The following is a 55,863-nucleotide window of genomic DNA, read 5'->3' on the forward strand; positions in this document are numbered from 1 at the left end:
CCGAAAAAGTTGCAGGCCCTTCGGAGAAGACCATGCGCGAGATAACGATCAGGCGCCGCAGCAGCGTGGCGTCTCGAAGGCAGTCCGCCGCGCGGTGAGCCTGAACGGCATGTCGCCCAGCTCGCGCTCCGACATGGTGTCGAGGACCGGATGCGAAAGCGGATCACGCACCCAGCGGGCAATGTCTCCATCGGTCGAACGGGTCGGCAGCAGTTCCCGGAACGGGTTCAGCAAGGAGAAAAGCGTCATGGCGGCAACTCCTTTTTCTGAAACGATTTTGCCACCAAACCGCAGGGATTCAATTGAGATTTGCACGGCACGAGTTTAGAAAAACTTCATGGCTCCTTTGAACCGAATCCATCTCAACGGTCTTCGCGCGGTGGAGGCCGTTGCGCGGCTGGGCTCGCTTTCGTCGGCGGCTGGAGAACTCGGTGTTTCGTCGAGCGCAGTCAGCCAGCAGATCAACCGTACCGAGAGACAGCTTGGGCTCGCGCTTTTCGAGCGAACGCCATCCGGCCTCGTACTGACCGATTTCGGCAGCCAATTCGCGACAAGGCTTGGCAAGGGTTTTCGCGAACTGACACAGGCCGTGGCTCTCGCCGACGATGCCTCCCGCTGCACGCTGGTGGTGTCGGTGGCGCCGGCCTTCGCCTCGAAATGGCTGATGCCGAGGCTGTCGCGGCATTTCACGCGCTATCCGAATGTGCTGCTGCGTATCGACGCTTCGGTTCGGCTGGTCGATCCCGGCAATTCCGAGATCGATATCGGCATCCGGCTCGGCAACGGCAAATGGCCGGGCCTGCATGCGGAATTGCTGCTGGCGCAGGAGATCTTTCCGGTTTGCGCGCCTTCGATCGCGGCAAAGCTGAAGACACCCGCCGACCTGGCCAACGCCTATGCGATTACGGATGAGCGTACGATGATCGCCTGGGAAAACTGGTTCCGGGCAGCCGGCGCCGAACCGGTGACATTGCTCAAGGGCGCCTCCTTTACCGACCCGATGCTGTGCCTGGAATCGACCATTGCGGGCCATGGCGTCATGCTGGGCTGGCAGTTGCTGTGCGCCGACGCACTGGCCGACGGCCGTCTGGTTGCCCCTTTCGGCATACGCGCGCCGAGCGGGCTCGGCTATTGGATGGTGACCGCACCGGGGGAACCGGAGAGCCGCAAGGTGCGCGACTTCAAGGCATGGCTGCGGGAAGAGATAGAAGCGACCATGGCGACATTCACCACGCCAAGCGAGCGTGCCATCGCCTGAACCGAGGACCAATCGCTATTTGTGGAAAGCGACGCCCGGGCGGTCTATGTAGAATGACATCACCAACAGCCGAGGCCTGACCATGACATCCCACGCCCGCGATTTTTCCGCTGCCATCGATCCGGTGAAGCTCGAACGCCTGGCCGAAGTGGTGGTCAAGGTGGGTCTGCAGCTGCAGCCCGGCCAGGATCTCGTGCTGACCTCGTCGATCGCCGCACTGCCGCTGACCCGCAGAATCGTCGAGCATGCCTACAAGGCCGGCGCCGGATTGGTGACGCCGATCTTCAACGATGACGAGATCACGCTCTCCCGCTTCCGCTATGGCGCCGATGCCGGTTTCGACCGCGCCGCCGGCTGGCTCTACGAAGGCATGGCCAAGGCGTTCGCCAACAATGCCGCGCGGCTTGCCGTGCGCGGCGACGACCCATCGCTGCTGTCGGCCCAGGACCCGGCCAAGGTCTCGCGCGCCAACAAGGCGAACTCGATCGCCTACCAGCCGGCGCTGGAGAAGATCACCGGCTTCGACATCAACTGGAACATCGTTGCCTATCCGGAACTCGCCTGGGCAAAACAGGTGTTCCCGGGCGAAACCGACGACGTGGCGGTCGCCAAGCTGGCGGACGCGATCTTCGCGGCCAGCCGCGTCGACAATGACGATCCGATCGGTGCCTGGAAGGCACACAATGCAGCACTTGCCGAACGCACGAAATGGCTGAACGGGCACAATTTCCATGCCTTGCATTTCAGGGGTCCGGGTACCGACCTGACCGTCGGTCTCGCCGACGGGCATGAATGGATGGGCGGCGCCTCGACCGCCAAGAACGGCATCACCTGCAATCCGAACATCCCGACCGAGGAAGTGTTCACGACGCCGCATGCGCAGCGCGTGACCGGCCACGTCTCCTCGACCAAGCCGCTGTCCTATCAGGGCACGCTGATCGATGAGATCTCGGTGCGTTTCGAAGAAGGCCGCATCGTGGAAGCGAAGGCCGCGAAGGGCGAGGATGTGCTGCAGAAAGTGCTGGACACCGACGAAGGCGCGCGCCGGCTGGGCGAAGTGGCGCTGGTGCCGCATTCCTCGCCGATCTCGGCAAGTGGCATCCTGTTCTACAACACGCTGTTCGACGAAAACGCCTCCTGCCACATCGCGCTCGGCCAGTGCTATTCGAAGTGTTTCGTCGGCGGCGACAAGCTTTCGCAGGACGAGATCGCGGCACGCGGCGGCAACAAGAGCTTCATCCACATCGACTGGATGATCGGCTCCAACAAGGTCGATATCGATGGTGTCAACAAGGACGGCAGCACTGTGCCGGTGATGCGCCAGGGCGAGTGGGCCTGACGGAGACCAGTTACCGGCAGTCGGGCGGTGTCATACCGCCCGATCTTGGGAGGCAGCCGATGGCTTTCGACATCGTGGTCAAGCGGGTCTACGAGCCGGCTGCGGCTTCAGATGGTCAGCGCGTGTTGGTCGACCGCATCTGGCCACGCGGCCTGACCAAAGAAAAAGCGGCGCTGACCCTGTGGCTGAAGGACATCGCACCGAGCGATGGCTTGCGCAAATGGTTCGATCATCAGCCCGAGCGCTGGGAAGAATTTCAAAAGCGATACCGGAGCGAACTGGCCGACAGGCAGGAGCCGTTGCGCGAACTGGCCAGCCTGCTGGAGCACGGCCGCGTCACCCTGCTCTACGGCGCCCATGAGCAGCGTTACAACAATGCGGTGGCGCTGGCGGATTATCTGCAAGAAAAGGCATAGCGCTGACGTGGTTGTCCGGGGTGCGTCCTTCGAGGCTCGCCCGCATGGAGCCGCACCTTTTACTTCGGACACATTGCGGGCTCACACCTCAGGATGAGGACCATTGAGCGGGTGCCCGCAACTCGGGGCATCGCAGCAGTGCGCCAGCGCGACGGTCCTCATCCTGAGGTGTGAGCCCGCATAACCCTCGATAGATTGCGCAGTCCAAGGTGGGCGAACCTCGAAGGACGCACCTCGATCAGCCGAGCTCGCGCTCGTAGATATCGGGCTTGAAGCCGACCAGCAGATGGTCGCCCAGATCAAGCACCGGACGCTTGATCATCGTCGGGCTGGCCAACATCAGCACCTTGGCTTTCTCGGCATAGAGGCCCTGCTTCTTGTCGTCCGGCAATTCCCTGAACGTGGTGCTCGCCTTGTTGAGCAGCACTTCCCAGCCGAGCTTGTCGATCCAGCCCTGCAGGCGATCGGCTTCCAGGCCCGAGGCGCGATAATCATGAAAGACATATTCGACCTTGCGGCCTTCCAGCCAGACGCGCGCCTTCTTGATCGTGTCGCAGTTCGGGATGCCGTACATGGTGATGGTCAAGGCCGGGTTCCTCGGTTTGTCCGATACCGGGTAGCCGATTCGGAGCGATGACGCTCTCTTCCTTATTCGCCGTAGGGCACCCAGATGTTCTTCACCTGCACGGCGCGGGACAGGAACTCCCTGCCCTCGCCCTGGCGCGCGTCATACCAGTCACGCTGGACTGTTTCGGCCCAAACCTGCTTGAGGTTACCGGTCGAGGCCTTTTCGATCTTCGCTGCCGCATCGCGGCCACCGAAATACCAGATGCCGTCGACTTCCTCGTGTTTTGCCAGCTCGAGCGCGAGCGCATCACGGTCGCCGGTGACGATGTTGACGACGCCGTCCGGTACATCCGACGTCTCCAGCACCTGGTAGAAGTCGGTGGCGGCGAGCGCCTGGCGCGAGGATGGCAGCACGACAACCCGGTTGCCCATGGCGATCGCCGGGGCGAAGGTAGAGACAAAGCCGAGCAGACCATGGTCTTCCGGACAGGCGACACCCAAGACACCAAGCGGCTCGTTCATGGCGAGCGCCACGCCGCGCAGCGGCGGTTTGTGCACCGCGCCCTCGAACTTGTCGGCCCAGGCGCCGTATGAGAACAACCGCGACACCGAGGCTGCAACCTCTCTGGCCGCATCCTGCTTGCGCTTGCCGGTCATTGCGGCAAGACGGTCGGCGAACTCGCTCGAGCGCGCATCGAGGTTCTCGGCGATGTAGTACAGGATCTGTGCGCGGCTGTGTTCAGCGGTCGACGCCCAGCCGATCGCCTTGCGCGCGGCCTCCACGGCATTGCGGATATCCTTGCGGTTGCCGTCCCCAACCTCGCCGACCAGCGCACCCGACGGTGAAACGATCGGCCGGGAATAGCCGCCATCCGGTCTCGCCTGCTTGCCGCCGACATAAAGTTTCGCGGTTCGGTCGATGAAGCCGGTAGAGACGACATCGCCATTGGGCTCGACGGCAGGCGCGGCGGCAATCGGCTTGGCCCTGGACAGCCATTTCGGCTTGCAATAGGCGGCCAGACCTTCGCGGCCACCTTCGCGGCCATAACCGGATTCCTTGTAGCCGCCGAAGCCGACGCCGGCGTCGAACATGTTGGTGCCGTTGACCCAGACGACGCCGCATTTCAGCTTGGGCGCGATGTCCAGCGCCAGCGACAGCGTCTCCGACCAGATCGAGGCGGCAAGGCCGTATTCGGTGTTGTTGGCAAGCTCGACCGCTTCAGCCGGGGTGCGGAACGTGGTGGCGACAAGCACCGGCCCGAAGATCTCGACGCGCGAGACGGTGGCGGCCGGGTGCACGCCGGTCAGCAGCGTCGGCGGATAGAAACACCCTTTCGCCGGCACGCCTGATTTGGGCTGGTGAAGAACCGCTCCTTCCTTGACTCCGACATCGACCAGTTCGCGGATGCGCGCCAGCTGCACCGGATGCACGATGGCGCCGATGTCGATCGCCTTGTCGAGCGGATCGCCGACACGCAACGTCTCCATGCGGGCTACCAGCTTGGCGATGAAACGCTCCTGCACGCTTTCCTGCACCAGCAGGCGCGAGCCGGCACAGCAGACCTGGCCCTGGTTGAACCAGATGGCGTCGACGACGCCTTCGACCGCGGCATCGAGGTCCGCGTCATCGAAAACGATGAAGGGCGACTTGCCGCCGAGTTCGAGGGTCAGGCTCTTTCCCGAGCCGGCGGTCGCCTCGCGGATGCGGCGGCCGACCTCGGTCGAACCGGTGAAAGCGATCTTGGCCACGCCCGGATGATTGACGATGGCTTCGCCGGTCGCGCCGTCGCCGGTGACGATGTTGACCACACCTTCCGGCAGGCCTGCTTTCTGGCAGATCTCGGCGAACAGCAGCGCGGTGAGCGAGGTGTATTCGGCCGGTTTCAGCACCACCGTGTTGCCGAGCGCGATCGCCGGCGCGATCTTCCAGGCCAGCATCAACAGCGGAAAATTCCAGGGGATGATCTGGCCGCAGACTCCAAGCGGTTCCCTGTCGGCCAGTTCACCGTCCATCAGCTGCGCCCAGCCGGCATGGTGATAGAAATGACGGGCGACCAGCGGGATATCGATGTCGCGGGTCTCGCGGATCGGCTTGCCATTGTCGAGCGTCTCCACCACCGCGAACAGGCGGCTGTGGCGTTGGACCAGCCGGGCGATCGCGTAGAGGTAGCGGGCGCGGACATGGCCGGGAAGTGCGGCCCAGCCGGGCTGTGCCTTGGCGGCGGCCTTGACCGCCGCGTCGACATCGGCGGCATTTGCCTGCGCCAGCCGGGTCAGGATCTCACCGCTTGACGGCGATGTGGTTTCGAAGCTTTCGCCCGACTTGGCCTTCTTCCAGGCACCGCCGATGAACAGCCTGGTTTCAGCGCCCAGCCCCTTGATCCAAGCGCGGGCTTCCTTGTCGCTCTCCGGCGCCGGGCCGTATTCCATCGTGTCCAGGATTTCTGCGATCGACATGGAGACCCCCGTTACGCCATAGCGTGGTGGCTGAAGGCCGCGTAACGACCGGTGACGTAATGCTCGAGCTGGCGCTCGATGTCGGCAAGCAGCGACGAAGCCCCGAAGCGGAACAAATTGGGCTGCAGCCAGTCGTTGCCGAGCTCTTCCTTCATCAATGCGAGATAGGCCATCGCATCCTTGGCGGTGGAAATGCCGCCGGCCGGCTTGTAGCCGACGACATGGCCGGTCATCTCGCGATATTCGCGGATGGCACGGATCATCACCAGCGTGACCGGCAGCGTCGCATTGATCGCCTCCTTGCCGGTCGAGGTCTTGATGAAATCGGAGCCTGCCATCATCGACACCCAGGACGCGCGGGCGACATTGCGCAAGGTCTGCAGGTCGCCCGTGGCGAGGATGGTCTTCATGTGCGCCGGCCCGCAGGCTTCCTTGCAGGCCTTCACCTCCTCGTAGAGCGCCTGCCAGTTGCCGGTCAGCACATGTTCGCGGGTGATGACGATGTCGATCTCCTCGGCACCATCGGCAACCGACGCCTCGATCTCCCTAAGCCGCGTGTCCAGTGGCGAAAGGCCAGCCGGAAAGCCGGTGGAGACGGCGGCGACCGGAATGCCCGAGCCCTGCAGCGCATCGACCGCGGTGGCGACGAAACGATGATAGACGCAGACCGCACCGGTGGTGATGATGCGATCGCCAAGCCCAAGCGCGTCCTGCAGATCGGCGCGCAGCGGCTGGCGCGCCTTGGCGCAGAGGCGGCGCACGCGGCCGGCGGTGTCGTCGCCGTTCAGCGTGGTGAGATCGATGCATTGCAGCGCACGCACCAGCCAGGCTGCCTGCCATTCCTTCTTCACCGTGCGGCGGCCACCGAGCGACGACGTGCGCCGTTCGGCGGCGCTCAGATTGACGCGGACAGCTTCGATCGGGTCGAGCGAAAACGGTATCGGCGGGTTGTAGGGGTGCGGCTGGTTGGCGAAGGCGGCAGCGCCGGCGGCTTGGCCACTCCTGTGCTTGTCGACGACATTCATCTCACACCTCCCATACGCCCGGACGGTGACAGCAAAAGGACGACCGCGCCGAAACGTCCATATTGCGCGAATCGCGAAGCCCGCCAAGGCTCAATCGGCCTCGGCGGGCTCTCGCAGCTCGGAGTTGAATGGAAGTCCGACCGCTTCGGGTCTATTTCCGCTCAGGAAACAATGCCGTCAGTCCGTCGCGGGAAGCCTCGGCGACCCCGCGTTCGGTAATCAGGCCGGTGACGAGACGCGCCGGCGTCACATCGAAGGCAGGATTGCCGGCGGGCGACGCTTCCGGCGACACGCGCACGCGGGCGATCTCACCGGTTTCGGTCTTGCCCTGCACGAAGGAAACCTCATCACCGGAACGTTCCTCGATCGGGATTTCCTTCAGTCCGTCCGACACGGTCCAGTCGATGGTCGGCGACGGCAGCGCGACATAGAAGGGAATGTCGTTGTCCCTGGCTGCGAGCGCCTTCAGATAGGTGCCGATCTTGTTGCAGACATCGCCATTGGCGGTGGTGCGATCCGTGCCGACGATGACCATGTCGACCTCGCCATGCTGCATCAGATGACCGCCGGCATTGTCGACGATCAGCGTGTGCGGCACGCCGTGCCCGGCCATTTCCCAGGCGGTGAGCTGCGCGCCCTGGTTGCGCGGGCGCGTCTCGTCGACATAGACGTGGACCGGGATGCCGGCCTCGACCGCCAGATAGATTGGTGCGGTGGCGGTGCCATAGTCGACCGTGGCCAGCCAGCCGGCGTTGCAATGGGTGAGGATGTTGACGCGCTCGCCCGGTTTCTTCCTGGCGGCGATCTGCTTGATGATGGCAAGGCCGTTGCCGCCGATCGAACGGTTGAGCTCGACATCCTCGTCGGCGATCTCGGCGGCGCGCTTGTATGCGGCGGCAACACGCTCGGAAACCGGCAACGGCTTCAGAAGCTTGCGCATCTCGTCAAGCGCCCAGCGCAGGTTGATCGCCGTCGGACGCGTCTCATGGAGCCGGTCCCAGGCGGCATCGAGGGCAGCGTCGGATGCATCAGCCAGCATCTGAATCGCCATGCCGTAGGCAGCGGTAACGCCGATCAGCGGCGCGCCGCGCACCCACATGTCGCGGATCGCGACGGCGACATCTTCCACCGTCGACAGTGTGACGACGCGGAACTCGTGCGGCAGCCAGCGCTGGTCGATGATATCGACGGAACGGCCGTCTTCGTTCAGCCAGATGGTGCGAAAATGCTTGCCGCCGACGTTCACGCGTATGCTCCTTTTTCGATCAGCGCGGCGAACGCGTTGACCTCTTCAATGCTGTGGATGACGCGGCGGTTTACCGCGATGTGGCGACCGAAACGCAGCGCCCTCGCCTCGCAGACGGCGCGCCTGGCTTCGTCCTCGATGGTCTCGAAATCCGCATTGTGGGCAAGACCGAGTATGCGACGGTGGCATTCGACGCCGGCGAAACCCAGAAGATCCTGCCAGATGTCATGCAGCATGCGATCGAGCGCCTGCTCGGCGCCGAGCGCATCGCCGCGATCCTCGAACACGCTGCGGGCATAAAGCATGCCGGTGCGTTCACTACGCCAGAGGCGCGAGAACTCGGAGCGGAACACGGCCCAGATCGAGGTGACCGTCTCGAGCAGATAGGAGCGCATGGTTTCGCGCGAGCCGTCCTGTTCGTGCCCGCTCTGCGAGAAGTAGGACATCCAGAAATTGGCCAGCAGCATGCCGACGTCGAACGCCATCGGCCCGTAGAAGGCGAATTCGGGATCGATAACGCGGGTGTCCGTATCCGTCACCATGACGGAGCCGGTGTGCAGGTCGCCATGCAGCAACGTTTCGGCATTTGCCGCGAACAGATGCTTGAGGCGCTGCGCTTCGACCTTGAGATCGCGATCGGCACGCAGTTCGGCAACGAGCGGCTCGAGCGCCGGTGTGTAGTGGTTCAGCTTCGCTTCGAAATAGGGATCGGTGAAAACCAGGTTTTCGGTGATGTCGCAGAGTTCGACATTGTCGGCGAACAGCGCAAGGTCGGCCTTGCGATCGCGCGCCGCCATGTGCAGGTCCGAGCCACGGAACAGCGTACGCGCCACGAACAGGCCGAGGTCGACGCCGATGCGCGGCAATTCGCGGCCGGCGATCAGTTCCTTGCGCAGGATGATGTGCGGCGTCAGATATTCCATGACGATCAGCGCCTGCGCTTCGTCGAAATGCAGCACCGCCGGCACCGTGCCTTGACCAGCGCGGGCTTCCTGCCTGACCAGCGCGTGGTATTCGAAGTAGGAGCGCTTCAGCGGCAGCGGCCAGCTTTCGCCGACCAGCCGGACATAGGGCAGTGCCTGTTTGACGACGGCCGAACCGGCCGGCCCTTCGACAATGAAGACGAGGTTCAAATTACCGTCGCCAACCTCGCGTACACGCCAGGCGGAAACATCGTCGCCGAGCTGATCGGTCAGCGCCGGCAGAGCGCCGAGCCTCGTGGGCAAAGTTTCAACCGTCAGAGCCTCGAACGAAGCATTTTTTGCCATGTCGGCCTCCCGATCCGCGTCCCCGTTTCTGTTAGCGAACGGTCATGACAGGTAAAAGGCTAGGAACCATTCTGTCATTTGTCAATCGTGTTGACAAATGACGAGATTGTTCCTAGCGTCGGGGTCAAGGAGGAGAATATGGCCGCAGAAGCCGTGTTCCGCATCGCGGATCTGAAGAAATCCTTCGGCCCGATCCAAGTTCTTGGCGGCGTCAGCCTCGACCTGCATCCAGGCGAGGTGACGGTGCTGATGGGCGCCAATGGAGCGGGCAAGTCGACGCTGGTGAAAGTCATCAGCGGCGTCTATTCGCGTGATGGCGGCGCCATGACATTGGGCGCCGCCGACTTCGCGCCGAAAACTCCGGCAGAAGCCATCCGCGCCGGCGTCGTCACCGTGCACCAGAATATCAACGATGGCGTCGTCGCAGCGCTCGACGTCGGCACCAACCTGACGCTGGATCGTCTCAGCGGCAAAGGCCAGCCCCTCGTTTTCAACCCGCGCCGCGTGCAGCGCGAAGCCCGCGCCGTCGCCGAGCGCATGGGGTTGGACATCGACCTTGGCGCCGCGATCGGGGATCTCACGCTGGCGGACCGCCAGATGGTGGCGATCGCACGCGCCATGGCGCACGAACCGAAGGTGCTGATCCTCGACGAGCCGACATCCTCGCTGTCCAGTGCCGAGGCCAACCGACTGTTTTCGCTTGTCGACCGGCTGAAATCGCACGGCGTCGCCATTCTCTATATCTCGCACCGCATGTCGGACATCCGCCGGCTGGCCGATCGCATCGTCTCGCTGCGCGACGGCCAGATCGTCGGCACGTTCGACAGCAAGCCGCTCGACTATGAAGGCGCGGTCAATGCCATGCTTGGGCGCAGGATTCACCAAAGCGCTTTCGCCCCCAATGCGGGCGGCAAGACGATCTTCGCCGCCGACAATCTGGTGATCGCCGACGGTGCCCGGCCGATTTCGCTTTCGCTGGGCGACGGCGAGATCGTCGCGATCACCGGCCTGGTCGGCGTCGGCAAGACGGCGCTGGCCGAAACGCTCTTCGGGCTGCGCCAGCCGCTTGCCGGGTCGATGACCTTGAACGGCAGCAGCTACGCCCCCCGCACACCGGCCGAAGCGATCAGCGCCGGCGCCTTCCTGGTGGCCAAGGATCGCAGCGAAAGCGGCATCGTCGGCGCTTTCAACATCTACGAGAACATGACCCTGCCGTTCCTGAAACGGATTTCGGCTTTCGGCGTGCTGCGCCGCCGCGCCGAGCGTGCCATCGCCCGCCGTCAGATCAGCGAGCTGGGCATTGTCTGTCGGACCGAGAAGGACGAGATGTCGACGCTTTCGGGCGGCAACCAGCAAAAGGTGATGGTGGCGCGCTGGATGACGCACCCCTCCTCACTGTTCATGCTGGATGAGCCATTCCAGGGCGTGGATATCGCCGCGCGGCGCGATATCGCCGCAAAACTCAGGGCAAATGCCGCCGGGCGCGCGACACTGGTCTTCGTCACCGAACTCGATGAGGCGCTGGAGACTGCCGACCGCATCCTGGTCATGTCCGAGCACACGATCGTCGGCGAGCACAGAAACGAGCGCATCGACATGGACCGCCTGCTGGCGGAGGTCGCCGGCCAGACAGCGCGGGGCGCTGCCTGAAAATGATAACGATAAAGGGGGCGCGAATGGCACAGCTATCCGGCGATTTCATGAGCAGCGAGGTTTGCGCCTAAATGCGTGACATCGCCGTGCGTTACGGCTTTCTGGTGCTGTTCGCGGCACTGGTCGCCTATTTTGCCTCCACCGCCGATGGCTTCGTGTCGCCGCAAAGCGCGGTGTTCATCTTCCAGTCGGTGGCGATCACCGGCATCCTGGCTCTCGGCGTGACAGCGACCCTGGTGGTCGGCGGTTTCGACCTTTCCATCGGTTCCGTGGCGACCAGCGCCATGATGGCGGCCGCCTATGTCATGGTTGTGCTGGACCAGAACGCGCTGGTTGCGGTTCTCGCCTGCCTGGCCATCGGCGTGCTGATCGGCCTGATCAACGGCTTCCTCATCGTCTATATGCGCGTGCCGGATCTCTTGGCGACGCTCGGCATGATGTTCCTGCTGCTCGGCCTGCAGCGCATCCCGACCGAAGGCCGCTCGATCGCTACCGGCATGACCATGCCCGACGGGTCGGTCGCGCCCGGCAAGTTCAGCGACGCTTTCCTGGCGCTCGGCCGCTACCGTTTCGATTTCTTCGCGCCGAACCTGGTTCCGGTGTCCGTCGTGGTGCTGGTGGTGCTGGCGGTGGCGATCTGGTTCTTCCTTGAATACACGCGTTTTGGCCGCATGATGTACGCGGTCGGCTCCAACGAACGTGCAGCCGAACTCGCCGGCGCGCCTGTCAAGGCATACAAGATCTGGGCCTATGTCATTTCCGGTATATTCGCCTCAATCGGCGGGATTTTGCTCGCCGCCCGACTTGGACGCGGCGACATCGCCTCGGGTAACAATCTGCTGCTCGACGCGGTGGCGGCGGCGTTGATCGGTTTTGCCGTGCTGGGTGCGTCAAAGCCCAACGCCTTCGGCACTGCTGTCGGTGCGCTGTTCGTCGGCGTGCTCCTGCAGGGACTGACCATGATGAACGCGCCTGACTACACCCAGGATTTCGTGAAGGGCGCAGTGCTCGTGATCGCGCTCGTCTTCACATTTGCCCTGTCGACCAGGGCCAAAAGGTAATTGCGGCAATCAACGACTAAAAAACCAAGCGGAGGACTTAGATGAAATTCGATCGCAGAACATTCGCCAAGCTGGCCGTCGGCCTGCTCGGCGCGACGGCGCTGGGCTTTTCGCCAGCGCTGGCGCAAGACAAGCCGGCGCCGTTCGACAAGCCGGGCCAGGTCAAGATCGCGCTGGTGCGCTATCTCTCCACCGGTGACTTCTTCCAGGCCTATCTGGCCGGCGTGGAATCGCAGGCCAAGGCGCTCGGCGTTGACCTTCGCGTGCTGGATTCCAAGCAGGACGCGGCACTCCAGGCCGACATGGTCGACCAGGCGATCGCACTTGGCGTCAACGGCATCATCATCCAGCACGGCCTGACCGAATCGATGAAGGAAGCCGCCCAGCGCGCGGTCGACGCCGGCATCAAGGTGGTGGCCTTCGACGTCAACGTCGAGAACCCGAAGATCCCGCAGATCGAGCAGTCGGATCGCGACCTTGCCCGACTGGCTCTGGAACAGGCGATCAAGGACAATGGCGAAAGCTGGAAGTCCGGCTACGTCTATGTCGCAGGCATCGCGCCGCTCGACCGCCGCAACGAGACCTGGGTGGAATTCAAGAAGAAGTATTCAGGCATCAAGGAAGCCGCGCAGTTCGGCACCCTCGACAACCCGATCGCCAACTCGGTCGCCAACCAGGCCCGTTCGGTGCTGTCGGCGAACCCCGACATCAAGGTGATGTTCGCGCCCTACGACGAATTCGCCAAGGGCGTGAAGATCGCGGTGGACGAAGCCGGCCTGTCGAAGGACGTCAAGATCTATTCGGCGGACATTTCGACCTCCGACATCGCGGCGATGCGCGAGCCTGACAGCGCCTGGGCAGCAACCGCCGCCACCAACCCGGCCGTCGTCGGCCAGGTCTCGGTGCGCGCGCTGGCCCAGCTGCTGGCCGGTGAAGATCCCGGCAAGAGCGTGATCGTGCCGCCGACGCTGATCACCCAGAAGGAACTGGTCGAAAAGGACATCAAGAACATGGAAGAACTGTCAGCCAAGCTGCCGCAATTCGCCCATGCTGATGTCGCCATGCCGAAGTGGATGCCGAACCCGAACGCGAAGTAAGCATCGACGACAGAGACAGCATGAGAGCAGCCCGCTTCGGCGGGCTGCTCTTTTTTGTTGCGCGCAATCTTCTGGTACGCAGCCTGTTCGGGAACCCCCAGCTTATGTCCAAAGCAAAAATGGGCGCCCTGGTGGACGCCCATTGTTGTTTCAGAACGATCGAATTTCTCTGCGCAGGCAGAGGGACCCGATTATCGCAGCGCCGCCGCGATGTTGCCGCCGTCGACGGTCGTCACATCCGCGGTGGTTCGCTCGGCCAATGCCTGATGCAGGAAAGCCTGGGCAACGTCGTCGGCCGTGACTTCCTGCCCGAGCAGGTTGCCGGACATGTAGTCCTTTTCCGACAAGCCACGCGCTGTGGAACGGCTGGCGATCATCGCATCGGTCAACAGGCCGGAGCGGATACGGTCGGCGTTGACGGCATTCGAACGGATGCCGATCGGACCATACTCCAGCGCGTACTGGCGCGACAGGAACAGCGTCGCCGCCTTGGGCAGGCCATAGGCGCCAAACTTGGCGCCCGGGTTCACCGCCTGCTTGGAAGCGTTGAACAGAAGCACGCCGCCTGTGCCCTGCTCACGCATGATGCGCACCGCGTTCTGCGCCACGCTCTGGTGCGAGAAGAAGTTGAGCTCGAAGCTCTTGCGCAGCAGCGCGTCATCGATGTCGGCGATCATGCCCTCCCAGGCAGCGCCAGCGTTGGAAACGACGATGTCGATGCCACCAAACACCTTCACGGCCTGATCGAAGGCAGCGCGCACTTCGGCCGGATTGGTGATGTCCGCGCCGACACCGATCGAATTGTTGCCGGCAGCCTTGGCGGCTTCCGCGGCCTTGGCGGCATCGAGGTCGACCACCACGACATGCGCGCCTTCACGGGCGAAAGCCCTGGCGGTGGCAGCACCTATGGCACCGGCGCCACCGGTGACCAGCACGATCTGGCCGGTCAGGGGCTTTGGCTTGTTGGAAGCAAGCTTGGCCTGCTCGAGCGACCAGTATTCGAGCGGGAACAGATCGGACTTGGCGAGCGGACGGAAGGCGCCGACGCTGGCCGCGCCCTTGACCGCCTCGATCCACATCTCGCCGACATCCGAAGCGATCCTGGCGTCCTTCAGCGTGCGGCCGTGACCGAACATGCCCAAGCCCGGCACCAGCGACAGGCGCGGCATCGGGTCGAGCATGGTGCGCTTGACGTCGTCCAGCGCATCGTTCTCTTCGAAATAGCGGGTGTATTCAGCCATGTAGGCGGCGACCCGCCTGCCGATCTCGGCCTTGTAGCCGGCGAGATCAGAGGCATCAGGCGCCGGCAACACCATTGGCCCGGTCTTGATGCGGATCGACAGGTCCGGCGTCGAGACACCGGCGGCGGCGTAGTCGGCAATCGCCGCCGAATTGACGAATTCCAGGATGGCATCGGAAGTGCGGAAATCGCTGACCATGCGATCGAAGCGGCCCTCGCCCCTGGCGACCGCGACGGCGCCGCGCAGCATCGAAGCGACCTCCTCCGGCTTCGCCAGGCTGGCCGGCAAGGATGCCGGCTTCAGCGGATTGCTGCCATTCCTGGCGACATAGTCCTCGGCCACCGTCACATAGTGGATCATGCGATCATAGGCCTGCCTGGCATCGTCGCCGAAGGTGAAGATGCCATGCTTGTCGAGGATCAGGCCTTCGACACTCGGGTCGGCGTCATAGACATCGGCAGCGACCTTGGCGAGATCGAAACCCGGCTTGATGTAGGGCACGAAACCCATCTTGTCGCCGAACACCTTCTTCGACAGCGCTTCGCTGTTGCCACCCTGGTCGACGATGGCGAGGATCGCGGTGGAATGGGTGTGGTCGACGAATTTGTGCGGCAGGAAGGCATGCAGCAATGTCTCCACCGACGGGTTCGGCGAGGACGGATCGATCAGGTTGGCGCGTTGCAGCGCGACCATGTCTTCATCCGACAGGCTATCCAGCTTGCGCGCCTTGAGCAGCGCTCCGAGTTTCACCGCCGGAAGGCCCTGCGGTTCGATGACGGCCATGTCCCAGCCACTGCCCTTGACGCAGAGCACGTCCCATTCGTCGCCGACGAAATCGGTGACCTTGGTCTTGACCGACGTGTTGCCACCGCCGTGCAGGACAAGCCTCGGCTCGCCGCCGAGCAGCCGCGTGGTGTAGACCCGCAGCGCCAGATCGCGGCCCACGCCCTTTGCCGCATAGGCCTTGACCACGTTTTCGGCTTCGGCGTCGTTCCAGAGATTTTTCATCGGGTCGTCCACATTTTCAATTGGGATAGAAGGGTCGGATTGCATGCACCGGCCATCCGGCGAGCGTTTCGGCTCGCCGGATGCTCCAGGATTCTTATAGGTCAGGCCGATCTTGCTTTTGCGACAGGCGTGAACCCTGCGTATCGAGCAGGCGCCGCGCCATGCCGGCAGGGAGTACGAGGTGCGAACAGAGACCACCGGCCAGCGCCGCTTGCAGCGGCTCCAGCTTGTTGTCCTCCTGCACCACCATCATGCGCTTGGGGATGGCACGCATCGAGGCGAGATCGGCCGAAATGACACGACGGTTGTAGTCGCAGTCGAGCAGGTTGCCGGTGGCGTCGATAAGCTGGCCGGCGATGACGCCTGTCGCACCCCGATCGCGCAACGCGAACATTTCGGCAGGGGTCAAGGCACCACATTTGACGATGTGGCTTTCTGCATCGATGGTGCCGACTGAAAACAGAGCGAGGTCGCAGCGCGCAACCAGCGACAGCTGTTCCTTGATGACCGGCTCGTCGCGCAATTCACGTGCCAGTCTTTCCGAACTCAGGGACAGCGGCGCATAGAAGTTGAGACCCTTTGCATTGAGCCGCCGCGCGATCTCCATGGTGCACTGATCGGGGCGCTGCGAATAAGGCGCGCCGAGGTTGCCGCACAGTTGCACGACGGTGACATCCTGCAGGTCGGCAAAGGACATCACGTCGGCTACCGCATAAACGGTGCGCCCCCAGGCAACGCCGATGCGGTCGCCGCGATTGACGAGTTCGAGGAAGACGCCGGCGGCAAGAGCCGGTACTTCCACGCTGGCATCGAGCGCCTGGCGATCCTGCGGTGCGATCCAGACGGTGGTGAGCCCGAACACATCCTCCACCTCACGCGCCAGCGTGTCTTCGGTGAAAAGCTGGGTGGATGTGGAGATGTTGACGATGCCGGTTTCGCGCGCCTTGCGCAGATAGGTGGCGACTGAAGCGCGCGAGATATCGAGCTTCTTCGCTACCTCGTCCTGGCGAAGCCCGTGCGTGTAGTAAAGCCACGCCGCCTTGTGAATGATCTGATCTGCCGCCCGGATCGCCATGGGTCGAAATCTCGTTTTCGACATTATTCACGACGACTGACAAAAGTCAAACAAGCTCGTTGCGTCAGGAATATGCATTTTTCCCCCAGGACTGTAACCTGATTGCCGATGCCGACAAAGCTGCAACCGGAGGCTGTTCAGCAAGGGTTCATACCTTGGTTCCTAAGAGCACCTCAGGGAGACAGTCCGGTCGGTCCACACCATCAATCAGGACCGGCCAGCCACGGAAAGGATTGCCACGATGAACCTCAACCGCCGCCACATGATCGGACTGATGGCCGTCGCCTTTGCCTTGCCTGCGGTGCAAGCCGAAGCGCGAAGCATGACGCTGACCGGAACGGTGACCTATCGCGAACGGATGATGCTGCCCCCGAATTCGACGGTCGAGGTTTCGCTGGTCGACATCTCACTGGCCGACGCGCCTTCCAGGACCATCGCCCGCCATGTCATCCGGCGCGCTCGTGCCAGCCCGATCCGCTACAGGCTGGCGTTCGATTCGAGCCAGATCCGCAAAGGCCGCACCTATGCACTGCAGGCCCGGATCACCCAGGGCAAGCAGCTGCTGTTCATCAACACCACGCGCCATACGGTTTTCGACGGCGGGCCGAACGACACGGAGATCCGCGTCGAGCGTGTCGCGGGCGAACCGAGCGCCGAACTCGGCATAGCCGGCGAATGGCTTGCCGAAGACATCAACGGCCGCGGTGTGATCGACAACCTGCAGACCACGCTCAAGATCGAAGACAATGGCACCGTGTCGGGTAAGGGCGGCTGCAACGGTTACGGCGGCAAGGCGACCATCACCGGCAACCGTATCCGCTTCGGCATGCTGGTCAGCACGCAGATGGCCTGCGCGCCGGCGATCCTGGATCAGGAAACCAAGTTCCACGCCGCGCTGCGCGAAACACGGAGCTGGCGCGTCGACCAGCGTCGCCGCAAGCTCACTTTGCTGGACAGGCGCGGCCGTGCCGTAGCGGTGCTCGCGCGCATGGGCTGACCGCCACCAGCAAAAGGGCCGGCCAGGGTTCACCTGACCGGCCCTTTTCCTTTATTTGCCGCATGATTTGCGGGATCCTGCTTTACGCCCTCGGATCGGCCTTCGAGCGCTGCTCCAGCCAGCTGACCAGCCGGACCAGCGGCCAAAGGAACAGCAGATAGATGAGCGCCGCGCCAACCAGCGGCGTCGGATTGGCCATCAATGCCTGCGCGTCCGTCGCCTGCTTGAGCAGGTCCGGCATCGCCACCACCGAAGCCAGCGCGGTATCCTTGAAGATGGAAACCGCGTTGCTGGTCAGCGGCGGCACGACGATGCGCAGTGCCTGCGGCAGGATCACCTTGCGCATGGCTGTCCAGAACGGCAGGCCAAGTGCCGCTGCGGCCTCGAACTGGCCCTTGGGGATGTTCTCGATGCCGGCGCGACAGACCTCCGCCGTGAACGCACCCAGTACCATGGAGAGGGCGAGCGTTGCCGAGGTGAAGGCAGACAGACGGATGCCGACAAAGGGCAGTGCGTAGTAGATCATGATCAGCACGACCAGGATCGGCGTCGCACGGAAGATATCGATGAAGCCGACCGCCAGCAGGCGCAGCGGTTTCGGCGCATAGAGCCGCATCAGGCAGACACCGAGGCCGAGCAGCCCGCCAAAGACAATGGCAGTGCAACCGAGCAGCAGCGTGTTGCCGAGCCCCCGGATCAGCATGGGGAAGGCACGGACGAGAACGTCCCAGTTGAAGAAGGTTTCTAACAATCCCATCGTGACGATCCGTCCGCGTCGTTACGGCCGCATGCCGGAAGCCTCGGACTTCCGGCAATCCTGCGACTGTCAGGGTTGGTCCTGGCAGGCTTGGTCCTGATCACAATTGTAGCCCAGCGGCCTGCCCGTGGCAGCCTCCCGACAACACGATGCCGGCAGCGCCCAACGTGTCGCCACCGGCATCGGCCGAGCCCCCGCCCGGCTTACTGAGCCTGCGGAATGGGCAGGATCTTGTTGGTGGAGGAATCCGCGGCGGCGTCCGCGCCCAGCCACTTCTTGTGAAGCGCGGCCATTGTGCCGTCCTTCTTGATGGCATCGATGGCGCCGTTGACCTTTTCGAGCAGCGGCGAGCCCTTCTTCATCATGATGCCGAATTTGTCGCCGGTCGGGATCGCTGTGACCACCGCCATGTCGGGCATCTTGGTGAAGGCGAACTGGAAACCGGCGATGTCGCCGATGGCGCCGTCGAGCCGGCCCGACTGCACGTCGAGGATCAGGTTCTGCTGCGTGTCGTAGCCGCGATATTCCTTGATGCCGTATTTCTCGGTGTTGGCCTTGATCCAGGCCTCGCCGACCGAAGCCGAAATGGCGCCAACCGTCTTGCCCTTCATATCTTCCAGCGTCTTCAGCGGTGTGTTCTTCTTGGCCACCAGCGCGATGTCGCTGTCGTAATAACCTTGCGTGAAGGCCTGGTTCTGCAGGCGATCATTGTTGATGGTGATCGAGGAGATGGCGAGATCGATACGGCCGGAAACGGTCGCCGAAAACAGCGCCTGGAAGCCAAGGTCCTGGATTTCGACATCGGAGCCGATGCGCTTGCCGATCTCCTTGACCAGGTCGACCTCGAAACCTTCGAACTGGCCGGTCTCGAGCTTGTTTTCCCAGGGCGGATTGGCCGGATAGGCGCCCACGAGCAACGTTTCGGCATGCGCCAGCGACGCGGCACCGAGGCCCATCGTCAGCGCCGCGAAGGCGCCGATCAGATTGCGGCGGTTAAGAAGCATTTGGTTCCCCTTATATTGACCCGCCGGTTCGTTGCGGCGGGATGGGTCTGTCCGGACGCGACCCTTCGTCATGAAAGTGCCGACACCATGCGGGCGGCGGCTTGCCGGATCTGATCCGGGTCGCGCAGCACGCACATTCTGAGGAAAGAGCGGGACGCATTGCCGAAGAGGTAGCCGGGCGACAGGCCGACGCGCGCCTTCTCGATGACGCGGGCGCAGGCCTCGCGCGAATCCTCCTGCCCTTCGAAAGCGAAGAAGGCATACATGCCGCCCTTCGGCTTCGACGGCAGGATGATGCCGTCGAGCTTCGCCAGCGCCTCATAGGCGATGTCGAGGCCAAGCCTGGCCCGCTCGCGGATTTCAGCCACCAGCGGCTCACCCTGGCGCAATGCCGCCTCGGCGCCGGCCTGCACGAAGGCGGCGGTGCCGCTGTTGGCATATTGCGTCATGGCGGCGATCTGGTCGGCGACACCGGTCGGATGCGACAGCCAGCCAATACGCCAGCCGGTCATTGCCCAGGCCTTGGAGAAGGAATTGACCACCAGGACACGATCGTCGTCCTCGGCGATCTGCAGTATGGAGGGGGCGACCCCGCCGTCGAAATAGAGACGTCCATAGACCTCGTCGGAGACGATCCAGATGCCGGTGCGCCGCGAGAAATCGAGCAGTGCCTGCAACTCCTCGCGCGTCGCTGTCCAGCCCAGCGGATTGCTCGGCGTCGACAGGAAGATGGCGCGCGTTCGGGCATCGCAGCGCGCGAACACAGCGTCGAGATCGAGCCGCCATTCGCCATCGAAGGCAAGCGCCACCGGTCGTGGTTCGCCTCCGACCAGATGGATGGCGTTATGGATGTTGGGCCATTGCGGCTCGATGTAGACGGCGTTGGTGCCGACATCGACCAGCAGTTCCATCGCCAGCATCACCGCATGCATGCCGCCCGGCGTCACCGTCGAGCGTTCGACCGCGATCGGACGGCCATGCAATCTGCTCTGATATTCAGAAAGCGTGGTCGTCAGCGAACCGAGACCGCGCATGTTGGGAATATAGAAAGTCTGGCCGGCATCGAGCGACGCCTTGGCGGCATCGATGATGAAGCCCGGCGTGACCATGTCGCCCTCGCCGTACCAGAGAGGAATGACATCGCCGAGGCTCTGCGCCTTGGCGGCCAGCTGGGCGATGTTTTCGGTGCGCAGGTCCTGTATCTGCGGGCGAATGCCCTCGAGCGGCGGAAAGGGCCGGACATTCGCCGGATAGGCGGATGCGCCGCTTCTGCTCAAGGTCATATGGCAGTTCCTCCCAACGACATACAGGCCAAGGACGCGCAGGAACGCAGCTCCCGTGCGGTGCAGGCTCAGTCCAACCAACTCACTCAATAACGCATGAAACAGTATACTGTTCAAGCCTAAAATTTTTTATCCGACCGCTTGCACTTCTCTTGGAATACGCGTTACCTTCGATGAAAATCGACGTTTTGAGCCATTTCTTGTCGCAGACAGGTCGAACATTCAGGACTCGCGCAACAAGAAATCGGGCACAAACAGTATACTGATTGTGGAGAGGCCTGATGTCTGACGAGAGACCGTTCAAAGGCTCCGGCGGCAGCCTGCGCGCCCAGATCTACGAAGACATCCGCGACCGCATCCATCGCGGCGCGCTGGGTCGCAACGACCGGCTGGTCGATGTGGAGATCGCGGGCAATCTCGGTGTGTCGCGCATGCCGGTGAGGGAAGCCCTGCTGCAGCTCACGCATGAAGGCTATCTCGTCGGCACCACGCGCGGCTTCATGTTGCCGACACTGACACCGACCGACGTCGCCAACATCTTCGAGGTGCGGCGCTGCCTGGAACCACGTGCCGCCGCTCATGCCGCCCGCACGCTCGATGCGTCCGGCATGGAACGCCTGGCCGCAGCGCTCAAGGATGCCGAGGACGCCGTCGCGACCGCCGATGCGGAACTTCTGTTCCAGGCCAACGTCCGCTTCCGCCGCTCGTGGCTCGAAGCCGTCGACAACGACCGGCTGGCCTCCGCCATCGCCCGTTTCGCCGACCACGTGCAGGTCGTGCGCCTCGGCACGCTGACGCACCAGCCAACACAGGCTGTCGTGCTTGCCGGCATGCGCAGGCTCTACGACGCCTTCGCAAGCCGCGACTCGATGGCCGCTTTCGACCACATGACAACCTTCATCCAGCACGCCGAGGAGCGCTTCGTGGCACTCACCAGGGCGCTGGAAACCGCCAGCGAAGAAGGACGGCGTTCCCAGGGACAATCGTTATGATCAAGCCGCATCCACTCAAGGGCCCGAACAAGTTCAAGCTCGGCGTCTTCTCCATGAATGCCGACGGCGGCCTGGCGATGACGACGGCACCGGAGCGCTGGCGTGCGCGCTGGGACGACAACCTCAACGCAGCCCGCATCGCCGATAGCGCCGGGCTGGAATTCCTGCTGCCGATCGCGCGCTGGCGCGGTTTCGGCGGCGTCACCCATGCGCGAGAATGGTCGTTCGAGACCTTCACCTGGGCAGCGGGACTGGCGACGGCGACGGAAAACATCGCTTTGTTCATGACCGTGCATGTGCCGCTGGTCCACCCGCTGCAGGCGGCCAAGGCACTGGCCACCGTCGACCATATCTCCGGTGGCCGCGCCGGCCTCAATATCGTCTGCGGCTGGAACCCGGACGAGTTCGCGATGTTCGGCCAGACAGTCGGCGAGCGCACCTACGACCAGGCCGAGGAGTGGATCACCATTATCGAACGCGCCTACAAATCGCGCGAACCGTTCGACTTCGCCGGCGAGTTCTATGACCTCAAGGGCGTGGTCAGCCGGCCGGCCAGCCTGCAGGCGCCGCGCCCGGTGACGATGAACGCCGCGTTCGGCGCTCCGGGCCGCAACTACGCGGCGCGCCATTGCGACTATCTGTTCTCGACCTTCTCGGAAATCTCGGAAGGCCGCGCCCATGTCGTCGACATCGCCAGCCGCGCTGCCGAAGTCGGCCGCGACGTCGGCGTCTATACGGTCTGCCACGTGGTCTGCCGCGAAACGCAGCAGGAGGCGGAGGACTATTATCGCCGCTATGCGCTCGAACTCGCCGACAAGGGCGCCGTCGACGAGCATATGAAGAAAAAGAAGGAATTCGCGCATTCCCACGACGACAAGGCATTCACCGAATACCGACAGCGTTTTGCCGGCGGCGCCGGCACCTATCCACTTGTCGGCACGCCGGAGAAGATCGTCGACGACCTGATCCGCATCATGGAACAGGGGTATGCGGGCGCGGCACTCTCCTTCGTCAACTACACCTACGACCTGCCGTTCTTCTGCGACCGCGTGCTGCCGCTGATGCGCCAAGCCGGGCTGAGGATGAACTGATGGACACTGCAACCGGCGCGTTGCCCGTGCACGGCACCGTCGACCCGCGTGGTTTCAAGCAGGGCATGCGCGCGATGGCCGGTGCGGTCGCGATTCTGGCCGCAGAGGATGGCGAGCATGGCTGCTTCGGCCTAACCGCAACCGCCGTCTGCTCGTTCAGTACCGAGCCGCCGTCGCTACTCGCCTGCGTGCACAAGAACAGCACCTTCGCCTCGCTGACGCGGCAGGATATGGCCTTTTCGGTCAACCTGCCGGCCGCGGATCAGGAAAATGTCGCGCGCGTCTTCGGCGGCATGACAACCGCCAAGGGCGTAGCGCGTTTTGCGGCGGGCTCATGGGTGCGCGGCGAAACCGGCGCGCCCCTGCTGGTCGGCGCCCGCGCCGTTTTCGAATGCCGGGTTGGCGAGATCATCGCACGCGCCTCGCATCTGATCCTGATCGGACTGGTGACCAGGGTGACGCTCGACCGCGTCGAGCGCGAGCCGATCTTCTACGCCCACGGGCGCTTTCTCACTCTAAACGGCCAATAACGGAGACCAGCCGATGTCCCCTGTCCTGTCCGGCCGGCTGAAGACCCGACTTGCCGCCAAAGAACAGCTCGGCCTTGTCTGGCTGACGCTCGGTCATGCCTCGATCACCGAAATGGCGGCGCATTCCGGCGCCGACGCGCTTGTCATCGACCTGCAGCACGGGCTGTGGGATCGCCGGTCGCTGGAGACGACGGTCGGCATCGCCGCCGCTGCCGCCCCGGTGATCGCGCGCGTTGCGGACGGTTCGACGACGGCGATCGGCAATGCGCTGGATGCCGGTTGCGACGGCGTGCTGGTGCCGCTGATCGAGAGCCGCGAACAGGCTGAACAGGCGATATCCGCCGCCCGTTTTCCGCCGCATGGCCATCGCTCGGGCGGCGGCGTGCGGCCACTGGCCATGGGTTTCGGCACCTATCTCGAACGGGCAGGCCGCGTCGCCGTCGGCCTGATGATCGAGACCGCCGAGGGGGTTGAACAGGCAGATGCGATCGTAACCACTCCCGGGCTGGACTTCGTGCTGATCGGTACCGGCGATCTCGGCATCTCCTACGCGGCGCGAGGCAAGGGCGGCGACGCGACGGAAGCGGGCTGCCTGCGCGTGAAGGAAGCCTGTGCCAGCGCCGGTGTTCCTTGCGGCATCTTCACCGGCACCATCGACAAGGCCCTCGAGCGACGCGCCGAGGGGTATCACCTCGTGGTGCTCGCCTCCGATGTCGACGTGGTGCGAGACGCCTTCAACGGCGTGGTGCGCGACTTTGCCGGAGCGGCATCGTGAAACCGCCTTTTCGCGAGCGGCTGGACTTCGATGGCGCCAATGGCCAGGTGCTCGACGAAAGCCGCCGCTACATGCTGATGCGGCCCGAGGCGCTGATGGGGATGTTTCGTCGGCTCGATGATGAAGCCCGTCAGAAGGCGCTGGAGGCGCTTGCGGCTTCTGTGATCGAAATGGGCGGCGACAGCGCACGTGCCTACAAGGCACATGGCGGGGGCGACGCCGACGCCCTTTTGTCGACCGTGGCCAACACCGCGCCTGACCTCGGCTGGGGCGTCTGGTCTCTTCGCCCGGGGCACTGGCGGCATTGAACTCACCGTCCGCAACAGCCCCTTCGCGACTGGCTATGGCTCCGCGTCACAACCGGTCTGCCATGCTATTGCAGGTATGGTCACTGCAGTCGGTCGCATGGTGCTGGACAAAGGCGTCGTCATCGCACGTGAAATCGAATGCGCAGCCTGCGGCGCCCCGGCCTGCCGCTTCGAGGCGCAGCAGGTCTGAGACCAACCTAGCTTTCGAGCAGGGTCCTGGTCAGCGGATGCGCCGAATCCACCAGCCCGTCGATGACGCTGAAATGGTGGCGATCCGGCTCGGCGTAAAAGCCAGTCGACGCTCCGAGACCGGTCCAGATATTGGCGAGCAGTTCGGACTGGCGGATGAATTCCGAGCGTTCGCCACCGCCGACCCAGCACACCAGCCGTGCGCCATCCATCGGCGACAGCAGCACCGGGCTCTCGACCGCTGCCTCGGCAGCATCGATTTTCAGCGTCTTGTTCATGCCCGTCTTCATGATCGGCCGCAGGTCATGCACGCCCGACAGCGAGACCGTGTTGACGATACGGCGACGCACCGCTTCCGGCAGAGGCGATGTCGCCGAGATCATGCGCGTGACCAGATGGCCTCCGGCCGAATGGCCGGTCAGACGGATATCACCGGCGACCAGCTCCGCTGCCTTCGTTATGGCAGCGCCTATTTCAGCAGAGATCTGGCCGATGCGTGCCTCGGGCGCCAGCGTATAGGACGGCATCGTCACCGCATGGCCGCTTTCGACGGCGCCGCGCGCCAGATGCGACCAGAAGCTCTTGTCGAGTGCCATCCAGTAGCCGCCATGCACGAAGACGACGAGCCCCTTCGCCGTGCCTGTCGGCAGGAACAGGTCGAGCCGGTTGCGTGTTCCCGGACCATAAGCGATGTCGAGCTGCGCGCGGCCAGATGCCGTCAGCTCGTCGCGATAAGCGGCCGCGGGTGCTACCCAGGCTTCGGGCCAACGGTCGCCTCCGGCAATGTTGGCGCCATTGGTATAGGCGTTGTCCCAGTCGACAATCTTGTGAACGACCATGATCGCTGTCCCTCTCCCACCTGCTCCGGCCGGCATCCTCGGCCTCTACCATAGGCAAGCGCCGGGCCAGCGCAACGATAAACTTTATGCTTGAAATAACCTTGGTGCTATGCGAGCGTTTCCATTAGCGGAACGGACAAGCACGCAGCAAGGCGACTCCACACCACCGCATGACAAGGCTGCATCAAGATGGCCAACGCAGACCCTACGGAAGCTGGGAGATCGAACGAGATGCTTGGGCCGACGGCGCATACCGACACGTTTGCACGAGACAATCTCCCGCCTCCGGACCTTTGGCCCGATTTCCTGCTCGAAGGCTTCGAGTATCCCGACCACATCAATGCCGGCGTCGAACTGACCGACCGCATGGTCGAACAGGGCTTCGGCGATCACACAGCGCTGATCGGCAACGGCCGCCGCCGCACCTACAAGGAACTGGCCGACTGGACCAGCCGCCTGGCGCATGCGCTGGTCGAGAATTACGGTGTCAAACCGGGCAACCGCGTGCTGATCCGCTCGGCCAACAATCCTGCCATGGTCGCCTGCTGGCTTGCCGCCACCAAGGCCGGTGCGGTGGTGGTCAACACCATGCCAATGCTGCGCGCCGGCGAGCTTGCCCAGATCGTCGACAAGGCCGAGATCACGCTGGCGCTGTGCGACACCAGGCTGATGGAAGAGATGGTAGCCTGCGCCAAGCAGAGTAAATTCCTGAAGCAGGTCATCGGTTTCGACGGCACCGCCAACCATGACGCGGAACTCGATCGCGTCGCGCTCGACAAGTCCGTGCGCTTCGATGCAGTCAAGACCGGGCGCGACGACGTCGCCCTTCTCGGCTTCACCTCCGGCACCACCGGCATGCCGAAGGCGACGATGCATTTCCACCGCGACCTTCTCATCATCGCCGACGGCTATGCCCGCGAGGTGCTGAGCGTGACGCCGGAAGACGTCTTCATCGGCTCGCCGCCGCTCGCCTTCACCTTCGGCCTCGGCGGGCTGGCGATCTTCCCGCTGCGCTTCGGCGCCGCCGCGACCCTGCTGGAGAACGCCTCGCCGCCCAACATGGTCGAGATCATCCAGACCTATCGCGCCACCGTGTGCTTCACGGCACCGACTGCCTATCGCGCCATGCTGGCGGCGATGGACAAGGGGGCCGATCTGTCCTCGCTGCGCGCCGCGGTCTCCGCCGGGGAAACATTGCCGGCGCCGGTCTACGAGGAATGGATGGAGAAGACCGGCAAGCCGATGCTCGACGGCATCGGCGCCACCGAGATGCTGCATATCTTCATCTCCAACCGTTTCGGCGATTCCAAGCCGGCCTGCACCGGCAAGCCCGTCAACGGCTATGAGGCCAAGATCGTCGACGACGACATGAACGAGCTGCCGCGTGGCGAAGTCGGGCGGCTGGCCGTGCGCGGCCCGACCGGATGCCGTTATCTGGCCGACGACCGCCAGACGAAGTATGTGCGCAAGGGCTGGAACCTGACCGGCGATTCCTTCTTCCAGGACGAGGACGGTTATCTGCACTTCGCCGCGCGCTCAGACGACATGATCATCTCGGCCGGCTACAACATCGCCGGGCCGGAGGTGGAGGCAGCACTCCTGTCGCACACCGACGTCAAGGAATGCGCCGTCATCGGCGCGGCCGACGAGGAGCGAGGCCAGATCGTGCAGGCGCATGTCGTGCTGGTGGAAGGCGTGGCAGCCGATGAGTTGACCGCCAAGCGCCTGCAGGACCATGTCAAGGCGACCATCGCCCCCTACAAATACCCGCGCTCGATCAAGTTCATCGATGCGCTGCCGAAAACCCAGACCGGCAAGATCCAACGTTTCCGCTTGAAAGACATGCACTGACCATGACCGACTTTACAAGGACACGCAGCCTCTTCCACATGCCGGACGGCGTGTCCTATCTCGACGGCAATTCGCTGGGGCCGCTGCCGAAAAGCGCTACGCAGCGCGTGCAGGAGATGATGACCGCGCAATGGGGCGAACAGCTGATCCGTGGCTGGAATGCTTCCGGCTGGATGATGCAGCCGCGCAGGCTCGGCGACCGCATCGGCAAGCTGATCGGCGCTCCGGAAGGCACCGTCGTCGTCGGCGATACGCTGTCGATCAAGGTCTACCAGGCGCTTGCCTCGGCGTTGGACCTCAATCCGTCGCGGCGCGTCGTGCTCTCCGACAACGGCAATTTCCCGTCCGACCTGTACATGGCGCAGGGCCTGCTGCGCTCGCTCGACAAGGGCTACGAGTTGAAGGTGGTCGATCCGGAAGAAGTCGAGGCCGCGATCGATGAAAGCGTCGCCGTGCTGATGATCACCGAGGTCGACTACCGCACCGGCCGTCTGCACGACATGAAGAAGCTGACCGCCAAGGCGCATGCAGCCGGCGTGCTGACCGTCTGGGACCTGGCGCATTCGGCCGGAGCGCTTGCCGTCGACCTCGAAGGCGCCAAGGCCGACTTCGCCGTCGGCTGCACCTACAAATATCTCAATGGCGGCCCTGGCGCTCCGGCCTTCATCTATGTCGCGCCGAAACATGCCGGCAAGGTGCGCCCGGCCCTGTCCGGCTGGCTCGGCCATGAAAGTCCCTTCGCCTTCGACCTCGACTACCGTTCGGGCGCCGGCATCGACCGCATGCGCGTCGGTACGCCGGCGGTGATCGCCATGGCCGCGCTCGATGCGGCGATGGACGCATGGGAGGGCGTTTCCATGGCCGATGTGCGCAAGCAGTCGATCGCACTCGCCGACCTCTTCATCCGCGAGGTCGAGGCACGTTGCCCCGAGCTGACGCTCGCCTCGCCGCGCAATGGCGCAGAGCGTGGCAGCCAGGTTTCGTTCCGCCATCCTGAAGGCTACGCCATCATGCAGGCACTGATTGCGCGCGGCGTCATCGGTGACTTCCGTGCGCCTGACGCCGTCCGCTTCGGTTTCACGCCGCTGTACATCGGCGAGCAGGAAGTGCTCGGCGCGGTCAGCGTGCTCGAAGACGTCATGAAGAACAAGCGCTGGGACGAGCCGCAGTACCGCAAGAAAGCCCTGGTGACATGAGCAAGCCCTACGATCCTTCCCAGGAAGGCGCGCAGATGTCGTTCAAGGAACGCATGTCCTATGGCGACTATCTGCATCTCGAGCGCGTGCTGGATGCACAGGAGCCGCTTTCCACCGCGCATGACGAGTTGCTGTTCATCGTGCAGCACCAGACATCCGAGCTTTGGATGAAGCTGGCGATCCACGAGATCCGCTCGGCCATGCGCGAGATCCGTTCCGATCGCCCGCAACCGGCGTTCAAGATGCTGACGCGCGTGGCGCGCATCTTCGAGCAGCTGAACAATTCCTGGGACGTGCTGCGCACCATGACACCCAGCGAATACACCGAGTTCCGCAATTCGCTCGGCCAATCTTCCGGGTTTCAGTCCTATCAGTACCGCGCGGTCGAGTTCCTGGTCGGCAACCGCAACACCGCCATGCTCCGGCCGCACGCACACCAGCCGGAGCTGATCGCCAGGCTCGAGGAAATCCTGGCGGAACCCAGCCTCTATGATGAGGCGCTGCTGCTTTTGTCACGCAACGGCTTTGACATCGGCGCCGACGCCAGCCGCACCAGCTGGCGCGAGACGCGCGATGAGAACCCGCAGGTGCTCGAGGCCTGGAAAGCGGTCTATGCCGCGCCGCAGAAGTACTGGGACCTCTACGAACTCGCCGAGAAGCTTGTCGATTTCGAGGATTATTTCCGACGCTGGCGCTTCAACCACGTCACCACCGTCGAGCGCATCATCGGGCTGAAGCGCGGCACCGGCGGCACCGGCGGCGTTTCCTACCTGCGCAAGATGCTGGAAGTGGTGCTGTTCCCGGAATTGTGGACCGTCCGTACGGTGCTGTAGAGCGTTTGCCTCGAACTTTGCCTTCTCCCCTTGTGGGAGAAGGTGGCCTCGCCATGGGCGAGGTCGGATGAGGGGTGTTGGAAGGAGTGCGATCTCCCCGGCCTGAGCGACACCGACACCAGCGTAAAATATTGATAATACTGGTTTCTTCCAACACCCCTCATCCGTCTCGGCGCTACGCGCCGAGCCACCTTCTCCCTCAAGGGGAGAAGGGAAAGGGCTGTCAATCCGGAACGACCGCGGTCGCCTGGATTTCCACCAGCGCCTCGTCCTCGATCAAGCCAGACACCTGAACCACGGCCATGGCCGGGAAGTTGCGGCCCATGGTCGCCTTCCAGGCCGCGCCGATCTCCTTCAGCGACGAGGAGTAGGCTTTGCGGTCGATCACGTACCAGGTCATGGTCGTGATATGCTCGGGACCGGCGCCGCCCTCACGCAGGATGGCGATGACGTTCTCCAAGGTCTGCCGGATCTGGCCCGGCAGATCATGCACCTCGAACTTGCACTGGCTGTTCCAACCGATCTGGCCGCCGACAAAGATGGTACGGCCGCGCGCTTCCATGCCGTTGGCATAGCCGATCGGCTTCGCCCAGCCTTCGGGCTGCAGCACCCGGTGCGGCGTCGTGGCGGCCTTGTGTTCGGAGATTGCGGTCACAGTCATGTCTACTCCAGTCATTTCGCGCTCTTCATCAGCTCGCGGCCGATGATCAGCTTCTGAACTTCGGTGGCGCCCTCATAGATGCGCAGCGCCCTGATCTCGCGGTACAGCGTCTCGGTGATCTCGCCGACACGCACGCCGCGCCCGCCGAACATCTGCAGCGCCTGGTCGATCACCCATTGCGCGTTTTCGGTCGCCGTCATCTTGGCCATCGCCGCTTCGCGGGTGATCGGCAGTTTCTGCACATCGCGCCGCCAGGCGGTGCGCACGGTCAGGAGCGACGCGGCATCGATCGCTGTCGCCATCTCGCCCAGAGTGCTCTGCGCTGTCGGCAGGTCGGCCAGTGTGGCGCCGAACATCTTGCGCGCCTTGGCATGCGCCACCGCTTCGTCGAGCGCACGCCGTGCAAAACCGAGTGCGGCAGCAGCAACCGACGGGCGGAAGATGTCCAGCGTGCGCATGGCGATCTTGAACCCCTCGCCCGACTGACCGAGCAGGTTCGCTGCCGGCACGCGACAATTGTCGAAGCGGATGCGGGCCAGCGGATGCGGCGCGATCGTCTCGATGCGCTCGGCAATGTGGAAACCGGGCGTGTCGGCATAGACGACAAAGGCGGAAATGCCGCGCGTGCCCGGAGCTTCACCGGTGCGGGCAAAGACGGTGTAGACGTCGGCGATGCCGCCGTTGGAGATGAAGACCTTCTCGCCGTTGAGCACGAATTCATCGCCCTGACGCTCGGCCGACGTCCTCATCGCGGCAACGTCGGAGCCGGCTTCCGGCTCGGTCAGCGCAAAGGCGGAGATCAACTCGCCTTTGGCGATCCTCGGCAGAATGCTCTGCTTGATCTGAGGCGAGCCGGACAGGCTGATGGCACCAGTTCCCAGACCCTGCATGGCAAAGGCGAAATCCGCCAGTCCGTCGGCATAAGCGAGCGTCTCGCGGATCAGGCAGAGCGAACGGCTGTCGATTTCCGCAGCCGCGCCGCCGAACTCGGCCGGCACGCAATGGCGCAGGAAACCACCGGCGCCGAGCTTGCGCACCAGTCCCTTGCAAGCGCCGTCGGCATCGTGGTGGTCGATATGGCCCAGGCCGCCACCGGCAACGAAATGATCGAGGTCGGCGGCAAGTTTCCTATGGTTTTCGGCAAAGAACGGCCAGTCGAGATGATCCCGAGTCGGGCCGCCGGAACTCTGCGGATTGTCCATCGTCAGTTCCCTTCGAAAACCGGCTTCGTCTTGGCAGCGAAAGCCTCGAAAGCACGACGGAAATCGCCCGTCGCCATGCAGATGGCCTGCGCCTGAGCTTCGGATTCAATCAGTTCCTCGATGCCCATCGACCATTCCTGGTCGAGCATCTTCTTGGTCATGGAATGCGCGAACCACGGTCCATCGGCGAGATTGCGGGCGAAACGCTGTGCCTCGGCCAGCATGACAGGACGCTCATGCAGCGCATTGTAGAACCCCCAGGCATGGCCTTCGGCGGCCGACATCGAGCGGCCGGTGAACAGAAGCTCTGCGGCACGGCCCTGACCGATGATGCGCGGAAGAATGCCGCAGGCGCCCATGTCGGCGCCGGCCAGACCGACGCGGGTGAACAGGAAGGCGGTCTTGGCTTCAGGCGTCGCGACACGGTAGTCGGCGCTCATCGCCAGGATCGCGCCGGCGCCGGCGCAGATGCCGTCGACCGCGGCGATGATCGGCTGTGGGCAGGCGCGGATCTGGCGAACCAGGTCTCCGGTCATTCGGGTGAAGGCCAGAAGCTCCGGCATCGCCATCTTGGTAAGCGGCTCGATGATCTCGAACACGTCACCACCAGAACAGAAATTGTCGCCGGCGCCGGCCAGGACGATGGCGCGGACGTCGCTGGCCCGGTGCAGCGAACGGAACAGGTCGCCCAACTCCTCATAGCTTTCGAAGGTCAGCGGGTTCTTGCGCTCCGGCCGGTTGAGCGTGATCGTGGCAACACGGCCATCGGCATCGGTCTCGAACAGGAAGTGCCTGGCCTCGTGACCCTTGAAGGGGCGCTTCTTGTCCAGCATCGCGTCGGTCATCGCTCATTTATCCTTGCTTGCTTCCGGCGCGCCCATCGGCGTGCCGGCTCGTCCTGTTCCAGTGTTTGCTGCTCGTCAGTCGTTGGCCGACGGCGGCAGGAAATCCACATCGTGCTCAGCCGACAGCCGCACCACTTCCTCGACATCGGTGAGGTTGTGCAGCTTCTTGAACAGGTCCTCGAGATTGCCGGCGGGCGACACCCAGAACAGCGCACGCGCCGGCTTGTCGGACTTGTTGAAATAGCCGTGCGGAATACCGCGCGGCATGCGCACCAGATCGCCGGCCCTGGCCGTGGACCACTTGCCGTCGAGCTTCAGTTCCAGTTGCCCTTCCTGCACGAGGATGAATTCCTCCTGCGTCGGATGGATGTGGACCGGCACGAACTGACCGGCTTCGCTGTTGGTCTCGAAAGCGAAGCTGGAAGCGCAGGTGGCCTTCGGAAAATACCGTTGGCCGAGAATGTTCCACTCGGTCGCTTCGTAACCAGTGCCGTTTTCAGTGATGCCCTTTTCCAATGCCTTATCAGTCATGTGTTCCTCCCTTTTGTTTGTAGTTAGCCCGCCATGACCTCACCGCCGGCGACCGCGATGGCCTGACCGGTGATAGCGCCCGCTCCCTCGGACGCCAGCCACAGCACTGCATCAGCCACTTCCTGCGGCGTCACCAGACGGCCCTGCGGATTGGCCCGAGCAAGGCTGGCGCGCGCCTCATCGGCGGTGCGGCCAGTCTTGCCGACGATGGTGTCGACCGCACCGTCAAGCAGCGGCGTATCGGTGAAACCAGGGCAGACGGCGTTGACGGTGACATCGGTGCGCGCCAGTTCCAGCGCCAGCGCCCGGGTCAAGCCAATGACCCCATGCTTGGAGGCGCAATAGGCCGAGACATATGCGTAGCCGGTCAGGCCGGCGGTGCTGGCGACATTGACGATGCGCCCCTTTCCGGCCTTGCGGATCGACGGCAGCAAAGCCTGCGTGACAAGGAAGGTACCGGTGAGATTGATGCCGATGACGCGTCCCCAAAGCGCTGCATCCGTGCGCTCGAACGAAGCCGAGGGCGCCTCGCCGGCACAGTTGACCAGAACCGCAACTTCGCCCGAGGCGGCAATGGCTTTGGCGCAGCCAGAGGCAATCGTCACGGCATCGGTGACGTCAAATCCGTCGATCACGAAGGATTTGCCGCCGCCAGCAGCGATCTCCCTGGAGACGTCCTCCAGAGGTTCGGCGCGACGCCCGGCCAGCGAGACGATATGCCCGCTCTTTGCCAAGGCGAGCGCGATGGCGCGGCCTATTCCGCTGCCGGCACCGGTGATGAGAGCGTGGCGCGCCGCACTCATTTGCGGCCCGTCGCTTCCGCCGCGGCGCGGGCCAGATTGGCCTCATACTGCTGTCGGCTCGCATAGTACTGCTTCGGCCAGACCTGGCCGGAATAACCGACCTTGGCGGCCTCATGCATGACGAAGGACGGGTCGGCGAGATGCGGCCGGGCAATGGCGCAGAGATCGGCGCGGCCGGCCGCGATCACCGAATTGGCGTGGTCGGCCTCCGAGATCGCGCCGACGGCGATGGTTGGAACCTGGACCTCGTTGCGGATCTTGTCGGAGAACGGCGTCTGCCACATGCGGCCGAACACCTGCTTTTCCTGTTTCACCACCTGACCCGACGAACAGTCGATGAGGTCGGCTCCCGCCTCCTTGAACATGGCCGCGAAGATCGCGGCGTCTTCCGGCGTGTTGCCGCCTTCGTACCAGTCATTGGTCGAGAGACGCACCGAAATCGGCTTGTCCTCAGGCCACGCCGCACGGATGGCATGGAAGACCTCGAGCGGGTACCTGGCGCGCGCCGCGTGATCGCCGCCATATTCATCGTCACGAAGATTGGTCAGAGGCGACAGGAAGGCGGAGAGCAGATAGCCGTGCGCGCAGTGCAGTTCGAGGATGTCGAAGCCGACCTCGTCGGCCCATTTCGTCGCCTGCACGAAATCGGCCTTGATCCTTTCCAGATCCTCCTTCGTGGCGGCGCGCGGCACGTCCGAATGCGGAAGATAAGGGATCGCGGAAGCCGAGATCAGTGGCCAGCCGCCCTGCTCCACCGGCTGGTCAGTCCCTTCCCAGGCGACCTTGGTCGCCCCCTTGCGGCCGGCGTGGCCAAGCTGGATGCCGATCTTGGCCGGCGTGTCGTTGTGCACGAAATCGACCAGACGGCGGTAACCTTCCTTCTGCTCCTCGTTCCATAGGCCGAGACAGCCCGGCGTGATGCGGGCATCGGGCGACACGCAGATCATTTCCGGGAAGACAAGCGAGGCACCGCCCATGGCGCGTGAGCCGAGATGGACCAGGTGGAAGTCGTTCGGCATGCCATCCCTGGCCGAATACATCGCCATCGGCGAAACGATGACGCGGTTCGCCAGCGTCAGGCCGCGCGCCCTGTAGGGCGTGAACATCGGCGGGATCGGGCGGCCGTTCGGTTGGGCCGGCGCACCGGCACGCTCGGCGAACCAGCGCTCGTAGCCCTCCAGCCAGTCCTTGTCGCGCAGGCGCAAATTCTCATGGCTGATGCGCTGCGAGCGCGTCAGCATGGAATACATGAACTGCTCCGGTTCCAGCGTATCGGCATAACGCGTGCCCACCACCTCGAACCACTCCATGGCGTTGCGCGCCGCGTTCTGGATGCGCGCGACGTCGACGCGGCGCACTTCCTCATAAGCTTCGAGCACTGCCGGGATGTTTTTGGCGTCATGCCCGGCAATGTTGAACTGGTTTGTCAGTTCGATCGCGTCATCGATGGCAAGCTTGGTGCCCGAGCCGATGGCGAAATGCGCGGTATGGGCGCTGTCGCCCATCAGCACGACATGACTGTTGCCGTTGAAATGGCTCCACTTGCCGCAGATCAGGCGACCGAAATTCAGCCAGGCCGAGCCGCGCAGATGGCGCGCGTTGGTCATCAGGCTATGGCCGTCCAGCGTTTCGGCGAACAGCTTTTCACAGAAGGCGATCGACTGGTCCTGGTCCATCTTGTCGATGCCATGCGCCTGGAATACCTCATCCGTGGTCTCCACGATGAAGGTCGAGGTGTTGTCGTCGAAGCGGTAGATGTGGGCCTGGAACCAGCCGTGCTCCGTACGCTGGAAATCGAAGGTGAAGGCGTCGAAGGCCTTGTTGGTGCCAAGCCAGATGAAGCGGTTCGGACGCACCACCATGTCAGGCTGGAAGATATCGGCATATTTGTTGCGGATGCGCGAATTGACACCGTCCGAGGAGATGATCAAGTCGGCGTCGGGGAATTCCTCGTCACCGTTCACCTCGCGCTCGAACACCATCTCGACGCCAAGTTCGATGCAACGATCCTGCAGGATGTTCAGCATTTTCTTGCGGCCGATGCCGACAAAGCCGTGCCCGGTGGTGCGGATCTTGCGGCCCTTGAACACCAGCTCGATATCGTCCCAATGGTTGAAGGCATCCTCGATGGTTGCGGCGGTTTCCGGATCCCATTTGCGCATCGACTGCATGGTGGCATCGGAGAACACGACACCCCAGCCGAATGTGTCATAGGGGCGATTGCGCTCGACCACGGTGACCTGATGTTCGGGATTCTGCTTCTTCATCAGCAGGGCAAAATAGAGCCCGGCCGGTCCGCCACCGATACACACGATCTTCATGGTCATCTCCGCTCTGCTCACGGCCAATCGAGGCCGTGCGTGAACCATGAAAGGATAGTGAGCCCTCTCCAAAGATATTTCAAGCTTAAAATGATTGCCGTGTACGATCTTTCGCCCGGCGACGCGAAGCTGCGCCGTCAGCCGCCCCGCCGCCCGTCGTCCGACAGTCTGTTTTTGTGCTGTTTCTGGAGAGCGCCAACGCCGCCAGACCTGCAGGGATCCGAATCCGATGCGCAGCGGCGCCTGCCGGGGTCTATTGCCTACGGCTAGGCCGCCTCGCCCGCATTGACACCTTCGAAAGTGACAAAGGCCTGCAGGGTGAAGGAGATGTGCTCCGTCATCAAAGCGCGGGCGCGCTCGATATCGCGGTCGAAGGCGGCGTCCATCAGCTCGGTGTGATGATCGATGCCCATAGCGTCATGCAGCGCCGCAACCGCCTTCTCGAAATCGCCGCCACGGCCGCGCGCGGCGCGCAGCATCGGCGCGAGACTGAGGAAGTGCTGATGGCGGCGGAGCTGATCGTAGACCATGGCCTGGAAGCGCAGCAGCCAGGCTGAGCTCGCAGCGCTGACAAGCGCTGCATGGAAGGCGGCGTGGCGCTCGTCCCATTCCTCGATGGCCGTTTCGGACGGATCTTCCGGCGAGAACTTGCAGCGCGACAGCCGGTAATGTGCCGTCACCACGGCCGACTCCCACTCTGCCCCGCCCTTGCGGATGGACTCTTCCAAAAGCGGCAGCTCGACCACTTCACGGGCCCGGATGAGATCCTCCAGCTCCGCACGCGAAACCGGCGCCACCGCAAAGCCGCGATTGCTCACCGCCGTGACCAGCTTCTCGGCCTCCAGCCGCGAAAGCGCCTCACGCAGGGGCGTCCAGCCGAAGCCGTAGATCTGGTTGAGCGCACCAAGCTTCAGCGGCGTACCCGGCTCCAGCCGCGTGGTCAGGATGTCACGCCGCAGCCGCAAATAGGCAGCTTCCGTCTTGGTCGAGGGCTCCTCATCCCGCATCGCACTTTTCCTCCACGCCAGGATCATATATTTGGCGGGCCTATCGGCAAAATAATATATCAAACATCCACAGCAGATATTTTATATATAAACCTTTTGACAAGGTTTGCCGACCCGTTATGATGCAATCTGGGGCGCCGGGGAGAGACGGCCGCTTGCCAAATCTGGGAGGAAAACATGATTTCGTCTAAGGCCGGATGGCTGTCCGGAATAGTACTTGCAGGTTCGCTGATCGCCAGCGTCGTCAGCGCCGCCGCAGATCCGATCCGCATCGGCATCGCCAATTTCGGGGAGCATCCGCAGCTCAACGCCTCGATCGCCGGTTTCAAGAAGGGCCTGGCTGAAAGCGGCTTCGTCGAAGGCAAGGATGTGGTCTTCACCGAAAGCCATACCAATTTCGACGCCACCCTGGTGCCGCAGATGATCGAGAAGCTGAAGGCCGAAAACCCCAAGCTGATCTACACCGTGACCACCCCGGTCTCGCAGATCGCCAAGCAGCAGCTTGCCGGCAGCGGCATCAACATCGTCTTCACCGCAGTGACCGACCCGGTCGCCGCCAAGCTGGTCCCGTCCTGGGAAGCCGGCGACACCGGCATCACCGGTTCGTCCGACCTGCAGGACGTGGCAGCGGTGATGGAATTCACCAAGAAGCTGCTGCCGGAAGCCAAGCGCTTCGGCGTTCCCTACAACCCCGGCGAGGCCAATGACGTCGCCGTGCTGGAAAAGATCAAGGAAGCCGCTCCGAAGGCCGGCTTCGAAGTGGTGGCCGTCGGTGTCGACAACGTCAACGACATCCAGCAGCGCATCGCATCGCTCAAGGGCAAGGCGGACGTGATCTACACGCCGGCTTCCAACCTGCTGCAGCCGGCTATCGCCGCGGTTTCGGCCGCTGCCCGCCAGGCCGGCATCCCGATCGTCAACTCCGACGACGGTGCCGTGCGCAAGGGTGTGGTTCCGGCCAGCTTCGCGGTCAACTACGATCAGGTCGGCCTCGCTGCCGGCAAGATCGCGGCCGAAATCCTGAAGGGCAAGGACCCGAAGGAAATCGCGCCGTTCCGCCCGGCCTATGCCGATCACAGCCCGCTGATCTCGAAGAAGGTCGCCGCCGACTTCGGCCTGAAGATTCCGGCAGCGCTCGACGACTGCAAGTGCTTCGCCGACTGATCTCAGTACGGTAAGGACTGCGTGGCGGCGCCCGGAAATGAACACTCGGGCGCCGCTTTTTCTTAGAGCGTTTCCGTTTTTCACGGAAACGCGGTAACGCTCTAAGTTTTTGTTTTCGTCGCATTTTTGTAACGCCAAGTGATTCCACTTGGCTACAAAATGCTCTAAGCGCCAGGAAGCCGCTGCCGTTGTGACGCACAGGGCTCCTGAAAGATTGGACAGCGCTCGTCCGGCTGGCGAAATCCGCCGCCGGACGTGGCGCCAGGAGGTGCGGATGCTGGAAATCAAATCGGCACGCAAGGTATTCTTCAAAGGACAGGCCGATGAGAAGATCGCGCTCGACGGTCTGAACCTGTCGCTCAAGACGGGCGATTTCGGCGTGGTCATCGGCTCCAACGGTGCTGGCAAGAGCAGCATGCTCAATGCCATTTCCGGCGCGTTGATCCTCGATACCGGCAAAGTGCAGATCAACGAGACCGACGTGACCGGGATGCCGGTCTACAAGCGCGCCGCCAAGCTTGCCCGCGTTTTCCAGGATCCGATGAAAGGCACCGCCGCCTCGATGACGGTGGCCGAGAACATGCTGCTTGCCGACCTGCGCAGTCAGAAGCGCCGGCTGCGCCAGGGCCTCAATCCCACGCGGCTTGCCGCCTACAAGGAACGGCTGGCTCTGCTCGGCCTTGGCCTCGAGAACCGGCTGGATACCCGCGTCGAGCTGCTTTCTGGCGGCCAGCGGCAATCGCTTTCTCTGATCATGGCAGTGGGCGGTGAGCCGGAACTGCTGCTGCTCGACGAACACACCGCGGCGCTCGATCCGCGCACGGCCGACATTGTCATGAAAGCGACGGTCAAAGCCGTCGAGGCGCTGAAGCTCACCACGCTGATGGTGACGCACAACATGCAGCATGCCGTCGACTACGGAAACCGCATCATCATGCTCGACGCCGGCAAGGTACGCCTTGAAATCGGCGGCGAGGAAAAGAAACAGACCTCCGTTGCGGACCTGATCGGCCATTTCGCCGTCAAGAGCGACCGCATGCTGCTCGCGAGCTGACCGCCATGGCCATGATCCAGGACATTTTCTCGAGCTTTGTCGCGCTCGTTCCCGTCACTTTGGCGCAGAGCCTCATCCTCTCCTTCGTCGTGCTCGGCATCATGATCCCGTTCCGGATGCTCTCCTTTCCGGATCTGACCAGCGAGGGCGCCTTCCCGCTCGGCGGCTGTGTCGCCGGCGTGCTGCTGGCTGCCGGCCAGTCGCCGTTGACGGCGATCGCCGCCGCGCTCATCGCCGGCTTCGCTGCCGGCTGCTGCACCGCCTACATCCATCTGCGCTTCCGCATCCATACGCTGCTGGCCGGCATCCTGATGATGACGATGCTCTATTCGATCAACCTGCGCATCATGGGCCGTTCCAACCTGTCGGTGTTCGGCATGGAATCGCTGTTCAACTGGTCGCCTTTCGGCCAGCCCGGCTTCCCGAGCACCAAGATCATCATTGCCGGCGCCATCGGCCTGCTCGTGTTCGTGCTGCTCTATCTCTACTTCAAGACCGAGCGCGGCACCGGTGTGCGCGCGGTCGGCTCCAATCCCGACATGGCCGAAGCACAAGGCATCAATGTCTGGACGGCGACCATCGGCGGTGTCGGCCTTGCGAGCGCCTTCTCCGCACTGAGCGGCTCGCTGATGGTGCAGTCTCAGGGTTTCGCCGACGTCAATATGGGCCTCGGTATCCTGATCAATGGCCTCGCCGCGCTGATGATCGGTGAAGCGATCACCGGCAAGCAGACGGTGGCGCGCCAGTTGGCGGCGCCTTTCGTCGGCGCCGTCGTTTATTACCAGCTCGTCTCGCTGTGCCTGGCCGCCGGCATGCCGCCGCCCGACCTGAAGCTGGCCACCGGCCTGTTCGTGCTGCTGATGCTGGCGCTGCCCAGCCTGAAGCGCGGCCGGGCACCCGGCGCAGCCCGCGAGGTGATGCGGGAGTGACAGAAAAAGGGCCGCGCAGCCAAAACCGCGCGGCCCTTTTCATTCGGGAAGAGATGTCTGTATCAGACTGCCATTCGGCTAGCGCTCAGGCACTGTCCGCAAGCGCGCCGCGGATCGAGCCCTTCAGCTTGCCAAGTTCCTTCATCAGAACTTCGCGGTCGCGCGCCGAAAGCCCCTGGAACAGCACGCCGATCCAGTCGCCATGGCGATCGGCCATCTTGCGGAATTCCTTTCGCCCGAAGGCGGTGAGCGCCACGATCTGCACGCGGCGGTCTGTCGGCGACGTGGTGCGGCTGATATGGCCGCTCTCGACCAGGCGCTCCACCAGCGCGGTGAGGTTGCCTGCCGACACCATCATGCGGCGCGAAACCTCGCCCAGCACCATGCCGTCTTCAGCCCGCTCGAGCTGGGCCAGCAGATCGAAACGCGGCAAGGTGAAGTCGAACTCCTCGCGCAACTGGCGGCGGATTTCTGCTTCAATAAGTGTCGTGCAGGTGAGCAGGCGCAGCCACAGCCGCGTCTCGTCACCGTGATCGGCTGGCGCTTCGACCGCCTTGGTCTCGCTGTCGAGCCAGCCTTCGATATCTGTTTCAGTCATCGATGAACCCACCCCTGCCGCATCTCGCGGGCGCCCCATCAAACACACCGCCCCCCCGGCACGGCTCGCGGATGGCCTCGACTCCATCCGTGATGGTCAAAGCATAAAGTAACTGCCGGGTCCGTCAATCGGAACGGACACCACGCTCAAATCAACCAGCCAACTTACCTGAATCATCCGCGAAGGAACGCACCGTCCTGATGGCTCCGTCGAGGGCGACGCCCTCGGCATCGGCAAGGGCTGCCTCGCGCAGGCGCCTCACCCAGTCCGCCGCATCGCCGCGGCCGCGCAGCATCGGCAGGCAGGCCAGCACCTTGTCGAACTTGGAATGGCCGCGCGCATGGGTGTCGGAATAACCCTTGATCAGGCGCCGGCATTTCAGCACCTCGACGCCAAGCGCGTAATCCCGGCTGCATTCTGCCTCCGCAAGCTGCAGCCATTCGCGCATATGCGCCGCCTCGACCTTGTGGCGCAGCAGGCCACGGCGCCAGCGGCGCAGGCCGCCGATCGTCCACAGCATGCCGAAGCCGAAGATGGTGTCGGTGCGGATGCGCCGGCCACGGTCGATGAAGCGGTTGAACGTCTTCATCATCTTCGGCCGTGCCTCCAGCGCAGCGCCGAGACCGGCCGGCATCAGGCCGACCATTTCTTCCATGCGCGGGTGGAAATATTCGGTGGTCGCAAGTGTCTGGCTTTTGCCGAGGCGCACTTCGTCGCGCACGCGCTGCGAACGGCCCGGCCGGGTCTTCAGGTCGGCGACCCGGATGATGTCGTCATAGACCATGGCGTTGGCGACGTATTTCGCGGCCTCGCGCGAAAACGCATAGCCTTCTGCCTCCTTGTCCGCTGCGACCAGACGTTCGAGTTCCGACAGATAGTCCGCGCCATAGGCGAGATCGAGGAAGTCGACCACCTTGCGCAGACCAGGCTCGGCCATCTCACGCACCGGCTGCGGCAAGGCAGCGGCGCGAGCAGACAGCGCTTCCCATCCGCGCTGCAGCGACTTCGGCAGAACCGTGCCTTCGGCCGGTTTTGTCTTTGTTTCGGAAACGGCAGCAGGCGCCTCGCCACCGGCGGCCTGATCATAAGCCAGCGCGAAAGCGGCCAGGCTGGCCTCGGTTCCCTTGCCGCCAGCCTTGATGGTGGCTTCGAACTGCTCGCGAGAGAAAGGCAACTCACCCGAGCCGGCCAGCGCCCCGAACAGGCTTGCGGAGACCACGCTGCCAGCCTTCTTCGCCATCGCCTCCATGTCGAAGTGGATCAGCCGTCTGGCCGCCTCACCGGCGCGGCGCGACACCGTGTCGGAATCGGCACGGCCATCGCCCGGCACGATCTTTTCCGAGACTGCCAGCATACGGTGGCTGGAGGCGATGAGCGCGGTGCGATCGGGCGTCACGAAACCGCGCAGCACGGCGCGGCCGGCCTCGGCAAGCTCGGCGGCGATCAGGATATCGACGTCACCTGGCGACGGGCTGAGCGAGAGCACCGGACGGTCATTCGGCCGTTCCGGATCGCGCGGCAGCATCTCGACATAATAGATGGTGGCGCCGGTACGCTGGGCGACACCGGCCACGGACGTCGACTGGACGTGCCAGCCGGCGCGCTGAGCAACATCGGTCACCCAGCCGCTCAGCACGCCGCCGCCCTGCCCGCCCACGGCCAGGATACAGATCTTGATGATGCGACCGGTGGTATCCGGTCCTTCAGGCAACCCGAACTTCATGCCGTAACGTCTCCAAACACCGGCCGGCCACGCTCGCGCCAGCCCTGCAGCGCAGCGATGACGCGCTGGCGCAGGCGGAACCAGAAACGATCCCAGCCGGTCGGATTGGAGATCACATCGGCCTGATAGAAGGACGGGCACAGCACGGCGGCATCGGCGACCTCGCCGCAATTGCCGCAGCCGACGCAATTCTCGTCGATCGCCGCGACCGGGTCGTCGCGCAGCGGATCGTCGAGATGCTTGACCGTCAGCGACGGACAGCCCGAGAGGCGCATGCAGGCGTGATCGCCGGTGCAGACATCCTCGTCGACCCCGAACTTGGTCTTCACCATGCGCTTGCCTTCGGCAATCGCCTTTTTCTTCAGCGGCGCTTCGCGGCGCTGGCGGTTGAGCATGCATTCGGACGAGGCGACGATGACCTTCGGTCCCTTCTCCTCCGTAGTCAGCGCCTCCTTCAGCGCATCGCGCATCGTGCCGACATCATAGGTGCGCTCGATATGGCGCACCCATTTCACGCCCATGCCCTTGATGGCATCGGTGATCGGATGCTTGGTCGACTTGGTGCGGTTGGAAGCGCGCGACGACAGGATGTCCTGTCCGCCGGTCGCCGCCGAATAGTAGTTGTCCACGACCACGATGACGCCGTCGTTCTTGTTGAAGACGGCGTTGCCGATCGAGGACGTCAGGCCGTTGTGCCAGAAACCGCCATCGCCGACAAAGGAGATGGACCGGCGCTTGGCTTCCGGCGAATTGAAGGCGGAAGCCGAGGCAGGCCCAAGGCCGTACCCCATCGTCGTGGCGCCCAGTTCGAAGGGTGGCATGATCGAGAACAGATGGCAGCCGATGTCGGATGCGATGTGGTGCTTGCCCAGTTCCTGCTCGGCCAGTTTGGTGGCCGCGAAGATCGGCCGCTCCGGGCAGCCGATGCAGAAGCCCGGCGGGCGCATCGGCACGGTCTTGGCGAGATCGTCGAAGATCGGCGGCGCCGGCACGTTGGGCGCGCGGATTTCCGGCGCCAGCAGGTCGCTGCCGTGCTTGCGCATGAAGGCGCCGATGCCGGACAGCATGACGTCGCCGGAATATTCACCCGCCATCGGCAACACGCCCTTGCCTTCCAGCTTCACTGAAGCGCCGGCCTTGTAGAGCATCGATCCCAGCGCCTGCTCGATGTAGTCGGGCTGGCCTTCCTCGACGATCAGCACCGCATCCTTGTCGGCGCAGAAGGCGACGAGATCGTCTTCCACCAGCGGATAGGTGACGTTGAGCACGTGCAGCGGCACTTCGGTTTCGCCATAGACATCGGCAAGGCCGAGCCGCTGCAGCGCGCGGATGACGCCGTTGTACATGCCGCCCTGCATGACGATGCCGACCTTGCCGGAGCCGCCGAAGGTCTCGTTGAGCTGGTGGCGCTTGATGTAGTCGATCGCCGCCGGCAGACGCTTGGAGATCTTTTCCTTCTCGTGCAGGAACGAGGCTGGCGGCAGCACGATGCGTTGGGTGTCGCGGCGCGGATTTTCCAGCGCGTCGGCAACGGTCATGGCCGGCCGGACATTGTCCTTGGCTATGAAGGAACCGTGCACGTGGCAACAGCGGATGCGCACCTGCAGCATGACCGGCGTGTTGGAGGCTTCCGACAGTTCGAAGCCGTGTTCGACCGCAGCCACGATCGACGGCAGGTTCGGGCGGGGGTCGAGCAGCCAGACCTGGCTCTTCATGGCAAAGGCGTGGCTGCGCTCCTGCATGATGGAGGAGCCTTCGCCATAGTCCTCGCCGACGATGATCAGCGCGCCGCCGGTCACACCGCCCGACGCTAGATTGGCCAGAGCATCAGAGGCGACGTTGGTGCCGACCGTCGATTTGAAGGTGGCCGCGCCACGGATCGGGTAGTGCACGGATGCAGCCAGCATGGCGGTGGCGGTGGCTTCCGAAGCGCTCGCCTCGAAATGCACGCCGAGCTCCGCCAGGATTTCCTGGGAATCCGCCAGCACGTCCATCAGATGGCTGATCGGCGCGCCCTGGTAACCGCCGACATAACCGACACCGCATTGCAGCAGTGCCTTGGTGATGGCCAGAATCCCCTCGCCGGTGAACTCATCACCGGCTCCGAGCTTCAGCTTCTTCACTTCCTTGGCGAATGACCGTTCAGCCATGGCGCGTCTTCCTTATTTCGATGGGTCCGTGTTCGACCACAACACCGTGCCGCCGGTCTTTTCGTAGGCCATGCCCTTCGGGAACGAGATGGCCTCGAGCTGCAGGCCCCACGGCGTGAAGAAGTAGAGAATGGACTGGCCGGCGACGGGACCTTCGTTGATCGGCATCGGCCCCTTGAGCGTGCGGATACCCTTGGCGGTCAGGTATTTCGCCGCCGCATCGATGTCGTCGACATAGAAAGCGATGTGGTGGCCGCCATTGTCGGAATTGCGCGGCCGCACATCCTTCTTGTCGGGCGCGCTGTAGTCGAACAGTTCGATGTTCGAACCGGACTGACAGCGCAGCAGGGTGATCTCGTTGATCACCGCACGTGGATCAACATCGACGAGGTCCTTCATGAAGTCGCCCTTGTCGTCGCGGAACGGGCCAAAGCTCGTCGCCTTCTGGCACCCCATGACGTCGACGAAGAAGGCCTCGGCCGCCTTGATATCCGGCACGGTGAGGCCAATGTGGTTGATGCCGCGAACCCCGGGCATCGGCTCGGCCATGGCATGTGCCGGCCAGAGCATGGCGGCGAAGGCGCTAACGATCAGGAAATTCTTGCTCATCTCGGTCCTCGGATCGACACTTGGCTGGAATTCTATGCCTTCAGATCATTCGGTTGTTGCGTAGGAGCTGGAGCGTTCCATGGAGGAAGGGAAATGCTCCAGGTTGGTCAGAACTCGTGCTTGCGCACGTTGAGCAGCATCTTCTGCAAGGTCGCCACGAAAGCGGTGCGCTCGGCCACGTCGATGCCGGCAAACATGTGCTCGTAGCTGTGGCGCATGGTCGGCCACAGCGTCTCGAACGCGGCGCGGCCGGCTTCGGTGATGGAGATACGCGTCGCCCTGCTGTCTTCCGGATCGGCGGTGCGGCGCACCAGCCCATCGGCCTCCAGCGCGTCGAGCGCGCGGCTGAGCGTCGACTGCTCGGTGATGGCGTAGACGGCCAGCCGGCTGATGGCGAGATTGTCGATCACCGACAGCACGGCCAGCGCGCGCATCTTCGGCGTGGTCAGGCCGAGCTTGGCGAGGTCTTCGCGCAGCGAGGCGTTGTAGCGCCCCATGATGCGGTTCATCAGATAAGGTGCGAACTGCTGCAGCCCGATTTCGCCGAGCCGCGGGCCTTCGGTCTCGTCGCCTATGATCGTGCGTTCGTTCACCGGAACTCCTTGGTCACGAGGAAGCCCGACCCGCCGCCGAGGCCCGGACCCGGATGGGTCGAGGCGCCGATGTGATAGAGGGATTTGACCGCGCTGCGGTGGTTGACCGATCCTGCGAACGGCCGCCAGACGAAAAACTGGTCGATGGTGCAGGCGCCGCCATAGGGATCGCCGCCGACCAGATTGATGTTCATCGCTTCGAGATCGGCCGGAGAATAGGCCCGCCGCGCCAGCACGGTCTCGCGGAAGCCTTCGATGTGGTTAGCGAGTATCTCCTCGAGGCGATCGGCGAACGCCTCGCGCGTTGCCTCGTCCCATGCGCCCTGCGTGGCGATCTCACCGGCAGCGTCGCCCTTGATGAAGCGCGGCGCATCCGGCACCTGGATCCAAAGGATCGCCTTGCCTTCGGGGCAGCGCGACGGATCGAGCGAGGCCGGCTGCCCGACACACATGGTCGGCGTAACCGGCAGCATGCCGCGGGTTGCTTCGTTGTGCGACTTGGAGACGGCATCGATGCCGTCGGTGAGATGGATCAGCGCGACCTTCTCCAGACCCTCGCCGCGCCAGCGCGGCGCGCAGTCGAGCGCGTAGTGAAGCTGGAAATTGCCGCGGCCGTGGCGGTAGGCGCGTGTCGCGTCCTTGGCTGGCGATGGTGCATCCGGACCGAGCAGGCGCCCATAGAGCTGGTCTGGCGCAACGGAGGCGATGACGGAATTCGAAGCCCCGATCTCTTCTCCGCCAGTAAGCCTGACACCGGTCGCCTTTCCATCGCGGACCAGGATGCGCTCGACATCGGCGCCTGTGCGGATCGTACCGCCCTGTTCCACGATCAATGCACGGAAGGCATCGACAGCCTTGCCGGCACCGCCCTTGACGATCGGCGCACCCGCCGCTTCCAGCGCGAAGGCGATGACCTTACCCATCTGAGCGGAATAGGTGTCTTCCGGCGAAAGCCCGCAATGCAGTGCCCAGGGCGCGTGCAGGGCCTGGATCTGTGGCGACTTGTAGCCTGTTTCCAGCCAGCCGCGCGCCGGCGCCAGGGCACCGTCGAAATAGTCGACAAGACCGCGCAAACCGCGCCGCCACGCCTCGCGTGCCAGCAATTTCGCCGTGGCAAAGCTCCACAATTGACCACCGAGCAGACCGAACAGCAATTCGGCACTGGCTTCGATCGAGCCGACATCGGCGGCATGGCGGTCGCCATCGCCCGAGGACAGGCCATTGAAGGCCTTCACATTGGCGGCGCGATCGGTGGTCAGCACCACGCTCGACCCATCGGGACGCAAAGCCGCCGTCGGATACGGCGTGTGGCAGAATTCGAGCCCGTGACGGGCGAGATCCTGACCGAGCGCGCCATGCGCGGGCCCGGTCAGGAAGAGGACGAAAGTGGCCGCCATCACATCATGCGTGAAACCCGGAAGCGTCGCCTCTGCGCTGAAGATGCAGCCACCGAGCCGCTGCTCGCGCTCCAGGAGCAGCACCCGCGCGCCCGACTTGGACAGCATCGCTGCCGCCACGAGCCCGTTGATGCCGCTGCCGATGATGATGTGATCGTAGGCCATGATGATCAGCCCTAGCCGCGAGGGACCAGCGCCATGGCGCGTACCGGGCTGCCGGTACCCTTGACGATCTTCAGCGGTGCGGCGATCAGGATTGCGCCCTTGGCCGGCAGCTTGTCGAGATTGCACAGGCTGGCCAGACCGTACCGATTTGCCTTGTGCATCAGGTTGTGCGCCGGGAATGGTGGGGTCATGCCACCGGCCGCACCCGCGTCGGTGCCGATGCACTGGGTGCCCCAGCCGATCGCGCCGCGCTCGATGATGTATTCGATGCAGTCGACCGTCGGCCCCGGCGAATGCGGGCCATTGGCATCGGCATTGAGGAAGGAAGCCTCGGAGCTGTTACGCTTGTCCCAGTCGGTGCGCATCACCACCCACTCGCCCTTGCCGATGGCGCCATGCCTGGCTTCCCAGGCCTTCACGCCCTCGGCGGTGAGCAGATAATCATTGTCGGCGGCGGACTCGACCGAGCAGTCGATGACGTTGACCGGCGCGACATAGTTGCGAACCGGAATCGTGTCCGTGTAGCCGTCGGAATATTCCTTGCCGGTGATCCAGTGGTGCGGCGCGTCGAAATGCGTGCCGGAATGCTCGCCGATCTTCAGCCAGTTCCAGGCCCAGAACGGACCGTTCTTGTCGTATTCCGAGATGGTGTGGATCTCGATCTTCGGCGTATCCACCGCGAATTCCGGCGGCAGCTTCAGAAGCGGCGTGTCCGGACCCAGCGGCGCGGAGAGGTCGACGACGTCAACCTTTCCACTCACCAGAAGCTCGGCCAGGCTGGCGAGCGCGCTTGCAGCGGTCATGTTCAATCCTCCTGATTGCGTGTTCTTCATTGTTGTGACCGGCCACCCGGCAATCGCGGCGGCTTCGGTTTTTCCCGAAGATCAGGCTAGACGAGTTTAGATGCGTATGCAAATATCATTTTAAGGGTGAACTAATTCCATGACCAAATACGACGCCATTTTCATTGGCGCGGGACACAACGCACTTGCCTGTGCGGCGCATCTCGCCAAACGCGGTTGGAAAGTCGGTCTGTTCGAGGCGGCAGACCGCCCGGGCGGCGCCGTGAAGACGCTTGAGCTGACCGAACCCGGTTTCCGCCACGACCTCGCCGCGATGAACCTCAGCCTGTTCGCAGGCTCAGCATTCAATAGGGTTTACGGCGCTGAACTGGCACAACACGGACTGGAATTCGCACCCGTTCAGGATTGTTTCGCCTCGGTGTTTCCGGATGGCCGCTGGGTCGGCGTGTCCACTGATCTGGCGACGACGACGGCTCGCATCCGCGCCATTTCGGAACGCGACGGGGAGACCTGGGAAGCGCTCGTCAAGGCCTTTCCCGTACGAGCGGAACGGATCTTTTCTATTCTCGGCAGCTCGATGAAAAAGCGTGCACTTGCACGCATCTTGTTTTCACTGCTGCGTAAGGAAGGCTTTTCCGGCACGCTCGATCTCGGCCGTTTCCTGCTCTCGTCGCCACGCGCCTGGCTGGACGAGACCTTCGAAAGCAACGAGGTGAAAGCGCTGCTCGGCGCCTGGGGCATGCATCTGGATTTCGCGCCCGATATCGCTGGCGGGGCGGTCTTCCCTTATCTCGAAGGCATGGCCAACCAGAGCTTCGGCATGGTGCTGGGCAAAGGTGGCGCCGACACCATGATCAAGGCGCTGACAGCGATGGTCGAAGGCCATGGCGGTACCATCGAGTGCAACGCCAAGGTCGAGCGCGTCGTCACCGCGGGTGGCCGGGCGACCGGCGTGGTGCTGGCGGACGGCCGCCGCATCGAAGCCAGCCGTGCCGTCATCGCGACGGTTTCGCCGAAAGCCGTGGCCGGGCTGCTGCCGGAAGGCTCCGGCAGCACCGGCTTCGACAGGAAGATGCGCGATTTCCGCCATGCGCCGGGAACCATGATGATCCATCTGGCGGTGGATTCATTGCCGAACTGGGCCGACCCTGCCCTGCGGCGCTTTGCCTATGTGCATGTCGCACCGTCGCTGGATGTCATGGCGCGGGCCTATCAGGAAGCACAGGCCGGACTGCTGCCGGCCGAACCGGTGATCGTGGTCGGCCAGCCGACCGCGGTCGATCCCACTCGAGCACCCGATGGCAAGCATATCCTGTGGCTGCAGACACGCGTCGTGCCGGCCGAGATCAAGGGCGACGCGGCCGGCGTGATCAAGGATCGTGGCTGGGCAACGGTGCGCGAAGCCTACGCCGACCGGGCGATCGCCATCATCGAGCGCTACGCGCCAGGCCTGTCGGCCAAGATCATCAAGCGCACGGTGGTGAGCCCGCTCGACCTCGAAAGCGGCAATGCCAATCTGGTCGGCGGCGACCAGATCTGCGGCAGCCATCATCTTTCGCAGAACTTCCTGTTCCGGCCGGCAACGGGCTTCGCCGACTGGAGCACGCCGGTGCGCAATTTCCATCTGGCGGGCGCAGCGACATGGCCTGGCGCGGGCGTCGGCGCCGGTTCGGGTTTCATGCTCGCGCAGCAGCTCGCGGGCGGCTGATACGAAACTGCAATGAACAAAAGCCCGCGGGGAGCGGGTTCCAGAGGTGGGAGGACCTAGATGAAGCGCAAGGCGATCAACCCCGACAGCATGTACAAGTCGCTGCCGTTCGGCTTTTCCCATGCCGTCGAGCAGAACAGCGGACGCACCCTGCATATGGCCGGCCAGGTGGCCTGGAACAGTGCCGGCGAACTCGTCGGACCGGGCGATCTGGCACTGCAGGCACGCCAGGCACTGGCCAATCTCAAGACGGTCCTGGCGGAAGTCGGCGGCGCGCCGGGCGATGTGGTGCGGCTGAGGACCTATGTGGTCAACCACACCCCAGACAAGCTCGGCCCGATCGAGGCCGAGGTGAAGGCCTTCTTCGGTGACGCCACGCCGGCGGCCAACACGCTGATCGGCGTCCAGACGCTCGCCATGCCGGAATTTCTCATCGAGATCGAGGCAACCGCGGCCCTCTGACCGGACCGCAGATCGCCTCAACGACAACAACAAACCATAATGGGGAACACGACCATGAACGGACATCCAAACAGACGAACCCTGCTCAAACTCGCCGGCGCCGCCGCCGGCGTCGCGGTTGCCAGCCTGGCGCTGCCGAGCAAGGTCTTTGCCCAGGGCAAGGACGAACTCACCATCGCCTACAACGTCAACCTGCCTTCATGGGACCCGACTGTCGGCCCGTCGGCGGTGAACCCGACCATCCAGGGTTTCTACCAGTCCGTCTTCGACATGTTCATCCACCAGAATCCGGATCTCTCCTTCGCACCGGGGTTGATCACCGAATGGGGCTGGAACGACGATCGTTCCAAGATCTTCCTCGTCGTGCGCGAGGGCGTCAAATGGCATGACGGCAGCCCCTTCACCGCCGAGGACGTCGCCTGGTCGCTGGCGCGCGCCGGCAAGGCCGAGACCGGCAACCCGATTCAGTTCGTCTGGTCGAAGGTCGGCAACTTCAAAGTCACCGGCAACCGCGTCGAAGCGGACGTCATCGAGTTTGAGCCGACCATCTTCAAATGGATGTCATTCCTGACCGGCTACGTGCTGCCGAAGGCTTATTATGAAAAAGTCGGCGCCGAAGGCTTCGAGGCCAAGCCGATCGGCACCGGCCCCTATATGGTCGATCGCTACGAGCGCAACGCCTTCGTGCGCCTGAAGGCCAATCCCGACTACTGGGGCGGCAAGCCGGACTTCGAGACCGTCACCATCAAGTTCGTCACCGATGCCGCCAGCCGCGTCGCCGAAGTCGAATCCGGCAACTCCGACGTGACGCTGGAAATCCCGTATGAAGAATACGACCGGCTGATCGGCGGCAAGCTCAAGGGCAGTTGCGAAACCATCTCCGACATCGCGATGATCTTCATCAACGACGTCGACCCGATGCTGGACAAGAACGTCCGCCTCGGCGCCATCAAGGCCATCGACAAGCAGTTGCTGATCGACCGCCTGCTGCGCGGCTATGGCGTGCCGCTGTCGACGCTGGAGACACCGGAATACGCAGCCTACGACGCCTCGATCAAGGTCGAGCCGAATGTCGAGGAAGCCAAGAAGCTGCTCGCCGCTTCCGGCTATTCGCCGGACAAGCCGGTGAAGTTCAAGATCCAGACCACGCGCGGCTTCAAGCCGAAGGACTACGAGATGATCCAGGCGATCGTCGGCATGTGGCGCAAGGTCGGGATTGAGGCGGAGATCGAGGTCTACGAGATCGCGCAACACTACGAACTGCGCGCCGCCGACAAGCTGGCACCCGCCGCCTTCTACAACTGGGGCAACGCCGTCGGCGATCCGACCACCTCGACCGGCTTCGCCATGTTCGGCCCGAGCCCGCACTCGGTGTGGGACGGCAAGGATCTCATCGACCGCATCATCCCGCTGTGGGGTGAAAAGGATGAAGCCAAGCGCATCCAGGGCTGGAAGGACGTCGACCGCTACATCGCAGATGAAGGCCTGGTGATCCCGCTGCTGCAATATGCGCAGCCGATCGTGCACCGCGAAGGCCTCAAGGTGACGCCCCACAAATCGGGTGCGCTGCTGCCGCACCTGATCAAGCGCGCATAAGCTATAGTCCCCGGCCCGGTTCACGCCGGGCCGGAGATCATCACCTCATGCTGCTTCTTCGCCAGACCGTCTCCCGGCTCATCACCACGCTGATCACCCTGTTCGGCGTGGCGGTGATCGTTTTTGTCGTCATCCGGGTGGTGCCCGGAAACCCCATCGCCATGATGCTGCCGCCCGGCGCGTCCGATGCCGATATCGAGCGGCTGAAGACGCTCTACGGGCTCGACAAATCCATCTTCGAGCAGTTCGTCATCTGGTTCGGCAATGTGCTGCATGGCGATTTCGGCACCTCGATCTCGACACGCCAGCCGGTGCTGTCGCTGGTGCTCGATCGCCTGCCGGCGACGCTGGAGCTGTCGATCATGGCCCTGGCGATGGCGGTGGTCATCGGAGGCACGCTCGCCATCCTCGGCACGCGTTTCCGGGGCCGCAAGACGGAGGCCGGCATCGACGTCGCCAACGGCATCGGCCTGTCGGTTCCGGATTTCCTGTGGGGGCTGGCGCTGATCCTGCTGTTCGGCGTGCTCTGGCCCGTGTTCCAGATCTCGGGCCGCGTGTCGCCGCGGCTGGAACTGCCTTTCACCAGCCAGTTCTACCTGTTCGAGAGCCTGCTGCGGCTGCGCTTCGACATCACCGCGGACCTGCTTTCACACATGTTCATGCCGGCGCTGGCACTGGCGCTGCCGCTGGCGGCCATCATTTCGCAACTGCTCAAGCAGTCGCTGAAGGAGACAGTGAACCTCGACTATTCCGTGCTCGCCCGCACCAAGGGCTATTCGGAAACCAGGGTGATCCTGTCGGAAGCCCTGCCCAATTCGATCCTGCCGACGCTGACCCTGGTCGGCGTGCAGTTCACCTTCCTGATCGGCGGCACAGTCATCATCGAGCGGCTTTTCTCCTATGAAGGGCTCGGCAACATGGCGATCGACGCCGTCATCAACCGCGACCTGCCGCTGATCCAGGGCATCGTCATCCTGTTCGCCATCCTGTTCACCTTCGTCAATCTGGCCGTCGACATGACCTATGCTTTCCTCAATCCGAAGCTGCGCCATGCTTGACGGTCGCGGTTCGATACGCCGGCGAGCCAGTGCGAGGCTCTGGCTGTCGGCCCTGTGGCTGACACTGTTCCTGCTGGCGGCGTTGCTGGCGCCGTGGATCAGCCCGCATGATCCGCTGGCGCAGGACCTGATGCTCGGCCGTTTGCCGCCGGCCTGGGTCGCAGGCGCTGAGCCCGGCTACTGGCTGGGCACCGACAGTCTCGGCCGCGATGTGCTGTCGCGCATCATCCATGGCGCGCGCATCGCGCTGGTCGTCGCTCTGATCGCTGGCACGGCCACCTGCCTGCTCGGTTCGGCGCTCGGCCTTGTCGCAGGTTTCTACCGCGGCTGGGCCGACCGCCTGATCAGCCGGCTGGTCGACATCTGGATGGCCTTTCCGCCGGTGCTATTCGCGATCCTGCTGATCGCCGTGCTTGGCACCGGCCTCACCTCGGTCATCCTTGCCATCGTCATCATCGACTGGACACGCTTCTGCCGCGTCGTGCGCGCCGAAACGCTCAACCAGTCGAAGATGGATTATGTGCACAGCGCCAAGGTGGCCGGCTTCACCCGGCTGCGCACGCTGATCACCGAAATCCTGCCCAATGTGCTGCCAACCATCATCGCGTTGCTGACGCTCGAAATGGGCATTGCAATCATCGTCGAGGCAATCCTGTCCTTCGTGAACCTGTCGATCTCGACCGACCAGCCGACCTGGGGCGGCATGATCGCGGAAGGTCGAACCAGCATCCATCAGGCCTGGTGGGTGCTCGTGTTCCCGCTGATCGCGCTCTTCTTCACCGTGCTGTCCTTCGCGCAATTCGGCGATGGCCTGCGCGACCGTTTCGATCCGGTGCTGCGATGAACGGCTTCCTGGAGATACGCGGGCTGTCGGCACGGCTTGCCGGCACGGGCCAGCGCCTGCTGCGTTCGGTCGACATCAGCCTGCCTGCTGGTTCGGTACGCGGACTGGTTGGCGAAAGTGGCGCCGGCAAGAGCATGATCGGCAAGGCCGTGCTCGGCGTGCTGCCCAAGGCCGTGGAGATCATCGAAGGCGAGATCCTGCTCGATGGCCAGGACCTGCAAAGGGTGTCGCCGGCCGAGCGGCGTCGGTTGATCGGCGCCAAGGCGGCACTGATCCCGCAGGATCCGTTGACGGCGCTCAACCCGTCACGGCGCATCGGACCGCAGATAACCGATCGCCTCGTCGACATCCTTGGCTGGACCAAGGCAAGCGCCGCCGCGCGCGCGCTTGAGGTGCTGGCGGAAGTCAGTATCCCGGAGCCCGAACGCATCATGCGGCTCTATCCGCATGAACTCTCCGGCGGCATGCGTCAGCGCATCCTGATCGCGTCGGCCTTCGCCGCCGAACCCAAGCTGATCGTCGCCGACGAGCCGACGACGGCACTGGACGTCACCGTGCAGAAGCAGATCCTGAAACTGATCTCCGAATTGCAGGCGCGCCACGGTACCGCCCTGCTCTTCGTCACCCATGACCTCGGCGTCGTGTCGAAGGTCTGCGACACGCTTTCAGTGCTCTATGCGGGCAAGGTGGTGGAAGACACCAGCGTGGAACATTTCTTCGCGGCCCCGCAGCACGCCTACAGCTCCGCCCTCCTGGCCGCGACGCCACGCCATACCGATCCATCCTCGTCGCTGAAGCCGGTGCCGCGCGAAGTGATCGATGCCGTAGCCGCCGAAGTGGCTGCCAGCGACACCGCCTGGCGTCAGAACGGAGGCGCCCGTGGCTGATAACGGGGCCGACAACATCTTCGAGGTTTCCGACCTGCGCGTTGATGTCGCCGACATGACACGAAAGCCGCTGTTCGGATCGGCGCCGCGGCTGGAAATCCTGAAAGGCATCAGCTTCACCATTCCGCGTGGCGCGGTCCTCGGCATAGTCGGCGGCTCCGGTTCCGGCAAGACGACGCTCGGGCGCACGCTGGTTCGGCTGGCCGAGCCGAGCGGCGGCCGCATGGTCTTCGACGGGCACGACATCGCTCATCTTTCCGATGCCGCGATGCGGCCGCTGAGGCCGCGCATCCAAATGATCTTCCAGGACCCGCTGTCGTCGCTCAATCCGCGCCTGACGGTCGGGCGCACGGTGGCAGCGCCATTGAATGCGAGGACGAACGACCCCCGGATTGGCGAAGCGCTCGAGCATGTCGGCCTGCCCGCCGAGTTCGCCCGGCGCTATCCGCACGAACTCTCCGGCGGCCAACGCCAGCGCGTCGGCATCGCCCGTGCCATCGCCATGCGGCCGGAATTTATCCTCGCCGACGAGATCGTCTCCGGCCTCGACGTATCCTCGCAGGCGCAGGTGCTGATGCTGCTGGAGAAACTGGTTGCGGAACTCGGGCTGACGCTCGCCTTCATCAGCCACGACCTGTCGGTGATCCGCCGGCTGTGCAGCCGCGTCATCGTGCTGCGCTCCGGCGAAATCGTCGAGGATGCGGCAACCGCCGACCTGTTCGAGCGGCCGCAGCATGCTTACACGCGCGAACTGCTCGACGCCATTCCGACACCCGACCCTGCGGTGCGCTGGTAGGATTGGCTGTACAATCCGGCAGGGAGGACGATCTTTTTCGTCCTTCCGTGGCTCGGCATGAAGCCATGCCTTCCTCCCAAGCAAGGAGCGAGGTACAAATCGGCACCATCGCATCGTGCCGAGGATCTCATGAAAATCCGCCTGTTCCGCAACGCCGCGCTCAAGATCGAAGTCGCCGGCAAGACGCTGCTGGTCGACCCCGATCTTGGCGACAGGCACAGCCGCCCCTCCTTCACCGGTCGATCGCCCAACCCGATGGTCGACCTGCCAGTCGGTATCGATGAAATCCTCGAGGGCGTCGACCTGGTGATCGTCTCGCACCTGCATGCCGACCACTTCGACACGGTGGCGCAGACGGTGATCGCAAAGGACCTGCCGCTGATCTGCCAGCCGGGCAATGAGGACAAGATCCGCGGCTTCGGCTTCGAAGACGTCACCACGCTTGCCTCCGAGCTTACCTGGAATGGCATCAGGCTGACCCGACGCGACGGCAGCCACGGATTGGGACCGGTGGTCGAGAAAATGGGACCAGTGATCGGATTTTCCCTGGAAGCGGCAGGCGAACCCTTGCTCTACTGGGCAGGCGATACCGTACTCTATC

At 63.7% G+C, this 55,863-nt stretch carries 53 protein-coding genes (1 of these 53 running past the window's edge); 27 read left to right on the forward strand and 26 right to left on the reverse strand.

From position 1 onward, the window contains the following. Window positions 1-48: 48 nt before the first annotated feature. Window positions 49-249 (reverse strand): hypothetical protein, encoded by a 201-nt coding sequence (locus tag ACFJIU_RS18160; protein WP_379062175.1) that lies wholly within the window; start codon window positions 247-249, stop codon window positions 49-51. Window positions 250-337: 88 nt separating this feature from the next. Between ACFJIU_RS18160 and ACFJIU_RS18165 the strand changes: the two genes are divergently transcribed. The 3 genes from ACFJIU_RS18165 (at window position 338) to ACFJIU_RS18175 (ending at window position 3,013) form a co-directional block, all read left to right on the forward strand. After that, a complete protein-coding gene (locus tag ACFJIU_RS18165) occupies window positions 338-1,258 on the forward strand; it encodes a LysR substrate-binding domain-containing protein (protein WP_379062178.1) in 921 nt (306 codons plus the stop codon). Between the two features lie 82 nt (window positions 1,259-1,340). Beyond that, entirely contained in the window at window positions 1,341-2,597 is a 1,257-nt protein-coding gene (locus tag ACFJIU_RS18170; protein ID WP_379062181.1) for an aminopeptidase, read from the forward strand. A 59-nt stretch (window positions 2,598-2,656) separates the two neighbouring features. Next, entirely contained in the window at window positions 2,657-3,013 is a 357-nt protein-coding gene (locus ACFJIU_RS18175; protein WP_379062184.1) for a DUF488 domain-containing protein, read from the forward strand. Between the two features lie 238 nt (window positions 3,014-3,251). Here the strand turns inward: ACFJIU_RS18175 and ACFJIU_RS18180 are convergent, their stop codons facing one another. The 5 genes from ACFJIU_RS18180 to mtnK all read right to left on the reverse strand — a co-directional run bounded on the left by ACFJIU_RS18180 (window position 3,252) and on the right by mtnK (window position 9,576). Beyond that, on the reverse strand, window positions 3,252-3,599 hold the full coding sequence (locus ACFJIU_RS18180) for an ArsC family reductase (RefSeq protein WP_379062187.1): 348 nt from the start codon (window positions 3,597-3,599) through the stop codon (window positions 3,252-3,254). A gap of 62 nt (window positions 3,600-3,661) precedes the next feature. Beyond that, entirely contained in the window at window positions 3,662-6,037 is a 2,376-nt protein-coding gene (locus tag ACFJIU_RS18185) for an aldehyde dehydrogenase family protein (RefSeq protein ID WP_379062190.1), read from the reverse strand. 11 nt (window positions 6,038-6,048) lie between these two features. Continuing rightward, a complete protein-coding gene (deoC, locus tag ACFJIU_RS18190) occupies window positions 6,049-7,062 on the reverse strand; it encodes a deoxyribose-phosphate aldolase (protein ID WP_379062192.1) in 1,014 nt (337 codons plus the stop codon). Window positions 7,063-7,213: 151 nt separating this feature from the next. Next, window positions 7,214-8,308 carry an S-methyl-5-thioribose-1-phosphate isomerase gene (gene mtnA, locus ACFJIU_RS18195; protein WP_379062195.1) on the reverse strand — a complete coding sequence of 365 codons (1,095 nt, stop codon included), beginning with the start codon at window positions 8,306-8,308 and terminating at the stop codon, window positions 7,214-7,216. After that, entirely contained in the window at window positions 8,305-9,576 is a 1,272-nt protein-coding gene (gene mtnK, locus ACFJIU_RS18200; RefSeq protein WP_379062197.1) for an S-methyl-5-thioribose kinase, read from the reverse strand. Before mtnK ends, mtnA begins: the two co-directional genes overlap by 4 nt. A gap of 138 nt (window positions 9,577-9,714) precedes the next feature. On the opposite strand from mtnK, the gene ACFJIU_RS18205 reads away from it, so the two are divergent. From ACFJIU_RS18205 to ACFJIU_RS18215, 3 genes are all read left to right on the forward strand, one after another. Continuing rightward, window positions 9,715-11,226: a sugar ABC transporter ATP-binding protein gene (locus ACFJIU_RS18205; protein ID WP_379062200.1), complete on the forward strand. Its 1,512-nt coding sequence runs from the start codon at window positions 9,715-9,717 to the stop codon at window positions 11,224-11,226. A 74-nt stretch (window positions 11,227-11,300) separates the two neighbouring features. Beyond that, the gene (locus tag ACFJIU_RS18210) at window positions 11,301-12,290 is read left to right on the forward strand and encodes an ABC transporter permease (protein WP_379062203.1); all 990 of its coding nucleotides are present in this window, start codon (window positions 11,301-11,303) and stop codon (window positions 12,288-12,290) included. Between the two features lie 41 nt (window positions 12,291-12,331). Next, window positions 12,332-13,387 (forward strand): substrate-binding domain-containing protein, encoded by a 1,056-nt coding sequence (locus tag ACFJIU_RS18215; RefSeq protein ID WP_101937991.1) that lies wholly within the window; start codon window positions 12,332-12,334, stop codon window positions 13,385-13,387. 191 nt (window positions 13,388-13,578) lie between these two features. Here ACFJIU_RS18215 and ACFJIU_RS18220 read toward each other — a convergent pair whose 3' ends face one another. Further along, window positions 13,579-15,636 (reverse strand): bifunctional aldolase/short-chain dehydrogenase, encoded by a 2,058-nt coding sequence (locus tag ACFJIU_RS18220; protein WP_379062206.1) that lies wholly within the window; start codon window positions 15,634-15,636, stop codon window positions 13,579-13,581. A 94-nt stretch (window positions 15,637-15,730) separates the two neighbouring features. After that, complete coding sequence (locus ACFJIU_RS18225) at window positions 15,731-16,711, reverse strand: sugar-binding transcriptional regulator (RefSeq protein ID WP_379062209.1); 981 nt, start codon at window positions 16,709-16,711, stop codon at window positions 15,731-15,733. A 241-nt stretch (window positions 16,712-16,952) separates the two neighbouring features. On the opposite strand from ACFJIU_RS18225, the gene ACFJIU_RS18230 reads away from it, so the two are divergent. Further along, window positions 16,953-17,708, forward strand: coding sequence for a YbaY family lipoprotein (locus ACFJIU_RS18230; protein WP_379062212.1), 756 nt, complete (start codon window positions 16,953-16,955; stop codon window positions 17,706-17,708). A gap of 82 nt (window positions 17,709-17,790) precedes the next feature. Here ACFJIU_RS18230 and ACFJIU_RS18235 read toward each other — a convergent pair whose 3' ends face one another. The 3 genes from ACFJIU_RS18235 to ACFJIU_RS18245 form a co-directional block, all read right to left on the reverse strand. Further along, the gene (locus tag ACFJIU_RS18235) at window positions 17,791-18,465 is read right to left on the reverse strand and encodes an amino acid ABC transporter permease (RefSeq protein ID WP_379062215.1); all 675 of its coding nucleotides are present in this window, start codon (window positions 18,463-18,465) and stop codon (window positions 17,791-17,793) included. 203 nt (window positions 18,466-18,668) lie between these two features. After that, window positions 18,669-19,469 carry an ABC transporter substrate-binding protein gene (locus ACFJIU_RS18240; protein ID WP_379062218.1) on the reverse strand — a complete coding sequence of 267 codons (801 nt, stop codon included), beginning with the start codon at window positions 19,467-19,469 and terminating at the stop codon, window positions 18,669-18,671. Between the two features lie 68 nt (window positions 19,470-19,537). Continuing rightward, on the reverse strand, window positions 19,538-20,752 hold the full coding sequence (locus ACFJIU_RS18245) for a pyridoxal phosphate-dependent aminotransferase (protein ID WP_379062221.1): 1,215 nt from the start codon (window positions 20,750-20,752) through the stop codon (window positions 19,538-19,540). 281 nt (window positions 20,753-21,033) lie between these two features. Between ACFJIU_RS18245 and ACFJIU_RS18250 the strand changes: the two genes are divergently transcribed. From ACFJIU_RS18250 to ACFJIU_RS18275, 6 genes are read left to right on the forward strand one after another with little or no spacing between them, the layout of a single operon-like run. Then, window positions 21,034-21,744 (forward strand): GntR family transcriptional regulator, encoded by a 711-nt coding sequence (locus ACFJIU_RS18250; protein WP_379062224.1) that lies wholly within the window; start codon window positions 21,034-21,036, stop codon window positions 21,742-21,744. After that, a complete protein-coding gene (locus ACFJIU_RS18255) occupies window positions 21,741-22,835 on the forward strand; it encodes an LLM class flavin-dependent oxidoreductase (protein ID WP_379062227.1) in 1,095 nt (364 codons plus the stop codon). The genes ACFJIU_RS18250 and ACFJIU_RS18255 overlap by 4 nt, the downstream gene beginning before the upstream one ends. Continuing rightward, window positions 22,835-23,365 (forward strand): flavin reductase family protein, encoded by a 531-nt coding sequence (locus ACFJIU_RS18260; RefSeq protein WP_379062230.1) that lies wholly within the window; start codon window positions 22,835-22,837, stop codon window positions 23,363-23,365. Before ACFJIU_RS18255 ends, ACFJIU_RS18260 begins: the two co-directional genes overlap by 1 nt. 13 nt (window positions 23,366-23,378) lie before the next feature. Next, window positions 23,379-24,140: an HpcH/HpaI aldolase/citrate lyase family protein gene (locus tag ACFJIU_RS18265; RefSeq protein WP_379062233.1), complete on the forward strand. Its 762-nt coding sequence runs from the start codon at window positions 23,379-23,381 to the stop codon at window positions 24,138-24,140. Then, window positions 24,137-24,448, forward strand: coding sequence for a hypothetical protein (locus ACFJIU_RS18270; protein ID WP_379073280.1), 312 nt, complete (start codon window positions 24,137-24,139; stop codon window positions 24,446-24,448). The genes ACFJIU_RS18265 and ACFJIU_RS18270 overlap by 4 nt, the downstream gene beginning before the upstream one ends. After that, entirely contained in the window at window positions 24,345-24,638 is a 294-nt protein-coding gene (locus ACFJIU_RS18275; RefSeq protein ID WP_379073150.1) for a V4R domain-containing protein, read from the forward strand. Before ACFJIU_RS18270 ends, ACFJIU_RS18275 begins: the two co-directional genes overlap by 104 nt. Window positions 24,639-24,645: 7 nt before the next feature. On the opposite strand, the gene ACFJIU_RS18280 is transcribed toward ACFJIU_RS18275, so the two are convergent. After that, entirely contained in the window at window positions 24,646-25,476 is an 831-nt protein-coding gene (locus ACFJIU_RS18280; RefSeq protein WP_379062236.1) for an alpha/beta hydrolase, read from the reverse strand. Between the two features lie 231 nt (window positions 25,477-25,707). On the opposite strand from ACFJIU_RS18280, the gene ACFJIU_RS18285 reads away from it, so the two are divergent. The 3 genes from ACFJIU_RS18285 to kynA are packed head-to-tail and all read left to right on the forward strand — an operon-like array spanning window position 25,708 to window position 29,356. Beyond that, complete coding sequence (locus ACFJIU_RS18285; protein ID WP_379062239.1) at window positions 25,708-27,327, forward strand: AMP-binding protein; 1,620 nt, start codon at window positions 25,708-25,710, stop codon at window positions 27,325-27,327. Between the two features lie 2 nt (window positions 27,328-27,329). Continuing rightward, complete coding sequence (gene kynU / locus ACFJIU_RS18290) at window positions 27,330-28,523, forward strand: kynureninase (protein ID WP_379062241.1); 1,194 nt, start codon at window positions 27,330-27,332, stop codon at window positions 28,521-28,523. Further along, window positions 28,520-29,356 (forward strand): tryptophan 2,3-dioxygenase, encoded by an 837-nt coding sequence (gene kynA, locus ACFJIU_RS18295; RefSeq protein ID WP_379062243.1) that lies wholly within the window; start codon window positions 28,520-28,522, stop codon window positions 29,354-29,356. The genes kynU and kynA overlap by 4 nt, the downstream gene beginning before the upstream one ends. Window positions 29,357-29,579: 223 nt before the next feature. Here the strand turns inward: kynA and ACFJIU_RS18300 are convergent, their stop codons facing one another. The 7 genes from ACFJIU_RS18300 to ACFJIU_RS18330 all read right to left on the reverse strand — a co-directional run bounded on the left by ACFJIU_RS18300 (window position 29,580) and on the right by ACFJIU_RS18330 (window position 36,726). Next, entirely contained in the window at window positions 29,580-30,017 is a 438-nt protein-coding gene (locus tag ACFJIU_RS18300; protein ID WP_379062245.1) for a RidA family protein, read from the reverse strand. Between the two features lie 11 nt (window positions 30,018-30,028). Further along, window positions 30,029-31,219, reverse strand: coding sequence for an acyl-CoA dehydrogenase family protein (locus ACFJIU_RS18305; protein WP_379062247.1), 1,191 nt, complete (start codon window positions 31,217-31,219; stop codon window positions 30,029-30,031). Between the two features lie 2 nt (window positions 31,220-31,221). After that, the gene (locus ACFJIU_RS18310; protein WP_379062249.1) at window positions 31,222-32,064 is read right to left on the reverse strand and encodes an enoyl-CoA hydratase family protein; all 843 of its coding nucleotides are present in this window, start codon (window positions 32,062-32,064) and stop codon (window positions 31,222-31,224) included. Between the two features lie 75 nt (window positions 32,065-32,139). Next, window positions 32,140-32,595: a cupin domain-containing protein gene (locus ACFJIU_RS18315; protein ID WP_379062251.1), complete on the reverse strand. Its 456-nt coding sequence runs from the start codon at window positions 32,593-32,595 to the stop codon at window positions 32,140-32,142. A gap of 23 nt (window positions 32,596-32,618) precedes the next feature. Beyond that, window positions 32,619-33,398 carry an SDR family NAD(P)-dependent oxidoreductase gene (locus ACFJIU_RS18320; RefSeq protein WP_379062253.1) on the reverse strand — a complete coding sequence of 260 codons (780 nt, stop codon included), beginning with the start codon at window positions 33,396-33,398 and terminating at the stop codon, window positions 32,619-32,621. After that, window positions 33,395-35,719 carry a bifunctional salicylyl-CoA 5-hydroxylase/oxidoreductase gene (locus tag ACFJIU_RS18325; RefSeq protein WP_379062255.1) on the reverse strand — a complete coding sequence of 775 codons (2,325 nt, stop codon included), beginning with the start codon at window positions 35,717-35,719 and terminating at the stop codon, window positions 33,395-33,397. Before ACFJIU_RS18325 ends, ACFJIU_RS18320 begins: the two co-directional genes overlap by 4 nt. A gap of 266 nt (window positions 35,720-35,985) precedes the next feature. After that, entirely contained in the window at window positions 35,986-36,726 is a 741-nt protein-coding gene (locus tag ACFJIU_RS18330) for a GntR family transcriptional regulator (RefSeq protein WP_379062257.1), read from the reverse strand. 177 nt (window positions 36,727-36,903) lie between these two features. Here ACFJIU_RS18330 and ACFJIU_RS18335 point away from each other — a divergent pair, with 177 nt between their 5' ends. The 3 genes from ACFJIU_RS18335 to ACFJIU_RS18345 all read left to right on the forward strand — a co-directional run bounded on the left by ACFJIU_RS18335 (window position 36,904) and on the right by ACFJIU_RS18345 (window position 39,873). Further along, window positions 36,904-37,890, forward strand: coding sequence for an ABC transporter substrate-binding protein (locus tag ACFJIU_RS18335; RefSeq protein WP_129410954.1), 987 nt, complete (start codon window positions 36,904-36,906; stop codon window positions 37,888-37,890). Window positions 37,891-38,164: 274 nt separating this feature from the next. Further along, window positions 38,165-38,944 (forward strand): ABC transporter ATP-binding protein, encoded by a 780-nt coding sequence (locus ACFJIU_RS18340; RefSeq protein WP_379062260.1) that lies wholly within the window; start codon window positions 38,165-38,167, stop codon window positions 38,942-38,944. Between the two features lie 5 nt (window positions 38,945-38,949). Next, window positions 38,950-39,873 carry an ABC transporter permease gene (locus ACFJIU_RS18345; RefSeq protein WP_379062262.1) on the forward strand — a complete coding sequence of 308 codons (924 nt, stop codon included), beginning with the start codon at window positions 38,950-38,952 and terminating at the stop codon, window positions 39,871-39,873. A gap of 85 nt (window positions 39,874-39,958) precedes the next feature. On the opposite strand, the gene ACFJIU_RS18350 is transcribed toward ACFJIU_RS18345, so the two are convergent. The 7 genes from ACFJIU_RS18350 to ACFJIU_RS18380 all read right to left on the reverse strand — a co-directional run bounded on the left by ACFJIU_RS18350 (window position 39,959) and on the right by ACFJIU_RS18380 (window position 47,911). Next, entirely contained in the window at window positions 39,959-40,471 is a 513-nt protein-coding gene (locus tag ACFJIU_RS18350; protein WP_379062264.1) for a MarR family winged helix-turn-helix transcriptional regulator, read from the reverse strand. Window positions 40,472-40,622: 151 nt separating this feature from the next. After that, window positions 40,623-42,194, reverse strand: coding sequence for an indolepyruvate oxidoreductase subunit beta family protein (locus ACFJIU_RS18355; RefSeq protein WP_379062266.1), 1,572 nt, complete (start codon window positions 42,192-42,194; stop codon window positions 40,623-40,625). Continuing rightward, the gene (locus ACFJIU_RS18360) at window positions 42,191-44,344 is read right to left on the reverse strand and encodes a thiamine pyrophosphate-dependent enzyme (RefSeq protein WP_379062268.1); all 2,154 of its coding nucleotides are present in this window, start codon (window positions 44,342-44,344) and stop codon (window positions 42,191-42,193) included. The genes ACFJIU_RS18355 and ACFJIU_RS18360 overlap by 4 nt, the downstream gene beginning before the upstream one ends. A gap of 12 nt (window positions 44,345-44,356) precedes the next feature. After that, window positions 44,357-44,914 carry a VOC family protein gene (locus ACFJIU_RS18365; protein WP_379073151.1) on the reverse strand — a complete coding sequence of 186 codons (558 nt, stop codon included), beginning with the start codon at window positions 44,912-44,914 and terminating at the stop codon, window positions 44,357-44,359. Between the two features lie 146 nt (window positions 44,915-45,060). Then, complete coding sequence (locus ACFJIU_RS18370; protein ID WP_379062270.1) at window positions 45,061-45,546, reverse strand: MarR family winged helix-turn-helix transcriptional regulator; 486 nt, start codon at window positions 45,544-45,546, stop codon at window positions 45,061-45,063. Further along, window positions 45,543-47,111 (reverse strand): phytoene desaturase family protein, encoded by a 1,569-nt coding sequence (locus ACFJIU_RS18375; RefSeq protein WP_379073152.1) that lies wholly within the window; start codon window positions 47,109-47,111, stop codon window positions 45,543-45,545. The genes ACFJIU_RS18370 and ACFJIU_RS18375 overlap by 4 nt, the downstream gene beginning before the upstream one ends. Before the next feature lie 8 nt (window positions 47,112-47,119). Then, window positions 47,120-47,911, reverse strand: a complete 792-nt coding sequence (locus tag ACFJIU_RS18380; RefSeq protein ID WP_379062272.1) for a cyclase family protein — start codon at window positions 47,909-47,911, stop codon at window positions 47,120-47,122. Between the two features lie 139 nt (window positions 47,912-48,050). On the opposite strand from ACFJIU_RS18380, the gene ACFJIU_RS18385 reads away from it, so the two are divergent. From ACFJIU_RS18385 to ACFJIU_RS18420, 8 genes are all read left to right on the forward strand, one after another. Continuing rightward, the gene (locus ACFJIU_RS18385) at window positions 48,051-49,619 is read left to right on the forward strand and encodes a phytoene desaturase family protein (RefSeq protein WP_379062274.1); all 1,569 of its coding nucleotides are present in this window, start codon (window positions 48,051-48,053) and stop codon (window positions 49,617-49,619) included. Window positions 49,620-49,679: 60 nt separating this feature from the next. Next, window positions 49,680-50,081: a RidA family protein gene (locus tag ACFJIU_RS18390; protein ID WP_379062276.1), complete on the forward strand. Its 402-nt coding sequence runs from the start codon at window positions 49,680-49,682 to the stop codon at window positions 50,079-50,081. Window positions 50,082-50,135: 54 nt separating this feature from the next. Continuing rightward, entirely contained in the window at window positions 50,136-51,677 is a 1,542-nt protein-coding gene (locus tag ACFJIU_RS18395) for an ABC transporter substrate-binding protein (RefSeq protein WP_379062278.1), read from the forward strand. 47 nt (window positions 51,678-51,724) lie between these two features. Further along, a complete protein-coding gene (locus ACFJIU_RS18400; RefSeq protein ID WP_379062280.1) occupies window positions 51,725-52,735 on the forward strand; it encodes an ABC transporter permease in 1,011 nt (336 codons plus the stop codon). After that, the gene (locus ACFJIU_RS18405; RefSeq protein WP_379062282.1) at window positions 52,728-53,579 is read left to right on the forward strand and encodes an ABC transporter permease; all 852 of its coding nucleotides are present in this window, start codon (window positions 52,728-52,730) and stop codon (window positions 53,577-53,579) included. Before ACFJIU_RS18400 ends, ACFJIU_RS18405 begins: the two co-directional genes overlap by 8 nt. Further along, window positions 53,576-54,466, forward strand: a complete 891-nt coding sequence (locus ACFJIU_RS18410; protein ID WP_379062284.1) for an ABC transporter ATP-binding protein — start codon at window positions 53,576-53,578, stop codon at window positions 54,464-54,466. The genes ACFJIU_RS18405 and ACFJIU_RS18410 overlap by 4 nt, the downstream gene beginning before the upstream one ends. A gap of 55 nt (window positions 54,467-54,521) precedes the next feature. Beyond that, a complete protein-coding gene (locus tag ACFJIU_RS18415) occupies window positions 54,522-55,262 on the forward strand; it encodes an ATP-binding cassette domain-containing protein (protein WP_379073153.1) in 741 nt (246 codons plus the stop codon). A 129-nt stretch (window positions 55,263-55,391) separates the two neighbouring features. Beyond that, window positions 55,392-55,863: the 5' portion of an MBL fold metallo-hydrolase gene (locus tag ACFJIU_RS18420; RefSeq protein WP_379062286.1), read on the forward strand. Its footprint extends 284 nt past the window's final position; the window shows 472 of its 756 coding nt (coding positions 1-472); it begins with the start codon at window positions 55,392-55,394; its stop codon lies off the right edge, out of view.

Source organism: Mesorhizobium sp. UC74_2 (assembly GCF_042701485.1).
In the GTDB taxonomy this organism is placed as follows: domain Bacteria; phylum Pseudomonadota; class Alphaproteobacteria; order Rhizobiales; family Rhizobiaceae; genus Mesorhizobium.

Excerpts from the sequence above, each read along its gene's own strand:
- ACFJIU_RS18160 (WP_379062175.1), bottom strand. The coding sequence starts at position 249 with ATGACGCTTTTCTCCTTGCTGAACCCGTTCCGGGAACTGCTGCCGACC.
- ACFJIU_RS18165 (WP_379062178.1), top strand. The coding sequence starts at position 338 with ATGGCTCCTTTGAACCGAATCCATCTCAACGGTCTTCGCGCGGTGGAG.
- ACFJIU_RS18170 (WP_379062181.1), top strand. The coding sequence starts at position 1,341 with ATGACATCCCACGCCCGCGATTTTTCCGCTGCCATCGATCCGGTGAAG.
- ACFJIU_RS18175 (WP_379062184.1), top strand. The coding sequence starts at position 2,657 with ATGGCTTTCGACATCGTGGTCAAGCGGGTCTACGAGCCGGCTGCGGCT.
- ACFJIU_RS18185 (WP_379062190.1), bottom strand. The coding sequence starts at position 6,037 with ATGTCGATCGCAGAAATCCTGGACACGATGGAATACGGCCCGGCGCCG.
- deoC (WP_379062192.1), bottom strand. The coding sequence starts at position 7,062 with ATGAATGTCGTCGACAAGCACAGGAGTGGCCAAGCCGCCGGCGCTGCC.
- mtnK (WP_379062197.1), bottom strand. The coding sequence starts at position 9,576 with ATGGCAAAAAATGCTTCGTTCGAGGCTCTGACGGTTGAAACTTTGCCC.
- ACFJIU_RS18205 (WP_379062200.1), top strand. The coding sequence starts at position 9,715 with ATGGCCGCAGAAGCCGTGTTCCGCATCGCGGATCTGAAGAAATCCTTC.
- ACFJIU_RS18210 (WP_379062203.1), top strand. The coding sequence starts at position 11,301 with ATGCGTGACATCGCCGTGCGTTACGGCTTTCTGGTGCTGTTCGCGGCA.
- ACFJIU_RS18215 (WP_101937991.1), top strand. The coding sequence starts at position 12,332 with ATGAAATTCGATCGCAGAACATTCGCCAAGCTGGCCGTCGGCCTGCTC.
- ACFJIU_RS18220 (WP_379062206.1), bottom strand. The coding sequence starts at position 15,636 with ATGAAAAATCTCTGGAACGACGCCGAAGCCGAAAACGTGGTCAAGGCC.
- ACFJIU_RS18225 (WP_379062209.1), bottom strand. The coding sequence starts at position 16,711 with ATGGCGATCCGGGCGGCAGATCAGATCATTCACAAGGCGGCGTGGCTT.
- ACFJIU_RS18230 (WP_379062212.1), top strand. The coding sequence starts at position 16,953 with ATGAACCTCAACCGCCGCCACATGATCGGACTGATGGCCGTCGCCTTT.
- ACFJIU_RS18235 (WP_379062215.1), bottom strand. The coding sequence starts at position 18,465 with ATGGGATTGTTAGAAACCTTCTTCAACTGGGACGTTCTCGTCCGTGCC.
- ACFJIU_RS18240 (WP_379062218.1), bottom strand. The coding sequence starts at position 19,469 with ATGCTTCTTAACCGCCGCAATCTGATCGGCGCCTTCGCGGCGCTGACG.
- ACFJIU_RS18245 (WP_379062221.1), bottom strand. The coding sequence starts at position 20,752 with ATGACCTTGAGCAGAAGCGGCGCATCCGCCTATCCGGCGAATGTCCGG.
- ACFJIU_RS18250 (WP_379062224.1), top strand. The coding sequence starts at position 21,034 with ATGTCTGACGAGAGACCGTTCAAAGGCTCCGGCGGCAGCCTGCGCGCC.
- ACFJIU_RS18255 (WP_379062227.1), top strand. The coding sequence starts at position 21,741 with ATGATCAAGCCGCATCCACTCAAGGGCCCGAACAAGTTCAAGCTCGGC.
- ACFJIU_RS18260 (WP_379062230.1), top strand. The coding sequence starts at position 22,835 with ATGGACACTGCAACCGGCGCGTTGCCCGTGCACGGCACCGTCGACCCG.
- ACFJIU_RS18265 (WP_379062233.1), top strand. The coding sequence starts at position 23,379 with ATGTCCCCTGTCCTGTCCGGCCGGCTGAAGACCCGACTTGCCGCCAAA.
- ACFJIU_RS18275 (WP_379073150.1), top strand. The coding sequence starts at position 24,345 with ATGGCGGGGGCGACGCCGACGCCCTTTTGTCGACCGTGGCCAACACCG.
- ACFJIU_RS18280 (WP_379062236.1), bottom strand. The coding sequence starts at position 25,476 with ATGGTCGTTCACAAGATTGTCGACTGGGACAACGCCTATACCAATGGC.
- ACFJIU_RS18285 (WP_379062239.1), top strand. The coding sequence starts at position 25,708 with ATGCTTGGGCCGACGGCGCATACCGACACGTTTGCACGAGACAATCTC.
- kynU (WP_379062241.1), top strand. The coding sequence starts at position 27,330 with ATGACCGACTTTACAAGGACACGCAGCCTCTTCCACATGCCGGACGGC.
- kynA (WP_379062243.1), top strand. The coding sequence starts at position 28,520 with ATGAGCAAGCCCTACGATCCTTCCCAGGAAGGCGCGCAGATGTCGTTC.
- ACFJIU_RS18300 (WP_379062245.1), bottom strand. The coding sequence starts at position 30,017 with ATGACTGTGACCGCAATCTCCGAACACAAGGCCGCCACGACGCCGCAC.
- ACFJIU_RS18305 (WP_379062247.1), bottom strand. The coding sequence starts at position 31,219 with ATGGACAATCCGCAGAGTTCCGGCGGCCCGACTCGGGATCATCTCGAC.
- ACFJIU_RS18310 (WP_379062249.1), bottom strand. The coding sequence starts at position 32,064 with ATGACCGACGCGATGCTGGACAAGAAGCGCCCCTTCAAGGGTCACGAG.
- ACFJIU_RS18315 (WP_379062251.1), bottom strand. The coding sequence starts at position 32,595 with ATGACTGATAAGGCATTGGAAAAGGGCATCACTGAAAACGGCACTGGT.
- ACFJIU_RS18320 (WP_379062253.1), bottom strand. The coding sequence starts at position 33,398 with ATGAGTGCGGCGCGCCACGCTCTCATCACCGGTGCCGGCAGCGGAATA.
- ACFJIU_RS18325 (WP_379062255.1), bottom strand. The coding sequence starts at position 35,719 with ATGAAGATCGTGTGTATCGGTGGCGGACCGGCCGGGCTCTATTTTGCC.
- ACFJIU_RS18330 (WP_379062257.1), bottom strand. The coding sequence starts at position 36,726 with ATGCGGGATGAGGAGCCCTCGACCAAGACGGAAGCTGCCTATTTGCGG.
- ACFJIU_RS18335 (WP_129410954.1), top strand. The coding sequence starts at position 36,904 with ATGATTTCGTCTAAGGCCGGATGGCTGTCCGGAATAGTACTTGCAGGT.
- ACFJIU_RS18340 (WP_379062260.1), top strand. The coding sequence starts at position 38,165 with ATGCTGGAAATCAAATCGGCACGCAAGGTATTCTTCAAAGGACAGGCC.
- ACFJIU_RS18345 (WP_379062262.1), top strand. The coding sequence starts at position 38,950 with ATGGCCATGATCCAGGACATTTTCTCGAGCTTTGTCGCGCTCGTTCCC.
- ACFJIU_RS18350 (WP_379062264.1), bottom strand. The coding sequence starts at position 40,471 with ATGACTGAAACAGATATCGAAGGCTGGCTCGACAGCGAGACCAAGGCG.
- ACFJIU_RS18355 (WP_379062266.1), bottom strand. The coding sequence starts at position 42,194 with ATGAAGTTCGGGTTGCCTGAAGGACCGGATACCACCGGTCGCATCATC.
- ACFJIU_RS18360 (WP_379062268.1), bottom strand. The coding sequence starts at position 44,344 with ATGGCTGAACGGTCATTCGCCAAGGAAGTGAAGAAGCTGAAGCTCGGA.
- ACFJIU_RS18365 (WP_379073151.1), bottom strand. The coding sequence starts at position 44,914 with ATGCTCTGGCCGGCACATGCCATGGCCGAGCCGATGCCCGGGGTTCGC.
- ACFJIU_RS18380 (WP_379062272.1), bottom strand. The coding sequence starts at position 47,911 with ATGACCGCTGCAAGCGCGCTCGCCAGCCTGGCCGAGCTTCTGGTGAGT.
- ACFJIU_RS18385 (WP_379062274.1), top strand. The coding sequence starts at position 48,051 with ATGACCAAATACGACGCCATTTTCATTGGCGCGGGACACAACGCACTT.
- ACFJIU_RS18390 (WP_379062276.1), top strand. The coding sequence starts at position 49,680 with ATGAAGCGCAAGGCGATCAACCCCGACAGCATGTACAAGTCGCTGCCG.
- ACFJIU_RS18395 (WP_379062278.1), top strand. The coding sequence starts at position 50,136 with ATGAACGGACATCCAAACAGACGAACCCTGCTCAAACTCGCCGGCGCC.
- ACFJIU_RS18400 (WP_379062280.1), top strand. The coding sequence starts at position 51,725 with ATGCTGCTTCTTCGCCAGACCGTCTCCCGGCTCATCACCACGCTGATC.
- ACFJIU_RS18405 (WP_379062282.1), top strand. The coding sequence starts at position 52,728 with ATGCTTGACGGTCGCGGTTCGATACGCCGGCGAGCCAGTGCGAGGCTC.
- ACFJIU_RS18410 (WP_379062284.1), top strand. The coding sequence starts at position 53,576 with ATGAACGGCTTCCTGGAGATACGCGGGCTGTCGGCACGGCTTGCCGGC.
- ACFJIU_RS18415 (WP_379073153.1), top strand. The coding sequence starts at position 54,522 with ATGACACGAAAGCCGCTGTTCGGATCGGCGCCGCGGCTGGAAATCCTG.